A 46,796-nucleotide genomic window follows, 5' to 3' on the forward strand; every position below is an offset into this window, starting at 1 on the left:
AATCAAATGTTTTCTGGATCCAATCAGTCACATCATTAGGGCCAAAAAATGCTGCAATCGTTGGTGGTGTAATGATGAATGACACCGCAAAGATAACAGGAATAACGCCAGCAGGATTAACTTTCAATGGAAGATGAGTCGATTGCCCTCCAGCCATATTGTTATTCCCAGAACGCTTAGCGTATTGAATTGGTATCTTACGAAGTGCTTGTTGAATGAAGATAACTCCAACCACAACTGCTAATATTGCCAATAAAAGAATGACGACTGTGACTATTCTAATAAATAGTTGGTCACCCGCATCTTCAAATTGTTGTGCATAGATTTGGTTAATTGTTGAGGGAATTCCTGCAACGATCCCAGCAAAGATGATAATGGAAATTCCATTTCCTACACCTTTAGAAGTGATCTGTTCTCCTAACCACATTAAAAATGCTGTACCAGCTGTTAATACAATCGCAATTAGCAAGTATGTTCCAATGCCAGGATTCTCAATTAATAATCCTCCTGACTGTGTATTAAAACCATAGGACATACCTAACGCCTGGATGAAACCTAATATTATCGTAAAGTATCTTGTAAATTGAGCGAGTTTACGACGCCCAACGTCACCTTGTTTTGACCACTCAGTAAATTTCGGTACAACATCCATCTGCAGGAGCTGAATGATGATCGAAGCAGTGATATATGGCATAATCCCCATCGCTAGGATTGAAAAATTATACAATGCACCGCCACCGAATGTGTTTAAGATTCCGAATACATTAAGCTCATCCTGTGCTTGAAGAACATCAGCATTGACATTTGGCACAGGAATGAACGTACCAATACGAAATACCACTAACATTAAAAGGGTGAATATGATCTTACTTCTAATATCACCCACGCGCATAAAATTGGAGATTGTTTTTAACATTAGATCACCTCAACTGAACCGCCAGCAGATTCAATAGCTTCTTTTGCAGAAGCAGAGAATTTGTTAGCTTTTACAGTAAGTTTTTTCTCTAATTGACCATTACCAAGAATTTTCACACCAGACTTTACATTGCTAACAATACCTGTTTCAAGCAATAATTCTGGAGTAACCTCAGTGCCTTCTTCAAAGCGGTTAAGCGTCTCAAGGTTTACAATAGCAAAGTCCTTGCGGTTAATGTTCGTAAAACCGCGTTTAGGTAAGCGTTGGAACAAAGGAGTTTGACCACCTTCGAATCCAGGACGAACTCCACCACCAGAACGAGCGTTTTGTCCTTTATGACCTTTACCAGCTGTTTTACCGTTACCAGAACCAATACCACGACCAACACGATTACGTGTTTTACGTGAACCTTCTGCTGGTTTCAACTCATGAAGTTTCATCGGGACACCTCCTTATTTATTTTTGTTACTATTATTGTTCTTTAACTGTAACTAAGTGAGCAACTTTATTAATCATACCGCGAATCGCAGGATTATCATCTTGTACTACAGTTTGATGTACCTTTTTTAGTCCAAGTGTTCTAACAGTAATACGTTGATCTTCAGGACGACCAATTACACTGCGAGTGAGGGTAATTTCTAACTTATTCGCCATTTTAGTTCCCTCCTTATCCTAACAGTTCTTCTACCGTTTTTCCACGTAACTTAGCAACATCTTCAGCACTCTTTAATTCACTCAATCCTGAGATTGTAGCACGAATCATATTAATTGGAGTGTTTGAACCTAAAGATTTTGAAAGAATATCTGCAACACCTGCTAATTCTAATACCGCACGAACAGGTCCTCCAGCGATAACTCCAGTACCTTCAGAAGCTGGTTTTAAAAGAATATTTCCTGCTCCAAATTGACCGATAATTTGGTGAGGAATTGTAGTACCAACCATAGGTACTTCAATTAGGTTTTTCTTTGCATCTTCAATTGCTTTACGGATCGCTTCTGGTACCTCTTGTGCTTTACCAGTACCGAAACCTACATGACCGTTTTTATCCCCAACAACAACAAGTGCTGCGAAACGGAAACGACGACCACCTTTAACAACTTTGGCTACGCGGTTAACGGTAACTACGCGTTCTTCAAGCTCTAATTTGTTTGGATCAATACGACGCATTCTTTATGTCCCTCCTTTTGCGATTAAAATTCAAGTCCAGCCGTACGTGCTGCTTCAGCTAGAGCTTTAATACGACCATGATATAAGTATCCACCGCGATCAAAAACGACAGATTTAACACCTTTTTCAATAGCACGTTTTGCTACTAATTCTCCAACTTTTTGAGCAGCTTCAAGATTGCTTTTAGAATCAAGATTAAAATCTTTATCTAAAGTAGAAGCACTTACTAAAGTAACTGAATTTGTATCATCAATAACTTGTGCATAGATGTGTTGGTTGGAACGATATACGTTTAGACGAGGACGAGTAGTTGTACCAGTTAACTTAGCACGAACACGCGCATGTCTTTTTTTACGTACAGCATTTTTATCAGCCTTAGTAATCATTTAAGTCACTCCTTTCTTATCATCTAAGCGATATTACTTCGCAGTTTTACCTTCTTTACGACGTACATGTTCGCCTTCGTAGCGAATACCTTTACCTTTATAAGGCTCTGGTGGACGAACGTCACGAATGTTAGCTGCTATTGCACCTACACGTTCTTTGTCAGTACCTTTAACAAGAACCTTAGTTTGAGTTGGTACTTCGATTTCGATACCTGATTCAGGTGTGATCTCAACAGGGTGTGAGTAACCAACGTTAAGAACTAATTTATTTCCAGATTTAGAAGCACGGTAACCGACACCGATAAGTTCTAATCCTCTTTCGAATCCTTTAGAAACACCTTCTACCATGTTACCTAGTAGACTACGTGTTGTACCGTGAAGAGCACGGTGTTCTTTAATATCAGAAGGACGACTTACAGATAAGACGTTCTCTTCGATAGTGATTTTAATATCAGAGTTGAATGTGCGAGTTAACTCACCTTTTGGTCCCTTAACTGTTACTGTATTATCATCAGCGATAGTAACTGTAACACCTGCAGGAATTTCAAGTGGTTTCTTTCCAATACGAGACATTCATTACACCTCCATTCATTTTGAGCTTATTACCAAACGTATGCTAATACTTCTCCACCAGTTTGTTTTGCACGAGCTTCTTTGTCAGACAAAACGCCTTGAGAAGTTGAAACGATCGCAATACCTAATCCGTTAAGTACACGTGGTACTTCATCAGCTTTTGCATATACACGTAAACCAGGCTTACTGATTCTTTTAAGACCAGTGATTACGCGCTCATTGTTTGAACCGTATTTCAAGAAAATACGAATGATGCCTTGTTTGTTGTCTTCTACATATTCTACATCACGAACAAAACCTTCTCGCTTAAGAATTTCAGCGATTTCCTTTTTGATTTTAGAAGCAGGGAACTCAAGCTTCTCGTGACGTACCATGTTCGCATTACGAATGCGAGTAAGCATATCTGCAATAGGATCTGTCATAACCATATCAAAATAACCTCCTTCCCGATTTACGGTTTTACCAGCTAGCTTTTTTCACGCCTGGAATTTGACCTTTATAAGCAAGTTCACGGAAACAAATACGGCAAAGCTTAAATTTGCGTAGTACTGAGTGTGGACGACCGCAACGTTCGCAGCGAGTATACTCTTGTACTTTGTGCTTTTGCGTGCGTTTTTGCTTAGCAATCATTGATTTTTTAGCCACAATTTCGCCTCCCTTTACTAGCGATTATTTTTGGAACGGCATACCGAACTGTGTTAATAGTTCGCGTGCTTCTTCATCAGTATTCGCAGTCGTTACGATAACGATATCCATACCACGAACTTTATTTACTTTATCATAATCAATCTCAGGGAAGATTAATTGCTCTTTCACACCTAATGTGTAGTTACCGCGTCCGTCAAATGATTTCTTTGATACGCCACGGAAGTCACGTACACGTGGTAATGAAACAGAAACTAACTTATCTAAGAATTGGTACATACGCTCTCCGCGTAATGTTACTTTAGCACCAATTGGCATACCTTCACGTAAACGGAAGCCAGCGATTGATTTTTTTGCTTTAGTTACAACAGGTTTTTGACCAGTGATTTGTGCTAACTCTTCAACAGCAACATCTAGTGCTTTTGAATTCGATACAGCATCACCAACACCCATGTTGATAACGATTTTTTCTAATTTCGGAGCTTGCATTACTGATTTGTAAGAAAACTTACTCATTAATGCAGGTGTAATTTCTTTTTGATACTTTTCTTTAAGGCGGTTCATGACATAGACCTCCCTTCCTTATTTACTATTTATCTAAAGTTTCACCAGATTTTTTTGCTACACGTACCTTTTTATTGTCAACCACTTTATAACCAACACGAGTCGGTTCACCTGATTTAGGATCAAGTGGCATAACATTTGATACATGGATAGGTGCCTCTTGGCTTAAGATTCCACCTTGTGGGTTAACTTGTGATGGTTTAGAGTGTTTTTTCACAACATTTATACCTTCAACAAGTACGCGATCTTTTTTAGGATAAGAAGCAAGTACTACGCCTTGTTTTCCTTTATCCTTGCCAGAGATAACCATTACTTTATCACCTTTTTTAACATGCATCCTAGTTGCACCTCCTTAGTAAGGCAATCAGATTTATTATAGAACTTCTGGAGCTAAAGAAACAATTTTCATAAAGTTATTTTCACGTAATTCACGTGCAACAGGTCCGAAAATACGTGTGCCACGTGGGCTCTTGTCATCACGGATGATAACACATGCATTTTCGTCAAATTTGATGTAAGAACCGTCTGTACGACGAGCTCCACTCTTTGTACGAACAATTACTGCTTTAACAACTTCACCTTTTTTGACAACGCCACCTGGTGTTGCTTGTTTAACCGTACAAACAATTACATCTCCAATATTAGCAGTTTTACGACCAGAACCGCCTAATACTTTAATTGTTAATACTTCACGAGCACCAGAGTTGTCAGCAACTTTTAAACGAGATTCTTGTTGGATCACTTATGTTACCTCCCTTCGGAATTAACTATCCGAACAATATTAAATGATTATAGCTTCTTCTACGATTTCTACTAGACGGAAACGTTTAGTAGCTGATAATGGACGAGTTTCCATTACTTTTACGATATCACCAATTTTTGCTTGGTTGTTTTCGTCATGTGCTTTGAATTTCTTAGAGTATTTTACACGTTTGCCGTATAGCGGGTGTGTCTTGTAAGTTTCAACAAGAACAGTAATCGTCTTATCCATTTTGTCAGAAACAACACGACCAGTATACACTTTACGTTGGTTACGTTCACTCATTCGATAAACCTCCTCTCTTATTAATGATTATTAGCTGCGATCTCTCTTTCACGGATAACAGTTTTCATACGAGCGATCGATTTACGAACTTCACGGATGCGAGCAGTATTTTCTAATTGTCCTGTCGCTAGTTGAAAGCGAAGGTTAAATAACTCTTCTTTAAGTGATTTTACTTTTTGTTCTATTTCTGCAGTGGTAAGGTCACGAATTTCATTAGCTTTCATTAGATTCACCACCAATTTCTTCACGTTTTACGAATTTCGTTTTGATCGGTAATTTGTGAGATGCTAAACGTAACGCTTCACGTGCTACCTCTTCAGAAACACCAGAAATTTCGAATAATACTTTACCAGGTTTTACAACTGCTACCCAACCTTCTGGAGCACCTTTACCTGATCCCATACGTACCTCTAGAGGTTTTGCAGTATAAGGTTTAGAAGGGAAGATTTTAATCCAAACTTTACCGCCACGTTTCATGTAACGTGTCATCGCAATACGAGCTGCTTCAATTTGACGGTTCGTGATCCAAGAAGCTTCTAAAGCTTGGATACCAAATTCACCGAAATGTACTTCAGTACCACCTTTAGCGCGACCACGCATTTTTCCACGGTGCTCTCTACGATATTTTACGCGTTTTGGCAATAACATATTATTTTCCTCCTTCCTCAGTTTTCTTCTTAGTAGGAAGAACCTCTCCACGATAGATCCAAACTTTTACGCCTAATTTACCGTAAGTTGTATCAGCTTCAGCTGTTCCGTAATCGATATCAGCACGAAGTGTGTGTAGTGGAACTGTTCCTTCGCTATAATGCTCTGCACGTGCGATATCTGCTCCACCTAAACGACCAGATACTTGTGTTTTAATACCTTGTGCACCTGCGCGCATTGCACGTTGAATTGTTTGTTTTTGAGCACGACGGAAAGAAATACGATTTTCTAATTGACGTGCGATGTTATCAGCAACTAATTTAGCATCTAAATCAGCTCTTTTGATTTCTAAAATGTTGATGTGTACACGTTTACCAGTTAATTGGTTAAGTGCTTTACGTAATGCTTCAACTTCCGTACCACCTTTACCAATTACCATACCTGGTTTAGCAGTGTGGATTGTAACATTTACACGGTTTGCAGCACGCTCGATCTCAATTTTAGAAACAGATGCATCATTAAGACGTTTGCTAATATATTCACGAATTTTAATATCTTCATGTAAAAGAGTTGAGTAGTCTTTACCAGCGAACCATTTAGACTCCCAATCACGAATAACTCCAATACGAAGACCGACTGGATTTACCTTTTGACCCACGGATTATCCCTCCTTCTTTTCTGATAAGATGATTGTGATGTGACTTGTACGTTTATTAATTGCACTCGCACGACCCATAGCACGTGGACGGAAACGTTTAAGAGTTGGACCTTCGTTTGCAAAAGCTTCAGTTACAACTAAGCTATTGATGTCCATTTCATAGTTATGTTCAGCGTTAGCCACTGCTGATTTTAATACTTTTTCTATGATTGGAGAAGCAGCCTTTGGCGTATGATTCAAAATCGCTACTGCTTCGCCTACTTGCTTACCTCGAATAAGATCCAGAACTAAACGAGCTTTACGAGGAGCAATACGAACTGTTCTTGCGACAGCTTTAGATTGTTGCATTTAAATGCCTCCTCTCATTAACGTCTTGTTTTTTTGTCATCACTTGCATGACCTTTGTACGTACGTGTAGGTGCAAACTCACCAAGTTTGTGTCCTACCATGTCCTCAGTTACATAAACAGGAACATGCTTACGTCCATCATAAACAGCAATAGTGTGACCAATGAATTGTGGGAAAATTGTAGAACGACGAGACCAAGTTTTAATAACTTGCTTCTTTTCAGTTTCATTTAATTTTTCAACTTTGCTTATTAAATGATCATCAACGAATGGTCCTTTTTTTAAGCTACGGCCCATGATTGTACCTCCCTTCGCGATCGTGCTACGGTTCGACTGAACCGTAGTTCAATCACGTTATTTTTTACGACGACGCACGATAAACTTATCTGATTTATTTTTCTTCTTACGAGTTTTAGCACCAAGAGTTGGTTTACCCCAAGGAGACATTGGTGATTTACGTCCGATAGGAGCGCGTCCTTCACCACCACCGTGTGGATGGTCATTAGGGTTCATTACAGATCCACGAACAGTTGGGCGTTTGCCTAACCAACGAGAACGACCTGCTTTACCAATGTTGATAAGTTCATGTTGTTCATTACCAACTTGACCTACAGTTGCACGACAAGTAGCAAGAATCATACGAACTTCACCAGAGTTTAAACGTACAAGTACGTATTTACCTTCTTTACCCAATACTTGAGCAGAAGTTCCTGCAGAACGAACTAATTGCCCGCCTTTACCAGGTTTTAATTCGATGTTGTGTACTACAGTACCAACAGGAATATTTTGTAATGGTAATGCATTCCCTACTTTAATGTCTGCTTCAGGACCAGACATAATTTCTAAACCTACTTTAAGGTTTTTAGGTGCAAGGATATATCTTTTTTCACCATCAACATAGTTGATTAGTGCGATGTTTGCAGAACGATTTGGATCGTATTCGATTGTAGCAACGCGTCCTGGTATACCATCTTTGTCGCGTTTAAAATCGATCACACGATATTGGCGTTTGTGTCCGCCGCCTTGGTGACGAACTGTTAATTTACCTTGGTTATTACGTCCACCTTTTCTATGAAGTGGTGCAAGTAATGACTTTTCAGGCTGGTCTGTTGTGATTTCAGCAAAATCAGATACTGTCATTCCACGTCGACCGTTTGAGGTTGGTTTATATTTTTTAATCGCCATATCGATATCCCTCCTTTTCTATTAAAATTTATACTTCAAATAATTCGATTTCATTGCTGTCTGCAGCAAGCTTAATGATTGCTTTACGACGACGATTTGTTAAGCCGCTATAACGACCAACGCGTTTGAATTTACCTTTATAGTTCATGATGTTTACTTTTTCAACTTTTACACCAAAGATAGATTCGATCGCATCTTTAACTTCAGTTTTATTAGCCTTAACATCAACTTCAAACGTATATTTTTTCTCAGCCATAAGATCTGATGAACGTTCAGTGATTACGGGGCGCTTAATAATATCACGAGGATCTTTCATTATGCAAGCACCTCCTCTACTTTTTGCACCGCAGCTTTCGTCATAATAAGCTTATCATGGTTAAGTACATCAAGTACGTTTACTCCGTTAGCTGTAACTACTGTTACGTTAGGAATATTACGTGCTGATAATGCAACATTTTCATTGTTGTCAGCTGTTACGATTAACGCTTTTCTCTCAACAGAAAGACCTTTTAGAACTGCAGCCATTTCTTTTGTTTTAGGAGCGTTTAACGCTAAGTCCTCTAATACAACAATGCTGTTATCAATTACTTTTGATGATAAAGCTGATTTGATCGCTAAACGGCGAACTTTTTTAGGTAATTTATATGAATATGAACGTGGAGTTGGTCCAAATACGACACCACCACCGCGCCATTGTGGCGAACGGATAGATCCTTGACGAGCACGACCAGTACCCTTTTGACGCCAAGGTTTACGACCTCCGCCTGCTACTTCAGAACGATTTTTTACTTTGTGAGTTCCTTGACGTAAGGAAGCTCTTTGCATAATAACCGCTTCAAATAATACGTGCTGATTAGGTTCGATACCAAATACAGAATCATTAAGTTCGATTTCTCCAACGTTTGATCCAGTTTGGTTTAATAATGCTACTTTCGGCATTATCCAATTCCTCCTTTCCTAAAGAAATTATTTAGATTTCACTGCGCCTTTTACAGTAATAAGTGCTTTTTTAGGTCCTGGAACGTTACCTTTAATAAGTAATAGATTACGTTCAACATCTACTTTTACGATTTCTAAGTTTTGAACAGTAACTCGTTCTCCACCCATACGACCTGGTAAAAGTTTGTTTTTAAATACACGGTTTGGAGCTACAGGTCCCATTGAACCTGGGCGACGATGGTAACGAGAACCGTGAGACATAGGTCCACGAGATTGTCCGTGGCGTTTAATAGAGCCTTGGAAACCTTTCCCTTTAGAAATTCCTGTTACATCTACTGTTTCACCAGCAGCAAAAATATCAACCTTGACTTCTTGACCAACTTCGTATGCATCTAAGCTAGCTTCACGAAGTTCTTTAACGAAGCGCTTAGGTGCAGTATTTGCTTTAGTAACGTGTCCTTTTTCAGGTTTGTTAGCTAACTTTTCACGTTTGTCTTCAAATCCTAACTGAACAGCTGTATAACCATCAGTTTCAGCAGATTTCTTTTGAAGAACAACGTTTGGAGTAGCTTCGATTACTGTTACAGGAATTAAATCACCGTTTTCTGCAAATACTTGCGTCATACCAATTTTTCTTCCTAAGATTCCTTTGGTCATGAGTCACACCTCCTATAAAATTTCATTATTTATTTTAATTATTAAAGTTTGATTTCAATATCAACACCAGATGGTAAATCTAAACGCATTAATGCATCAACAGTTTGTGGTGTTGGGTTGATGATATCAATTAAACGCTTATGCGTACGCATTTCGAATTGCTCACGAGAGTCCTTATATTTATGAACCGCACGTAGGATTGTGTATACTGATCTTTCAGTTGGTAACGGAATTGGACCAGATACATTTGCACCAGAACGTTTTGCAGTTTCTACAATTTTCTCAGCAGATTGATCAAGAATTCTATGATCATAAGCTTTTAAACGAATACGAATCTTTTGTTTTGCCATTATTTTCCCTCCTTTTCGCCTATTTTTAAAATAGACATTTTCTCAGCAAGAATTTTCCCTACACACGCCATGGCAAAGCGGCCGTGTGTATCGGCAACCTCCTGCTTCATCGCAGTCAAAGACCAACATTGTCTATTATACATAAAAGTCGTGATAGATGCAAGAAGAAATTAATTAAAACTTATAATCTTCTTGCGCACTTTTCCTATTATACATAGATTGTATATGAATATCAAGAAATGTTGTGTTGGTTTTATTTTCTAACGCAATGTGATACAAAAACTTATTATACATAGTTATAACTATCTGTAGTTATTGTTTCCTTTCCCATATACTTTCTACTGAACCTAGGATATAGATTAAACTAATTTTAAAGTTTAATAACAATTAAAAATGAGTATACAAAAAGGCGAGCAATATATGCTCGCCTTTCTTATTCCTTCTATAGAAGAAAGATTATTCTTGGATAGTAGCAACTACGCCAGCGCCTACTGTACGTCCACCTTCACGGATTGAGAATTTAGTACCTTCTTCAATCGCGATTGGAGCAATTAGTTCAACTGACATTTCTACGTTATCACCAGGCATAACCATTTCAATGCCTTCAGGAAGTTGGCAGATACCAGTTACATCAGTTGTACGGAAGTAGAACTGAGGACGGTAGTTAGTGAAGAATGGAGTGTGACGTCCACCTTCTTCTTTTGATAAAACGTAAACTTCTGCTTTAAACTTTGTGTGTGGAGTGATTGTACCTGGTTTAGCAAGTACTTGTCCACGTTGGATATCATCACGAGAAACCCCACGAAGAAGTGCACCGATGTTATCGCCAGCTTCTGCAAAATCAAGAAGTTTACGGAACATTTCAACACCTGTTACAGTTGTTGATTTTGGCTCTTCTGTAAAACCGATGATGTCAATAACTTCACCAACTTTAACTTGTCCACGCTCAACACGTCCTGTAGCAACTGTTCCACGACCAGTGATTGAGAATACATCCTCAACCGGCATCATGAATGGTTTGTCAGTGTCACGTTCTGGAGTTGGGATATACTCATCAACTGCAGCCATTAACTCAACGATTTTTTCTTCCCAATCAGCTTCACCCTCAAGAGCTTTAAGAGCAGAACCTTTGATTACAGGAACATCGTCACCAGGGAAATCGTACTCAGAAAGTAAGTCACGTACTTCCATTTCAACTAGTTCAAGTAATTCTTCGTCATCAACCATGTCACATTTGTTTAAGAATACAACAAGGTAAGGAACACCTACTTGACGAGATAATAGGATATGCTCACGAGTTTGTGGCATTGGACCGTCAGCAGCAGATACTACTAAGATTCCGCCATCCATTTGAGCAGCACCAGTGATCATGTTTTTAACATAGTCAGCATGTCCTGGGCAGTCAACGTGTGCATAGTGACGATTTTCAGTTTCATACTCAACGTGTGCAGTTGAGATTGTGATTCCACGCTCTCTCTCTTCAGGAGCAGCATCGATCATGTCATATGCCATAGCAGCACCTTTACCACTGCGTTTTGCAAGTACAGTAGTGATTGCAGCTGTTAATGTTGTTTTACCATGGTCAACGTGTCCGATTGTACCAATATTAGCATGTGTTTTGGATCGGTCGAATTTTTCTTTAGCCATTCTAAAAATCCTCCTTAGAGTTTAATTATTTTAGGATATATGTAACAGAAAGTGATCACATCACTCTCTGTTCTCACATAAGTAGTTATACTTCATCAAAGGGGTAAAATCAATTACTCACCTTTATTTTTTTTAATTATTTCTTCTGAAACAGATTTTGGAACTTCTTCATAGTGATCAAAGTGCATTGTAAATACGCCGCGACCTTGTGTACTAGAACGTAATGCAGTAGCATATCCAAACATTTCAGAAAGTGGAATCATTGCACGTACAACCTGTGCATTACCACGAGCTTCCATACCTTCAACACGTCCACGACGAGCTGTGACTTGACCCATGATATCACCCATGTATTCTTCTGGTACTACTACCTCAACCCTCATAACAGGTTCAAGGATAACTGGGCTACATTTAGAAACAGCATTTTTAAGTGCTAAAGATGCAGCAATTTTAAACGCCATTTCACTTGAGTCAACATCATGGTATGAACCATCAACTAATGCAGCTTTTACATCAACTAATGGATAACCAGCAAGTACACCGTTTTGCATTGCATCTTCAAGACCAGCTTGAACTGCAGGTACATATTCACGAGGTACTACACCACCAACGATTTTGTTCTCAAACTCAAAACCTTTACCTTCTTCATTAGGTTCAAACTCGATCCAAACGTGTCCAAATTGTCCACGACCACCCGATTGACGTGCAAATTTACCTTCAACCTTTGCACCTGCACGGAATGTTTCACGATATGCAACCTGAGGAGCACCAACATTAGCTTCAACTTTGAATTCACGTTTCATACGATCAACAAGAATATCTAAGTGAAGTTCACCCATACCGGCAATAATTGTTTGACCAGTTTCTTGATCAGTATGAGCTCTGAATGTTGGATCTTCTTCTTGAAGCTTTTGTAAAGCAGTTGTCATTTTATCTTGATCTGCTTTAGATTTTGGTTCAACAGAAAGTTGAATTACTGGCTCTGGGAATTCCATAGACTCAAGGATAACAAGGTTTTTGTCATCGCATAAAGTATCACCAGTAGTTGTATCTTTCAAACCTACAGCAGCTGCAATATCACCAGAGTAAACCATTGAGATTTCTTCACGGCTATTTGCATGCATTTGCAGGATACGACCTACACGCTCACGTTTACCTTTTGTTGAGTTTTGAACATATGATCCAGAACTTAACGTACCAGAGTAAACACGGAAGAATGTAAGCTTACCAACATAAGGATCTGTCATTACTTTGAAAGCTAATGCAGCGAATGGTGCTTCATCGCTAGATTCACGAGTTACTTCTTCATCTGTATCAGGAACAATACCTTTTATTGCAGGTACGTCTAATGGTGATGGAAGATAATCGATAACTGCATCTAACATTTTTTGAACACCTTTATTTTTGAAAGCAGATCCACAGATTACAGGGTAGAATTCAACATTAACAGTACCTTGACGAATAGCAGCTTTTAGCTCTTCGTTAGTGATTTCCTCACCACCAAGGTATTTCTCCATTAATTCTTCATCTAGTTCTGCTACTGCTTCAACTAGGCTTTCACGGTATTCATTTGCTTGATCAAGGTATTCCTCAGGTATTTCCTTCTCTTGGATGTCAGTACCTAAGTCATTACCATAGAACGTCGCTTTCATTTCTACCAAGTCGATGATTCCTTCAAATTGATCCTCAGCACCAATCGGTAATTGGATTGGGTGAGCATTAGCTTGAAGACGCTCATGAATTGTTTTAACAGAATATAAGAAGTCTGCGCCGATTTTGTCCATTTTGTTAACAAAAACAACACGAGGTACTCCATAAGTTGTAGCTTGACGCCAAACTGTTTCTGTTTGCGGCTCAACGCCTGATTGAGCATCAAGAACGGCTACAGCACCATCAAGTACACGTAAAGAACGTTCAACTTCAACTGTGAAGTCTACGTGTCCAGGTGTATCGATGATGTTAACACGATGTCCTTTCCACTGCGCAGTTGTTGCAGCGGAAGTAATCGTGATCCCACGTTCTTGTTCTTGCTCCATCCAGTCCATTTGAGATGCACCTTCATGAGTTTCACCAATCTTATGAATACGACCAGTGTAATATAGTACACGCTCAGTTGTTGTTGTTTTTCCAGCATCAATATGAGCCATGATACCAATATTACGAGTGTTAAATAAGGAGAACTCTCTTGCCATTGGGTAATTTCTCCTTCCTCATAGGAAATTTAGTATAGTTAAACTGTATTGATTACCAGCGATAGTGAGCAAATGCTTTATTTGCTTCAGCCATTTTGTGTGTATCTTCACGTTTCTTAACTGCTGCTCCAGTGTTGTTAGCAGCGTCAAGAATTTCGTTAGCTAAACGCTCTTCCATCGTTTTTTCTCCGCGAAGACGCGCATAGTTTACTAACCAACGAAGACCTAAAGTAGTACGACGATCAGGGCGTACTTCTACAGGTACTTGATAGTTAGCACCACCAACACGACGTGCTTTAACTTCAAGAACTGGCATGATGTTTTTAAGTGCTTGTTCAAACACTTCCATTGCATCTTTTCCAGAGCGTTCTTTAATTAAATCGAAAGCATTGTAAAGTACAGATTGTGCTTTACCTCTTTTTCCGTCGATCATAATTCTGTTTACTAAACGTGTAACAAGCTTTGAATTGTAAAGTGGATCTGGTAATACATCTCTTTTTGCTACAGGACCTTTACGTGGCATGTTATGTTCCTCCCTTCATGCTAATTTCATTTTATTTAAAATTTATATTATTTTTTTGCAGCTTTAGGACGTTTCGTACCGTATTTAGAACGACCTTGCATACGTCCATCAACACCAGCAGTATCAAGCGCACCACGAACGATGTGATAACGTACCCCCGGTAAATCTTTTACACGACCACCACGGATAAGAACAACACTATGTTCTTGTAAGTTGTGACCAATACCAGGAATATATGCTGTAACTTCGATTCCGTTAGTTAAACGAACACGAGCATATTTACGAAGCGCTGAGTTTGGTTTCTTCGGCGTCATCGTACCTACACGAGTACATACACCGCGTTTTTGAGGTGATGATACATTCGTTTGCTCTTTTTTGAAGCTGTTGTAACCTTTGTTTAGCGCAGGTGATTTTGATTTCTCAACTTTACTTACGCGACCTTTACGTACTAATTGGTTAATAGTAGGCATTATGGTTTTCCTCCCCTCATCAATTTAATACCACACATCCAGGTGGTTCATATTTGGGCAAAAACAAAGTTTCTGCAAAATGAATACACATATCGCAAAAACAGCTTTTACTGGATTATAGCTACAGCTGCAGCTCCAACTTCTATTCCACAAGCTTTTCCAAGCTTTTTCATAGAAGAAACTTTTGTTAAAGGAATATGCTGTTGTTCTGCTGTTTGAATAATCTTTTGGACAATTCGATGTTCAGCATCCTCAGCAATGATCATTTCTCTAACCTCATTATTTAATAGAGCTTTAACTGATTGCTTAGTACCAACAATGATTTTCTGTGCCTGAGATACTTTTTCATAAGACATAATTATATATCCTCCAAAGCAAACAGGTTGTGATTAAGCACCTTGAATATAGTAACATTGAAAGAGATGGATGTCAACACTACCCTCGAAAAACTTTTAACATCCATCTCTTCCCTTTTATTAATCTACTGAAACAGCTTCTTCCATTTGTTCAACTTTCGAAATTGGTTCAGCTTGACGATACCTCGGCATGCCTGTTCCAGCTGGCACAAGTTTACCAATAATTACATTTTCTTTAAGTCCTAATAGTTCATCACGTTTTCCTTTAATCGCTGCATCTGTAAGAACACGAGTTGTTTCTTGGAATGATGCTGCAGATAAGAAGGAATCTGTTTCAAGAGATGCTTTTGTTATACCAAGTAATACAGGTCTACCTGTTGCAGGTCGTTTACCCTCTAATAATACTTGCTTGTTGGCATCTGTAAATTGATGAACATCAAGAAGAGTACCTGGTAAAACATCAGTATCACCAGCATCCATAACTCTAACTTTACGGAGCATTTGGCGTACCATAACCTCTACGTGCTTATCTCCAATTTCTACCCCTTGCATACGGTATACTTTTTGAACTTCACGTAATAGATATTGTTGCACTGCTTGAAGATCCTTAACTTTAAGTAATTCCTTCGGATCAATAGAACCTTCTGTTAAAACTTGGCCACTCTCGATTTTATCACCTTGAGTTACCTTTAAGCGAGCATTATACGGTGCAGTGTATGAACGAGATTCAACATCACCTTGAATAACAATTTCTTGTTGTTTATCACGCACTTCATTTATTTCAGATACAACACCACTAATTTCAGAAATAATCGCTTGACCTTTTGGATTTCTTGCCTCAAATAGCTCTTGAATACGAGGTAAACCTTGAGTGATATCGTCTCCTGCTACCCCACCTGTATGGAAAGTACGCATTGTTAACTGTGTACCAGGTTCACCGATAGATTGTGCAGCGATAATTCCAACTGCTTCTCCAACCTCGACTTCACTACCTGTTGCAAGGTTTCGCCCGTAACATTTTTTACAAACACCATGTCTTGTGTTACATGTAAACGCAGAACGAATCCATACATGATCAATACCAGCATCAATAATTTCAACAGCGATATCTTCAGTGATTAACTCGTTTTCATTAACGATGATTTCACCTGTTTCAGGATGTTTTACAACCTTACGGCAATATCGACCGATTAAACGTTCATCAAGTTTTTCAATAATTTCTGTACCTTCTCTAATTGACTCCGCACGTATTCCTCGATCTGTTCCACAGTCATCATCACGAATGATTACATCCTGTGCAACGTCAACAAGTCGACGTGTTAAGTAACCAGAGTCAGCAGTTTTCAAGGCTGTATCCGCAAGACCTTTACGAGCACCATGTGTGGATATGAAGTACTCTAAAACTGTTAAACCTTCACGGAAACTAGATTTAATCGGTAATTCGATAATACGTCCAGCCGGGTTGGCCATTAGACCACGCATACCAGCAAGTTGTGTGAAGTTTGATGCATTACCACGGGCTCCAGAGTCACTCATCATAAAGATTGGGTTACGTTTATCAAGAGATGCCATCAATTTTCCTTGGATGTTATCTTTTGCCGCACTCCAAATCGATATAACACGCTCATATCGCTCGTCTTCAGTAATTAAACCTCTTCTAAATTGCTTTAATACGTTATCAACTTTATTCTGACCTTCGCCAATAATCTCTTGCTTTTCTTTTAAAACGATAATGTCAGAAACACCAACTGTAATCCCTGCTTTAGTAGAGTATCTGAATCCAAGATTCTTAAGACGATCTAGCATTTTTGAAGTTTCAGTTATATGGAACTTCTTGAAGATTTCAGCGATAATCTTTCCAAGAATACCTTTTTTAAATGGAGCTATTTCTTCTTGTGCTGCAATATGCTCCTTAACATTCACGCTTGTTTCAACAAAATACTTATCTGGTGTTTTTTCTTCAATGTTTTGTTTAGTCGGCTCATTCATATATGGGAATGATTCCGGTAAAATTTCATTGAAAATCAACTTACCAACTGTAGTAATAAGCAACATTTTGTTTTGCTTTTCTGTAAAGGATTGTTTATTTAAAGTACCAGCATTAACAGCCACACGAGTATGTAAATGTACATAACCGTTTTGATATGCAAGTAGTGCTTCATTTATATCATTGAAAATCATACCTTCACCAATTGCACCCTCACGCTCTAATGTTAAGTAATAGTTACCTAACACCATATCCTGAGAAGGAGTAACAACTGGCTTACCATCCTTAGGGTTAAGGATATTTTGAGCAGCAAGCATTAAAATACGCGCTTCAGCTTGTGCTTCAGCTGATAAAGGAACGTGAACCGCCATTTGGTCACCATCAAAGTCCGCATTATATGCAGTACATACAAGTGGATGTAGACGAATCGCACGACCTTCAACTAATGTAGGTTCAAATGCTTGAATTCCTAATCTGTGAAGAGTAGGTGCACGGTTAAGCAATACTGGATGTTCCTTAATAACAGATTCTAAAACATCCCATACCTCTGGTTGCACTCTCTCAATTTTACGCTTCGCACTTTTTATATTATGAGCTAATCCTTTTTCAACTAACTCTTTCATTACGAATGGTTTGAATAACTCAAGAGCCATTTCTTTAGGTAATCCACATTGATACATTTTCAGGTTTGGTCCAACAACGATTACCGAACGACCTGAGTAGTCAACACGTTTACCTAATAGGTTTTGACGGAAACGTCCTTGCTTCCCTTTTAGCATATGAGAAAGAGATTTTAACGGACGGTTACCAGGGCCTGTTACAGGGCGACCACGACGTCCATTATCGATAAGAGCATCAACTGCCTCTTGTAGCATACGCTTTTCGTTTTGAACAATGATACTTGGAGCACCTAAATCTAATAAACGCTTAAGACGATTATTACGGTTAATAACACGTCTGTATAAGTCATTTAAATCAGATGTTGCAAAACGACCACCGTCAAGCTGAACCATTGGACGAAGCTCAGGTGGAATAACAGGAAGAACATCAAGAATCATCCATGATGGATGATTACCAGAATTACGGAATGCTTCAAGAACTTCTAGACGCTTAATTGCACGTGTTCTACGTTGTCCTTGAGCTGTTTTTAGTTCTTCTTTTAGAGCGTCAACTTCTTTATCTAAATCAATATCAGATAAAAGTTTTTTAATAGCTTCTGCACCCATAGATGCTTGGAAAGTATTACCGTATTTTTCGCGATATGCACGGTATTCCTTCTCAGATAGTAGCTGTTTTTTCTCTAGTGGAGTATCACCTGTGTCTGTAGTTACGTATGAAGCAAAATAGATTACTTCTTCTAAAGCACGAGGAGACATGTCTAGCACTAAGCCCATACGGCTAGGAATACCCTTAAAGTACCAGATATGTGAGACAGGAGCAGCTAATTCAATATGTCCCATTCTCTCACGTCTAACCTTTGCACGTGTAACTTCAACTCCACAGCGATCACATACTACACCTTTATAACGTACTCGTTTATATTTACCACAATGGCATTCCCAGTCTTTAGTTGGCCCGAATATGCGTTCACAAAACAAACCATCTTTTTCCGGCTTCAGTGTACGATAGTTAATCGTTTCTGGTTTCTTAACCTCACCAAAAGACCAAGAGCGAATCTTGTCTGGTGATGCTAAGCCGATGCTCATATATTCAAAATTATTTACATCTAACAAGGGGCCTACCTCCCTTTTCGTCTTCAGGTTATACCCTATTTTAAAAGATTCGAAAGAATAAGTTTTAACTAAATTTTATGTCTAGCTATAGCGCTAACCCTAAAGGGTCTAGACACTCATGAATTAAGGAAATAAAAACAAGCCTTTTCATGAGCGTCTAAATTACATATGGCTTTGGCAAAGCACTTTCAGTATTTATTATTATTCTTTCACTACTGTGTCTTTTTCTAACTCAACAGCTTCAGGCACTGTATCCACTTGTTCATTTATTGATAGACCTTCTGCTTGTTGAGATTCTTCATCATCATCAAGGTCTCTCATTTCGATCTCTTTCTCGTCACTTGAAAGCATTTTTACATCCATACCTAAACTTTGAAGCTCTTTAATTAATACTTTAAATGATTCAGGAACACCTGGTTCTGGAACATTTTCGCCTTTAACAATCGCTTCATAAGTTTTCACACGACCAACAACATCATCTGATTTAACAGTCAGAATTTCTTGAAGAGTATAAGCAGCACCATAAGCTTCAAGTGCCCAAACCTCCATCTCTCCAAAACGCTGACCACCAAATTGTGCTTTACCACCAAGTGGTTGCTGTGTAACTAATGAGTATGGACCAGTTGAACGAGCATGTAATTTATCATCAACCATGTGAGCTAGCTTAATCATATACATGATACCAACTGATACACGGTTATCAAATGGTTCACCTGTACGACCATCGTAAAGAACAGTCTTAGCATCACGCGCCATGCCTGCTTCTTCTAACGTTGACCATACATCCTCTTCCCTCGCACCATCAAATACAGGGGAAGCAACATGAATACCTAATTTACGAGCAGCCATTCCTAAATGTAGCTCTAGTACCTGACCGATATTCATACGTGAAGGAACTCCAAGAGGATTTAACATGATATCAACCGGTGTTCCATCTGGTAAGTAAGGCATATCCTCTTCTGGAAGAATACGTGAAATAACACCCTTGTTACCATGTCGTCCAGCCATTTTATCTCCTTCAGAGATTTTACGCTTTTGAACAATATAAACACGGACTAATTGATTCACACCTGGTGGTAATTCATCTCCATCTTCACGATTAAATACCTTAACGTCAAGAATGATTCCTTCTCCACCATGTGGTACGCGCAGTGAAGTATCACGGACTTCACGGGCTTTTTCGCCGAAGATTGCATGTAAAAGTCGTTCTTCTGCTGTAAGCTCCGTTACCCCTTTAGGTGTAACTTTACCAACTAGTAGATCACCGTCTTTTACTTCTGCACCAATTCGGATGATTCCACGTTCATCTAAGTTTCTTAAAGCATCTTCCCCAACATTAGGGATATCACGTGTGATTTCTTCAGGCCCTAACTTCGTATCACGAGATTCTGACTCGTATTCTTCAATATGGATAGATGTGTAAACATCGTCCTTCACAAGTCTTTCACTCATGATAATTGCATCTTCATAGTTATATCCATCCCAAGTCATGAAGGCAACCATAACGTTTCTTCCTAGCGCTAGTTCACCTTTTTCCATTGATGGACCATCAGCAAGGATTTCACCTTTTACGACTTCATCACCTTCGCTAACAATTGGACGTTGGTTGTAGCAAGTCCCTTGGTTAGAACGAATGAACTTCAACATACTATATTTATCTAAATTACCTTTAACTTTTTGACCATTAACTTCCTCATATCGACGAACCCAAACATTCTTCGCTTCCACTCGTTCAACAATACCAGGATGTTTACAGATAACTGCAGCACCTGAGTCTTTACCAGATACATATTCCATACCTGTTCCGACAATTGGAGCTTCTGGATTCATTAATGGCACTGCTTGACGTTGCATGTTTGCACCCATTAATGCACGGTTCGAGTCATCGTTTTCTAAGAAAGGAATACAAGCTGTTGCAGCAGATACTACCTGCTTAGGCGATACATCCATGTAATCGATGCGATCTCTATTAATAACTGTATTCTCGCCACGGAAACGTGCAACGATATCAGTATCAATAAATGAACCATCATCAGCTAACCTAGCATTCGCTTGGGCAACAACGTAATTGTCTTCTTCATCAGCAGTTAAGTAGTCAATACGAGATGTTACTTTCCCTGTCTCTGGATCAACTCTACGATATGGTGTTTCAATAAACCCAAATCTGTTTACTTTTGCATAAGATGACAGTGAGTTAATCAAACCGATATTTGGACCCTCAGGAGTCTCGATTGGACACATACGGCCATAGTGTGAATAATGCACGTCACGCACTTCAAATCCTGCACGTTCACGAGTTAAACCACCAGGTCCTAATGCTGATAAACGACGTTTATGAGTTAACTCAGCTAGTGGATTCGTTTGATCCATGAACTGAGATAATTGTGAGCTACCAAAGAACTCTTTAATAGACGCAATAACAGGACGAATGTTAATTAATTGTTGCGGAGTAATTGTATTCGTATCCTGAATTGACATTCTCTCACGAACTACACGTTCCATCCTTGATAAACCAATTCTAAATTGATTTTGTAATAATTCTCCGACTGAACGCAATCTACGATTTCCTAGGTGATCGATATCATCTGTATCACCAACACCATGTAATAGATTAAAGAAATAGCTAATAGAAGATAAAATATCAGCAACAGTGATGTTTTTAACAGCTTCTTCTACATACGCATTTCCTAATACATTAATAACTTTTTCACCTTCAGGATCATTCGGTGCGTAGATTTTAATAGATTGAAGAGTTATTTCGTCGTCAGTCACTCCACCAGAAGGGTGTTCTTTTTTGAATCCTACACCACTTTCTAGGTTAGGCATGATTCGATCTAATGTTCTTCTATCAATCATTGTTCCTTTTTCAACAATGATTTCACCTGTTTCCGGATCAACTAGTGTTTCTGCTAAACGTTGATTGAAAAGGCGATTCTTAATATGAAGCTTTTTATTAATCTTGTAACGACCAACATTTGCTAAATCATAGCGTTTCGGATCAAAAAATCTAGAGTCTAATAAACTCTTCGCATTATCAACTGTTGGTGGTTCACCCGGGCGAAGACGCTCATAGATTTCAAGCAAGGCTTTTTCAGTACTTTCCGTATTATCTTTATCAAGAGTATTACGCAAGTACTCGTTCTCACCCAATAAGTCGATGATTTCTTGATCAGAGCCAAACCCAAGAGCACGCAATAAAACCGACACAGGTAATTTACGTGTACGATCGATTCGTACATAAACCACATCTTTTGCATCTGTTTCGTACTCTAACCAAGCTCCACGGTTTGGAATAACAGTCGCAGTAAAGCCTCTTTTACCATTTTTATCAACTTTACCACTGAAATATACACTTGGGCTACGGACTAACTGAGACACGATAACGCGCTCTGCTCCGTTAATTACAAATGTACCTGTTTCTGTCATGAGAGGAAAATCTCCCATAAAGACATCTTGATCCTTTACTTCACCAGTTTCCTTGTTAATTAAGCGCACCTTTACACGTAATGGCGCAGAATAGGTAACATCGCGCTCCTTTGATTCCTCAACGGAGTACTTAGGATCTCCTAAGCTATAATCAATAAATTCTAGCGAGAGGTTACCAGTGAAATCCTCAATAGGAGAAATATCCTGAAACATTTCTCTCAAGCCCTCATCAAGAAACCATTGATAGGAAGAGGTTTGAATTTCAATAAGATTTGGTAATTCTAACACTTCACTAATGCGTGCATAACTTCTACGTTGGCGGTGTCGTCCATACTGAACTAGTTGACCTGTCAACTCATTCACCCCTCAAATCAAGCGTAATAGATCTTGCGTTGTACCATTATGTATACCTTAAATTTTTTAGACAGACGAATAAGAGAACTCACATAAGATCATTCTCTTTAAAATCAATATCTTAATATACAACCTATGAAATCTGAAATAAAAACAAAGGGAAATCAAGTACAAACGCAAGGAAAAAACAAAAAATAAAAAGGGTTTCATCCTAGAAAACCACAATTTGAATCGTACTATTGATTTTATAATTATCTCCATAAATCCAATTTTTATACATCTATTTACCTAAAAATTAGACAGTTATGGAAATTATATATTGGCATTTTATAATATTAACATAGTAGGAAAATTGAGTCAACATTTTTTAGCTTTAATGATATAATAGCCTTTTTTCTTTTCGACAACTTCGACTTCCCTAAACATTTCTTCTAATTTATCAATTGCTGATGGTGCTCCTTGCTTCTTTTGGATGACAATCCACAACTCGCCGTCTTCTACTAAACGCTTAAAGCTTTCTTCAAAGATTGAATGAACAACTTTTTTCCCAGCACGTATAGGAGGGTTCGTTAAGATCGCCATATATTTGCGATCTTCTTTTATTTTTTGAAATAAATCGCTTTGAAAGATTGTCACATTTTCAACTGAATTGAGAGCTGCATTATCAATCGCTAATTCAATTGCTCGCTCATTGATGTCGATTAAGTCAACATGCCTATTATAGTGTTTTGCTATCGATAGACCTACTGGCCCATATCCACAACCAACATCCAAAATATCTCCTTCGATATCAGGAAGTGCAAATGCTTCTATTAATAGACGTGATCCAAAGTCAACTTCATTTTTTGAAAACACCCCCCGATCACTTTGAAAAGTAAAGAGGTGCCCCTTTAAGGTAAATTCCCACGTTTTGCGATTACTTTGAACTGTAGGTTTTTGAGAATAATAATGGTTATTCATCTTTATTCCTCCTCTTTCAGGAGTTTAGGGTTTACATTTTTATATCCTTTTATACATTTGACCATTATTTTATTTCACTATACATAAAAAGCTCGCCATCACTAGCGAGCTTTTTAACAAGTTGCGTTATAATTACTTAACTTCTACAGAAGCGCCAACTTCTTCAAGTTTAGCTTTTAATTCTTCAGCTTCTTCTTTAGTAACGCCTTCTTTAAGAGCTTTAGGAGCGTTATCTACTAATTCTTTAGCTTCTTTTAAGCCAAGACCAGTAGCTTCACGTACTACTTTGATAACTTTGATTTTTTGTCCGCCAGCACTTGCAAGTACTACGTCAAATTCAGTTTGCTCAGCAGCAGCTTCGCCACCAGCAGCAGCAACAGCTACAGGAGCTGCAGCAGTAACACCAAACTCTTCTTCGATTGCTTTAACTAAGTCGTTTAATTCTAAAACAGTCATACTTTTAACTGCTTCAATGATTTGTTCTTGAGTCATTATAATTTCCTCCTTGTTTTTCCTTTTAATGTTTTATTACTAAATAAATAATAGGCTAATTGAATTATGCGCCTTGTTCTTCTTTTTGCTCTGCAACAGCTTTAGTAGCAAGTGCAAGGTTACGGATTGGAGCTTGAAGAACGCTAAGCAACATAGAAAGTAAACCTTCGCGTGATGGAAGTTCAGCAAGAGCTTTAACTTCTTCAACTGTAGCGATATTACCTTCAATTACACCAGCTTTAATTTCAAGTGCTTCATGCTTTTTAGCGAAGTCATTTAAAATTTTTGCTGGAGCAACAACATCCTCAGAACTGAATGCAATCGCATTCGGACCAGTTAAGGCGTCGTTAAGACCAGTAAGTTCAGCTTGTTCTACAGCACGGCGAGTCATCGTGTTTTTGTATACTTTGAAGTCAATACCTGCATCACGTAATTGCTTACGTAGTTCAGTAACTTCACCTACAGTTAATCCACGGTAGTCTACAACGATAGTAGATTTGCTTTCACGAAATTTAGTAGTAATCTCGTCAACGATCTGTTTCTTTTGTTCGATAATTGCGCTCATTGTTACACCTCCTGTAGTTTCATGTGTGACACTATTACCGTTCGGTGATGGCTGCATGGAAAAACCTCCACGATAGACATGGAGGTTTGTATATACAACAACAAGCAAACAAATGCTTTATTCGTAAATACACCTCGGTAGGGATTTAAGCTTTATACAAGCACCTACTGTCTACGGTATAGCGATATTTATTTAAAACAACATTGCTAATTATATATAAACTATTTTACGAAGTCAATAGTTATTATTTTACAGAAAAACTTGAAGTATCAACTTTCACGCCAGGTCCCATTGTAGAAGTAGCATTAACACTCTTCATATAAGTTCCTTTTGCTGCAGCTGGTTTCGCTTTTAATAATGTTTCGAAAACTGTTGTGAAGTTTTCAACTAGTTTACTATCGTCAAATGATACTTTTCCGATAGGAACATGGATGATACCAGCTTTATCAAGACGGTATTCAACCTTACCAGCTTTAATTTCATTAACAGCTTTTGTAACATCAAATGTTACAGTTCCAGTTTTAGGGTTTGGCATTAAACCTTTTGGTCCTAATACACGACCTAATTTACCAACTTCACCCATCATGTCTGGTGTCGCAACGATTACATCAAAATCAAACCAACCTTGTTGAATTTTAGTGATATAATCAGCATCACCAACGAAATCTGCACCAGCAGCTTCAGCTTCTTTCGCTTTTTCGCCTTTAGCAAATACTAATACACGTTGAGTTTTACCAGTACCATTAGGAAGTACTACTGCACCACGAATTTGTTGGTCAGCTTTCTTAGGGTCAACTCCTAAACGGAAAGCAACTTCTACAGTTGCGTCAAACTTAACAACACTAGTTTTTTTAACTAGTTCAACTGCTTCTTGAACCGCATAAAACTTAGTACGATCTACAAGCTTAGCAGCTTCTACTAACTTTTTACCTCTTTTAGCCATTTTTATTTCCTCCTTAGTGGTTTTAGCGGAATAACCTCCCACGAATAAAGGTTGCGAACTTGTTTTTAAGCAAACTCGCAACCCCAAAAAACATTCGAATCTAATAAAAAATTAGTCTTCGATAACAATACCCATACTACGTGCAGTACCTTCAACCATACGCATTGCTGATTCAACGCTTGCTGCGTTTAAATCAGGCATTTTTGTTTCAGCTATTTCACGTACTTTGTCACGCTTAACTGTCGCTACTTTATTACGGTTTGGTTCACCAGAACCCGACTCAATTCCAGCCGCTTTTTTAAGAAGAACAGCAGCAGGCGGAGTTTTCGTAATAAATGTAAATGAACGGTCTTCGAATACCGTGATTTCAACTGGAATGATTAAGCCAGCTTGATCAGCTGTACGAGCGTTAAATTCTTTACAGAATCCCATGATATTAACACCAGCTTGACCTAATGCAGGACCAACTGGTGGAGCTGGATTAGCTTTAGCTGCAGGAATTTGCAATTTTACAATTTTAATTACTTTTTTAGCCACGAGACACACCTCCTTAAGTCCGTGATGTGGTAATTGGGTTATACCCTCCCACTCATCTAAGCCATTCGTAATATGAATGGTTAAAATTTGGGTAACAAGTCAAATCAAGTTTATTGACGAGCTTACCTACCCATATCGATTCAGAAATAACTGTATTTCTGATCAGTGTAAAAACATAATTCTGCCTCATATTCCTGAGACATACTGACCTATGAAAGTTTACCACTTTTCATAATTGATTTCAAGTTTTTTTAGATTATAATTTACTTACTTGTGCAAAATCCAACTCTACAGGTGTTTCACGTCCAAACATATTAACAAGAACCTTAAGCTTATTTTTATCTTGATCAATTTCTTCAATAGAACCAGTAAAGTTAGCAAACGGTCCTTCTGTAACCTTCACTGTTTCTTTCAATTCGTAATCAAATTCAACTCTACGCTCATCCATACCCATGCGTTTTAAGATGAAAGTCACTTCATCAGGTAATAGAGGTGTTGGTTTTGACCCATGACCAGCTGAACCAACAAACCCAGTTACTCCAGGAGTATTACGAACAACATACCAAGAATCGTCAGTCATTACAATCTCAACTAGTACATATCCAGGAAAGACTTTTTTCTTTACAACTTTCTTTTTGCCGTCCTTATAATCTGTTTCTTCCTCTTCAGGTACAACCACACGGAAAATCTTATCTTCCATGCCCATAGATTCTACACGTTTCTCTAAATTTGCTTTTACCTTATTTTCATAACCTGAATATGTGTGTACAACATACCAATTCTTTTCCATAGTGTCAGGACAACTTGTCCTTCCCTCCCCACAGTTGATTTTATACAAAACGCACTAGACGTTTTCACGTCATCATTAAAATGAAGGAAAAACTGAGTATATTTCAAGCTTAACTACAAGATGGTAGCACGAACGGGAAAGCTCTCTTATTAATTCAAAAAGCTAAACTTGTCTCAATTTAAAATGGGATGGATATTCTAATTATTAGCGTAGATCCGTCCACATTTCCTTCATACGAAAATCTATATTATTCTGCATGAATACTAAATCTTTTTTAAACAATGAAAAAACCCGTTTAACGGGTTTTGCAGAGAAAGATTAATATTTTCTATTATAGCACGATTTTCCATCTGTTATTCAAAAATCAAACGAATTAAAGAAGAAATACCTAAGTCAATGACCGCAAAGAAAACACCAACAAATACTACAGTGGATACAACCGTAATTGTATACTTTGTCAATTCTCTACCTTTCGGCCAACTAACCTTCTTCATTTCACGAGATACATCTCGGAAAAAATTAACTAAACGTTGCATGAATGCTACCTCCAGGAATAATAGGGAAACTTCGTATAAAATAATTTATGAAGACTACTTTGTTTCACGGTGGTTCGTATGCGAATTACAGACTTTACAAAATTTATTTACTTCTAACCGTTCATTTGTGCTCGTTATATTTTTCATCGTAGTATAGTTTCTACTTCCACAAGAAGTACAAGCCAACGTTACTTTTTTTCGCATTTCCTCACCTACCGTTTCACTTTTATTCCATAAAACTGTATCATAGTGAGGTTTTTTCGTCAATAAACGATCAAAATCAGCCTGATTTTTGATTTTTACAAACTAATTTCTCTTAATTCTAAGTATCGTTCTAGTTTTCTCTTCACACGTTGCAATGCATTATCGATGGACTTCACATGTCTATTTAATTCTTCTGAGATTTCGTGATATGAACGGCCGTCTAAATATAAGACTAGCACCTTTCGTTCTAAATCACTAAGTAATTCCCCCATCTTAACCTCAATGTCATCAAATTCCTCTTGATTAATGATGAGCTCTTCAGGGTCCATAACTTTCGCACCGGAAATAACATCCATTAATGTCCGATCCGATTCTTCATCATAAATCGGCTTGTCCAATGATACATAAGAATTTAACGGAATATGTTTTTGACGAGTAGCAGTTTTTATAGCGGTAATGATTTGCCTGGTAATACATAATTCAGCAAATGCCTTAAATGAAGTGAGCTTGTCCTCTTTAAAGTCACGAATGGCTTTATATAAACCAATCATTCCCTCTTGAATGATATCCTCTCGATCCGCACCAATTAAAAAATAAGATCTTGCCTTTGCTCGAACAAAATTGCGATATTTAGTAATTAAGTAGTCGAGTGCTTCACTATCTCCATTATGCACGAGTTCAACCACTTGTTCATCTTCCAATAGTCCAAATTCTTCCTTGTTGACCTTACCCTTGTTGAATGGTGAATTCAAGCCGATCCCCCCGACCGCACACAAGATAACAATATTATACAGCATGCATTTTGTAAGCGTCAACCAACTATAAATTCCCCCTGCGCCACTTTTCTAACTTTTCCATGACATCATCAGGAAATAATATTTTTGAAGATGGACGCTTTTCCTCAATCTTTTTCACTCTGTGTTTAATTCTACCTTCTATGGAATCCATCTCATTCAACAACTCTCTGGCTGATTTACGAAGTGCACCTTGCCCAAATATCGCCCATTGTTCAGTAAAATCCGATGTAGCAACATAAACTTGAGTTTTAATATTGTTTAATGATATTGCTAGCTTTTCAATACGCTCATCTGCAGTCTCATTCTCTCGTGTAAAAATAACTTCTACTCGATAGTTTTTTTGTTTTTTTTCAATACCTTTTACAAGGTGTGCATCAAAAACGATAATAACACGGTAACCGGTATAGGCCTGATATTCAGCCATCTTTTCAATTAATTGATTTCTCGCCTCAGAAAGATTGTCCTTCTTAAGCCTTTGTAAAAAGGGCCATGCCCCGATAATGTTATATCCATCAACTAATAGGATATCCATTTCATTCTACTCCCCTAAAGGGTGTCGCTTTCGGTATACCTCATACATCAAAAGACTTGCTGCAACAGATGCATTTAATGATGTAACATGTCCCACCATTGGCATTTTGATTAAGAAGTCGCATTTTTCTTTAATAAGACGACCAATTCCCTTGCCTTCACTTCCTATAATGAGAGCTAGTGGCATTTCCCCGTCTAAATTACGGTAATCATCTGCACCTTTGGCATCTGTTCCTACAATCCAGATCCCACGTTCTTTTAATTCTTCTATTGTTCTCGCCATGTTTGTTACACGGGCAACAGGGATATATTCAATTGCACCAGTAGAAGATTTAGCGACTGTAGCCGTTAATCCTACTGCTCTTCTTTTGGGAATCACTATCCCATGTGCACCTACAGCATCTGCGGTTCTCATAATTGATCCTAAATTATGTGGATCTTCAATTTCATCCAATAGCAGTAGGAAAGGTAGTTCTCCTCTTTTTTCTGCACTAAGTAAAATATCATCAACATGAACATATTCATAAGCAGCTACTTGTGCCACCACACCTTGGTGATTACCTTCCACCATTTGATCAATTTTCTTCTTTGGCACAAAGTTGATCGTTACACCTTTTTCTTTTGCAAGCTTTGTTATTTGCTGTGCTTGTCCCTTTAATGAATTTTCAGCAACCCATATTTTATTAATATCTCGCGATGACTTTAACACCTCTATTACAGGATTACGTCCAATAATATAATCTTGATCCATTAGCCTTTCCTCCTTTCTTTAATCATTAATAAACTCGAATGAAGCATGTATCAGTTCTTCCATACGGTTATGCTTTTTTTCTAAATAAAGATGTCCGATCAACGCTTCAAACGCTGTACTATAACGGTATGTTTGTACATCTGTATTTTTGGGAATCGTCCCTGACTTTGCATTTCTACCGCGTCTAATAACAGCTAATTCTTCTTCATTAAAACTCTCTAATGAGAATAAATGATGCAAAATACTAGCTTGAGCCTTTGCAGAAACATACCTTTTCGCTTGATTATGAAGTTGGTTCGGTCGTATGTTCCCTTTGGCTATAAGGTGATGCCTTACATAAATTTCATATACAGCATCACCAATATAAGCCAATGCTAAGCTATTCAAAAGCTTTGAATCTTTAATCGTTTCAAAATCTAAAAACATGATGTTCCTCTTTTCTATACAAATGCCATATGGCGTTCAGCAGCAATGCTAAAAAATGAAGGGTAGACGAAATATTGCTATAACCCCCGCTCCATTCGTCTTCATTCAAGTTAAAACTCTTACTATCTTTATTCCCTCATCTTCCAAAACGTAATCAATTAACTACGTTTCCACCTTGTTCCTTGAGGCGTATCCTCTAAAATAATATTTAAATCTTTTAACTTATCCCGAATTTCATCCGCTAATGCAAAATTACGGTCTTTTCTAGCTTGAATACGTTGCTCGATCATTAAGTCAATTTCATCATCCAAAAGATCTGCCTGCGCAAATTTTACACCTAACACTGCTCCTAATTGTTCGAACTCAATAAGAAAAGCTTGAATGACTTCCTCTGACGTATTTTGTTCCTGTAAATAGTAGTTCGCTTGTTTTGACAAGTCAAACAGAACAGATATTGCATTAGCTGTATTAAAATCATCATCCATCTCTTTTTTAAACTGAAGACGATATTCTTTGATTTTACTTAACCACTCTTCATTGTTATCAGTCAAATTTGTGCTACTATTCTTACGGTGTTGAAGATTAGCATAAGATGTAGTTAATCGTTCAAATGCATTTTTTGTACTTTCCAATAAATCTTGTGAAAAGTTGATTGGATGTCGATAATGGACAGACAGCATAAAGAAACGAACAACTTGTGGGTCAATTTCTTTAATAATATCGTGTACTAATACGAAATTCCCTAATGATTTAGACATCTTTTCATTATTTATATTAATATAACCATTATGCATCCAGTACTTTGCAAATGGTTTTTGATTTAAAGCCTCTGATTGAGCAATTTCATTCTCATGATGTGGGAAGGTTAAATCTTGACCACCTGCATGAATGTCTATTGTATCTCCAAGATATTTTTTTGCCATAGCAGAGCATTCTATATGCCAACCAGGTCGCCCATATCCCCAAGGACTTTCCCAGGAAATTTCTCCTTCCTTCGCTGCTTTCCATAAAACAAAATCCAGCGCATCGAGTTTCTTCTCTCCTACACCAATCCTGTTACCTAAACGTAGCTCATCAATTGATTGGTGTGAAAGCTTTCCATACTCTTTAAACTCTCTTGTTTTGTAATAAACGTCTCCACCAGCTTCATAAGCATATCCTTTATCGATCAATGCTTGAATAAAGTCAATGATAATATCAATGCTTTCGGTAACACGTGGGTGAATTGTTGCTTGCTTGCATCCAAGTGCCGAGACATCTTCAAAATAAGCATCAATAAAGCGCTCTGCAATCGTTGGTACATCCTCGCCAAGTTCATTTGCTGCTTTAATTAATTTATCATCAACATCTGTAAAGTTAGATACAAAGTTTACTTCATACCCACTATATTCTAAGTATCTTCGTACTGTATCGTAAACGATTGCTGGTCTCGCATTTCCTATATGAATATAATTATAGACTGTCGGACCACATACATACATTTTCACTTTCCCTGCTTCAAGTGGTTCAAACGTTTCCTTTTGCCTTGTTAGCGTATTGTACAACTTTATTGTCATGTTCACTCGTTCCTTTCCTTAACTGTTGTACTTCATATCTTAAGCTTGAAAGCTCTTCCTCTAATTCTTTAAAACGATCTGCAACTGGATCTGGTAAGTCACAGTGATTTAGATCTCGATCAACCCGTCTACCGTTTTGTATGACTACTCTACCTGGAATTCCCACAACAGTTGAATGATCTGGAACATCCTTTAGTACAACAGAACCTGCTCCTATTTTAGAGTATGCACCAACAGTGATAGATCCTAACACTTTTGCTCCTGTGGCAATTAATGCATGATCTTTAATTGTAGGATGCCTTTTTCCTTTTTCCTTACCAGTTCCTCCTAGAGTAACTCCTTGGAAAACAGTAACATCATCACCAATTTCACATGTTTCCCCGATAACGACTCCCATACCGTGATCAATAAAAAACCTGCGCCCAATTCTTGCAGCCGGATGGATTTCAACTCCTGTGAAAAATCGGCTAATTTGAGAAACTGTTCTCGCTAAGAAAAAAAGTTTCTTTTTGTAAAATGCATGAGCAATACGATGACCCCAAATCGCATGTAACCCAGAATACGTTAAAATGACCTCAAAGTAGTTTCTAGCAGCTGGATCTTGTTCGAACACGACCTCTACATCTTCTTTCATCATGCTAAACACGGCTATCCCTCCAATCATCACTTTTGTTAAATTTTATCATTTTAATCCTAAAAGCAAGAACGATACAGCTTCCCAATCCCATTTGTGTCGTAGGAGGAGGTAATTGTAGGTACAAAAAAAGCGTCTCTGTAAAAAATACAGAGACGCTTTTATGCGCGGTTCCACTCTGTTTAGGTATGAGAAGCTTAATTACGCACTGGACGCCCCATGACCTCAACTTTGGCTCTTTAACGTAGAGCGATACGCTTTTACTTACTAATCACGTGTGGACGTTTAGCAAAAGACTCAAAGGTGCATTTCAAGAATTACTTCACATAAACCTCTTTCAGCCAATGGAGGTTTTCTCTAAAAAGGAAGTAAATCTTTACTCTCCTTATCAACGTTTTAACTATTGGTTTAACCCTACTATATTACATTTTTGATAAAAAGTTAACTAATAATATTTTCTAATCTTGAAATCACTGTGTTTTTGCCTAAAACCGCTATTGATTTCGGTAAATCAGGACCGTGCATTTGACCAGTAATGGCAACACGAATTGGCATAAACAAGTTCTTGCCCTTTTGACCAGTAGCCTTTTGGACAGCTTTAATTGAGGCCTTTACATTGTCTGCTGAAAAGTCTTCAACAATTTTTAGCTCATTTATAAATGCTGATAACACTTCTGGAACCTGTTCACCTTCTAGAACGGCTTTTGCTTCCTCATTGTATGTGATGTCCTCTTTGAAGAATAATTCAGTTAAGCTTACAATTTCTGCACCATAGCTCATTTGTTCTTGATAAAGAGCAATTAGCCCTTGAGTTCTTTCGGCTTCTTCTTCGCTCATTTTATCCGATACTTTACCCGCTTTTATTAGGTGTGGTAAAGATAGAGAAACAAGTACATCTAAATCTAATTGCTTAATATATTGGTTATTCATCCACGCAAGCTTTTGTGTATCAAAAACGGCAGGAGATTTAGATAGACGTGCAGGATCAAAGATTTCAATTAACTGCTCTTTATTATATACCTCTTCTTCTCCACCTGGAGACCAACCAAGAAGAGCAATAAAGTTAAATAGAGCATCTGAAAGATAACCGAGATCCTCATATTGTTCAATAAATTGAATAATTGATTCGTCTCGTTTACTTAGCTTTTTACGATTTTCATTGACAATTAACGTCATATGTCCAAATACAGGAACATCCCAACCAAAGGCTTCATAAATCATGATTTGCTTTGGTGTATTTGAAATATGATCTTCGCCACGTAATACATGAGAGATTTTCATTAAGTGATCATCAACTGCTACCGCAAAATTATAGGTAGGTGTACCATCCTTTTTGACAATAACGAAATCACCCATACCTTCTGATTCAAATGAAATGTCACCTTTCACCATATCTTTGAAGCGGAATTCTCTATTTGCTGGCACTCTAAATCGAATGCTCGGCTGTAACCCTTGATCTTCAAGGCTCTTTTGCTCTTCAACTGTTATGTTCGCATGCTTTCCAGAATACTGTGGTGTCTCACCACGAGCAATTTGTTCCTCACGTTCTTTTTCTAGTTCCTCTTCTGTACAATAGCATTTATAAGCCAAACCTTTTTCTAGTAGTTGCTCATAATATTTCTTATAGATTTCATTTCTTTCAGACTGACGGTATGGACCATACTCTCCGCCAACATCTACACTCTCATCCCAGTCGATTCCAAGCCACTTTAAATACTTTAATTGACTTTCTTCTCCACCTTCAATGTTTCGCTTTTTATCGGTATCTTCAATACGGACAATGAATTTCCCGCCTTGATTTTTTGCAAATAGATAGTTAAATAATGCAGTTCTCGCATTTCCAATATGTAAATGCCCTGTAGGACTTGGGGCATAACGTACCCTTACTTCATTTGCCATATCGTAAACCTCCACAATTTTCTATGAATTTATTACCAAAATTATTTTTTGAAAGGAATCCCTTTGTATGTAAAACCTTGAATATCCTTCGGCCTTTATATGATTATTAAATGGGGCCAGAACTAATTTTATCACCAAAAATAATAAGATACAAAAAAATAAATCAACTTACTTACGTTTCTGAATCAAAACCGTTGCCTGTGATGCAATACCTTCTTGTCTGCCGGTAAAGCCTAGCTTTTCTGTTGTAGTTGCTTTCACATTCACCTGGGAAATATCTGCTTCGAGTAATTCAGCGATACGTTCTCTCATGTTACCGATATGTGGAGCCATTTTCGGTTTTTGCGCGATGATTGTACAATCTATGTTTCCTAACTCATATCCTCTTTCTTTAACAAGCTTCCAAACATGGATCAGCAACTTAGCCGAATCTGCATCCTTGAAGGTAGGATCGGTATCAGGAAAATGTTTTCCGATGTCCCCTTCTGCAATTGCTCCTAAACAAGCATCTGCAACTGTATGTAATAAAACATCTGCATCTGAATGACCTAACAATCCTTTTTCATACGGAATTTCAACCCCACCAATTATTAAAGGGCGACCTTCAACTAGTTGATGAACATCATAGCCTTGTCCAATTCTTATCATCATTTTTCCTCTTTTCGCTTTCTATTGGTATTTTATTGATCTCTGTTAAATTTTACAGGATTTCGCTTTCCGAGGGCGGTCAGTCAGCCTCCCACAGAAGTCTCACGTATCCGTTCCAATCAAAAAAGTGCCAAAATCAACAGTGAGCTTTAACAGAGCCTATAGATTAAAGTTTTCACTTACCCATAATTGCCTTTGCTATTAGCAAGTCCTCTGGTGTCGTTAATTTTATATTTGTATAATCGCCAAGGACGATTGAAACTGGCTTTCCTGTTCGTTCAATAAGACTCGCATCATCTGTTCCAAGATAATTATCTTTGTTAGCTTGGTGATGGGCATCTATAACAAGAGATGGAATAAAAGCCTGTGGAGTTTGCACTGACCACAAGGTTGATCGCTCTACAGTTTCAACAACTACACCATTTTCAACCCGCTTGATTGTATCCTTTACAGGAACTGCTAATGTTGCTGCTCCTGATTCCTGTGCTTTATGTACTAGATCCTCAATTTTTTTATGTGATATAAAAGGGCGGGCCCCATCGTGAACAAGAACAATCCCACAATCATCGACAGCCTGTAAACCGTTATACACACTAAACTGTCTTTCACTCCCACCTGCTACGATATATTTTATTTTTCTAATATGATAATCATCCAAAAGTTTTTGAAAATCGTTTCTTTCTTGCTCATTAATAACTAGAATAATACCAGAACAAATTGAATGTTCTTCAAACACTTTTAATGTATGTATGATAATAGGGGCTTGTTCGAGCTCAATAAACTGCTTGTTTTTTCCAGCATTCATTCGTTTGCCTTGTCCAGCAGCAGGAATGACGACTTGATAGTTCATTATGTCTACTCCTTCAAAAATTCTGTATACCATCATCATAAAAGATTAGTCTGTATATGTAAAACAGCCCGTGAAACATTAGTCACCTAATGTACCACGGGCCTGATTAAAAAAAGCGCAAGACGCCCGTATATCGGCAAGAAGCATAAGACAAGTCGGCTGAAAGGTTGTTTGTTAACCTTCTGGACGAATTGGCTTATAACCTAAGAAAAAAGGGTTAGTTTTCCCCTTTAGCCGATGGCGCCTGGAGCAAGATACGAAAGCTAAATACAAATAACTTATCTTCATATCCTTTTAAAAATTTATATTTTTTATGCCTATAATGCTTTTTCTAACAGTTTAGGCTTTGCAAAAATCATTCTACCTGCAGACGTTTGAAGAACACTTGTAACAAGGACATCAATGTGTTTTCCGATATAATTACGTCCATCTTCAACAACAATCATTGTACCGTCATCCAAATAGGCGATACCCTGATTATGCTCTTTCCCATCCTTAATTACTTGAACATTCATTTCTTCTCCAGGTAACACGACAGGTTTAACAGCATTTGCTAAATCATTGATATTAAGAACATGAACCTTTTGTAATTCACAAACTTTATTTAAGTTAAAATCATTTGTAACGACAACTCCGGAAGTTATCTTCGCTAATTTTACTAATTTACTATCAACTTCTTGAATTTCCTCAAAATCACCTTCATAAATTTCTACATTAATTGCAAGTTCTTTTTGAATTCGATTGAGAATATCAAGACCTCTACGACCTCTGTTGCGTTTTAATACATCAGATGAATCAGCAATATGCTGAAGCTCCTCTAAAACGAATTGAGGAATAACAATAGTTCCTTCTAAAAAGCCAGTTTGACAAATGTCAGCGATTCTACCATCGATGATAACACTTGTATCTAATATTTTCAGCTTTTTATCCTCATTTTCAACCTCTTCATCCGCAGATCCCTTTTTCTTACCGATTCGATTTGGCACGGAAAATAAGTTAATTAATTCATCTTTTTTCTTAAAACCAATTTGGAAACCTAGATAACCGAGTAGTAATGTCAAAAAGATTGGAATGATTGTATTAAATATCTGATATTGAATATCTTTTAAAGGAATAACAATAAGAAAAGCAATAATAAGACCAAATATTAATCCTAAACTACCAAATAACACATCTGTAACAGGAGCTTTAACAACAGCCTCTTCTAAAACACGAATCCAATTCACAACGTAATCAACTAACCAAAATGTTGCAACAAAAAAGACAACTGCACCTAATACAGCTAAAGTATAAGGTGTATTAATAAAAGGTATGTCCTGCATATTTAATAACTCGAGTAGCTCTGGCATGAAAAAGATCCCTAACATACCACCCACACTCAAAAATAACAATTGTATAATGCGTTTAATTAACATACCTTCACCTCCTTTTACGATATAACTACTTTATCCTACTTCTAAGATATGTTAAATAAAAAATTAAAAATGTAAATAGATTGAAACATTGTTGTAATTTTACAAACAATTTGACTGTGACACTTGCTCTTTCTTTATATATCATTAGACATTGTAATACTTTCACACCACTCTTATATGTATGGGTGAAGGAAATTTATGAAGCTAGATTCAATTAGTTTTTAAATGAGTTTGCAATAAATATGATAGCTTGACCTCGCCCCCACTTCCTTTATACACACATAAAAATCAATTTTAATATACCCTAAATTAACGAAATTAAAACCATAAAAATGAAAGTTTCATTAAATATTCTTATATATGACGATCAATTAAAAGTTGATCCTGTAACCTTTTCAATCCTTCGATAATCTTTTTCGCCCTCACCTCGCCTATACCATCCACCTCATCTAACTGTTCTACGGATGCGCGCAAAATAAGTTTCAAATTTTTATAGGTTGTCACTAAATTTTCAATAATGATCGTTGGGAGCCTAGGAATTTTACTTAACATACGATACCCTCTTGGCATAACAGGGCTATCTATATTTGTAAATGACGAGAAACCTAGTAATTTAAAAAGAACGGAATCCTCCAAAAGTTCAAAGCTTGAAAGGTCCTGGAGCTGTTTAAGGAATCGATAAGGATCAACAGCTTTATCATTTGCGTAATCTTTTATTAATAATGCAGCCTCTTCTTCTAGTCCAGAAAGTAACTCAGCTAATTGTAATCTAATAAGATGACCTTCTGCTCCTAGTTCATTCACATAGTCATTTATTTCATCCTTTATACGTAAGACCATTTCAATCCGATGCAACACTTGTAAGACTTCCTTAAAAGTAACAAGTTCCTCTAGCTCTAATGCACCTAATGTCGAGATTGATTGATCAAGAACAAGCTTATATTTTTCTAACGTTTGAATCGCTTGATTAGCCTTCGTTAATATGACACCAATGTCTCTAAGTGCATACCTTAATTCACCATGATAGAGAGTAATAACATTTCTTCTTTGGGAAATGGCAATCACTAAGTTTCCTGTTTGCTTAGCCACTCGTTCTGCTGTTCGATGCCTCATTCCAGTTTCCGATGAATAAATTGATGAGTCTGGAACCAACTGGGCATTTGCATACAATATTTTATTTCCCGAATCGCTTAAGATAATAGCTCCATCCATTTTAGCTAACTCATATAAATGTGCCGAGGAAAATGAACATTGTATAGAAAAACCACCATCAATAACTTCTTTTACTTTTTCGTTGTGACCAACAACAATTAATCCACCAGTTTTAGCACGTAGGACATTCTCAATTCCTTCCCTTATTGGTGTTCCAGGTGCGACGAACTGTAAAATTTCATTTAACGTCCGTTCACCTGATATACTCTCTACCTTTGTCATGTACTATCCTCCTAACGTTTTATGGAGAGCCTCAGCTACATTCTTCACCCCAATAATCTCGATATCATCGGGAGGGTTCCAGCCACCTATATTTGCCTCTGGAATAATCGCCCTCTTAAAGCCAAGCTTTGCTGCCTCCATTACTCTTTGTTCAATCCTAGAAACTCTACGAACTTCACCAGTTAACCCTACTTCACCAATAATGACATCTGTTGGTTTAGGAGGTGCATCCTTAAAACTTGATGCTATGCTTACAGCAACTGCTAAATCGATAGCAGGTTCATCAAGCTTCACTCCACCAACAACTTTTAAATACGCGTCTTGATTTTGAAGAAGCAAGCCAACACGTTTTTCTAAAACAGCCATTAATAAGGGTACACGGTTGTGATCAATTCCTGTTGCCATTCTTCTAGGGTTACCGAAGCTAGTTGGTGAAATTAAGGCTTGAATCTCGACAAGAACAGGTCTCGTACCCTCCATTGAAGCTACAACAGTTGAACCAGCTGCGCCTTTTGATCTTTCTTCTAGAAATATTTCTGAAGGATTTTGAACTTCTTCTAGACCAGATTCCTTCATCTCAAATATCCCCATTTCATTTGTTGAACCAAACCGATTCTTTACAGCACGTAATATCCGATACGTATGATGTCTTTCCCCTTCAAAATATAGAACGGTATCTACCATATGTTCTAATAATCTCGGACCAGCAATTGACCCTTCCTTCGTTACATGGCCAACAATGAAGATGGCAATACCTTTTGTTTTCGCAATTCTCATAAGCTCGGCAGTAGATTCTCTTACCTGTGACACGCTTCCAGGAGCAGAGCTTATTTCGCTATGGAATACCGTTTGGATTGAATCGACAACTACAAAGGCAGGGTTTGTTTCTTCAATCGCCCTTGAAATAAAACTTAAATCTGTTTCAGACAAAACAAATAGCTTATTTGCTTTAACCCCTAAGCGGTCAGCCCTTAGCTTTGTTTGTTTTACTGATTCTTCTCCTGAAATATATAAAACATCATTTCCATTATCAGCTAATTGTGAGGATACTTGCAGTAAAAGTGTAGACTTGCCAATCCCAGGGTCTCCACCAATCAATACAAGGGAGCCCTTAACAATACCGCTTCCTAATACACGGTTAAACTCTTTTAGATTCGTATAAATCCTTGGTTCTTGGCTTGTTTCTATATTTGTAATCGGAGAAGGCTTTTGTACCGTTTGGGTGGAATGAGCAAAAACTGCCTTTCGAGGTGAAGCAGGCTTTAAAACTTCCTCTGTCATTGTATTCCATTCACCACAACCCGGACATTTCCCCATCCATTTAGGTGATTCATATCCACATGTTTGACAAATAAACTTTACCTTCGTTTTAGCCATAAACGTGTTCCTCTCTTATAGATTACCAAGTAGTCAAGCTAATTATGATTCCTATCCTTAATTATAAGGAAATAAGGGAGATTTTGAGGAGCATTATTAGAAAGTGCAAGTGCCTAGGTAAGTCCCTATGCGCATAGGAAGTCCATAGGAGTGCAATCCCCGAGGGACTCGGCACTGAAGCTATAAATGATAACTATGTATAAAAATTTCAATTTTTTATTTATATAAAGAAAGTGAGGCACACGTTACGCAGTATGCCTCAACTTACAGTCTTATTATTTAGTTTTAACTTCTTCTTTTTCGGTCGTTCTGACTACAAATTCACCATTATCTACATCTAAAATAATCTTATGACCTTTATTAATCGTACCTCTTAATAATTCTTCAGAAAGTCGATCTTCAACATTTTTCTGAATAGAACGACGAAGAGGTCTAGCACCATATTCAAGATCAATTCCTTCATCAGCAATTTTTTCTTTAGCAGAGTCTGTTAACTCTAATGATAGGTCCTGTTCTTTTAATCGTTTTGTTAATTGGTCAGACATTAGCGACACGATTTCTTTTAAATGTTTCTTTTCTAATGAGTGGAATACAATAATCTCATCAATACGGTTAATGAATTCTGGTCGGAATGCGCGTTTTAACTCATTCATTACTTTGCCTTTCATATCCTTGTAATTTTGAGTTTCATCTTGAATGTTAAATCCAACATATTTATTGCGCTTCAACTCACTTGCTCCAACATTAGACGTCATAATTAAAATCGTATTTCTAAAGTCTACTGTACGCCCCTTAGAGTCTGTAAGTCTTCCATCCTCTAATACCTGCAGAAGGATATTAAAAACATCTGGGTGAGCTTTTTCAATTTCATCTAAAAGAACGACAGAGTATGGCTTTCTTCTAACCTTTTCAGTTAGTTGACCACCTTCTTCATAACCTACATAACCAGGTGGTGAACCAACTAAACGAGAAGTTGAGTGCTTCTCCATATACTCTGACATATCAATGCGAATCATTGAATCCTCATCACCAAAAATTGATTCTGCCAATGCTCTAGCAAGCTCAGTTTTACCTACACCTGTTGGCCCTAAGAAAATAAATGATCCAATTGGACGTTTCGGATCCTTTAACCCAGCTCGTGCACGACGAACTGCTTTTGCTACAGCAACTACTGCTTCTTCTTGACCAATAACTCTTGAATGTAAAAGACTTTCCATATTTAACAGCTTATCTGTTTCTGTTTGTGCTAATCTTGAAACTGGAACACCGGTCCAACTGGAGACTACCATCGCAATGTCTTCGACTGTTACTTCAGTATTCTCTTGACCTTGTTTTTCTTTCCATGTTTTCTTCGTTTCTTCAAGCTGTTCACGTAATCTTTGCTCTGTATCACGTAGTGATGCCGCTTTTTCGAACTCCTGACTTTGTACGGAAGCATCCTTTTCTTTGCGGATTTCATCTAGCTTATGCTCGAGCTCTTTTAAGTTTGGTGGTGTTGTGAAAGAGCGTAATCTTACTTTTGAGCCGGCTTCATCAATTAAATCAATCGCTTTATCTGGTAGGAATCGATCAGAAATATAACGATCAGATAATTTAACGGCAGCATCAATTGCTTCATCTGTAATAGAAACTCTATGATGTGCCTCATAACGGTCACGCAAGCCTTTTAAGATTTGAATGCTTTCTTCAGCTGTCGGCTCATCAACCTGAATTGGCTGGAATCTACGTTCTAATGCAGCATCTTTCTCAATGTATTTTCGGTACTCATCAAGAGTTGTTGCACCAATACACTGTAATTCACCCCTAGCTAATGAAGGTTTCAAAATGTTAGAAGCATCGATTGCTCCCTCTGCCCCACCAGCTCCGATCAATGTGTGTAATTCATCGATAAATAGAATAATATTACCAGCTTGGCGAATTTCATCCATTACTTTTTTAAGTCTATCTTCAAATTCACCACGGTATTTTGTACCAGCAACTACCGTACCCATATCAAGTGTCATTACGCGCTTATCACGTAAGATTTCCGGAACCTCATTTTGGACGATTTGTTGAGCTAGCCCCTCTGCTATTGCCGTTTTACCAACACCTGGCTCACCAATTAAGACTGGGTTATTTTTTGTACGTCGACTTAATACTTCAATAACACGTTGAATTTCTTTACTTCTCCCGATAACTGGATCTAAACTTCCTTCTCTCGCAATCGCAGTTAAGTCTCTTGCAAGACTATCAAGTGTAGGTGTATTGGCATTGGTCATACCACCACCTTGATGATTTGAAGATGTTTCATTACTGCCCAATAATTGAAGAACCTGTTGTCTTGCTTTATTCAAGCTTACACCTAGATTGTTAAGGACTCTTGCCGCGACACCCTCACCTTCACGAATAAGTCCTAACAAAATATGTTCTGTTCCTACATAAGAATGACCTAACTTTCTTGCTTCATCCATTGAAAGTTCGATTACTTTTTTAGCTCTTGGTGTGTAGTGGATCGTTTGAGAAGCATCTTGACCTCTGCCAATTAATCCTTCTACCTCTTTTTGAATCTTTTCTGGGCCTAGTCCTAATGCGAGTAAAGCCTTAGCTGCAATCCCTTCACCTTCACTAACTAGCCCTAGTAAAATATGTTCTGTACCTATATTGTTATGACCTAAACGAACTGCTTCCTCCTGTGCTAAAGCAAGTACCTTTTGTGCGCGTTCTGTAAATCTTCCAAACATCATGATTCATCATCCTCCATCCATTTATTACGTTCAATTTCTAAGTTAAGCCGCTCTCTTATTAATGCAGCTCGGCGAACATCTCTCTCATTTGGACGTAATGGTCCACCAAAATATTGTTGTAAAAATCCAGGTTGAGTTAAAATCATAAGTTCATTGAGAATATTACGAGATATGTCTTTAATAATTCCTAAATCAATTCCCAATCTAACATCAGACAAGCATTTTGCTGTCTCATTCGATTCAATTATTCGGCTATAAGTCAAAGTTCCAAATGATCTATACACTCTGTCTTCAAGCTGGTTTTGGGAGGAGTTGTAAAGAGCTTCACGAGTCGCTCTTTCTTGAGTAATTAATTGTTGAACCACACTAATAAGATCTTCAACAATGTCTTTCTCAGACTTACCTAATGTTATTTGATTTGAAATTTGAAAAATGTTTCCAATAGCCTCACTACCCTCACCATATATGCCTCTTACTACTAATCCAAGCTGATTAATTGCTGGGATAATTCTATTAACTTTTTGGGTAAGTACTAATGCAGGTAAATGCATCATGACCGATGCTCTTAATCCAGTCCCCACATTCGTAGGACAGCTGGTTAAGTATCCCCTTTTTTCATCAAAAGCGTAGTCTACCTCTTCTTCGATCCAATCATCTAACTTGTTGGCCATATCCAACGCTTCCTCAAGCTGAAATCCTGGGAATAAACATTGAATCCGAATATGGTCTTCTTCATTTAACATTATGCTAACTTCCTCATTTTCAGAAAGTAAACATCCACCATAAATAGAGTTATCAGCTAGATTAGGACTTATTAGATGCTTTTCTACTAAAACCCTTTTTTGAATGGGCTGCAAATCGTTCATCTTAAGCAGCTCTAGCTGACCAATTTTCTGGAATGTTTTATTTGCATATGTGGTTTCAAAAAAGTTAAGAACTTCTTGTGATTCTTCATTTGTAGAAACTGTAGGAAATTTAAACTGTTCCATATTACGTGCTAATCGAATCCGACTACTTAAGACAATATCTGAATCCGGTCCTTCTTGACTCATCCAAGCACTCATTGCCTTATTCATAAAATTTTGGAGTGACATGATTATGATCCCTCCTCGTGAAAGCTACTTATTTTTTTTTCAAGAGATCTTATTTGGTCCCTTACTTTAGCAGCTTGCTCAAACTCTTCCTGTACAATAAATTCATGAATTTTAGTTTTTAGCTCATCTATTTTCTTGCGGATATGAATATCTCCCCCAATGCGTTCAGGGATTTTTCCTGAGTGAACAGTGTTCCCACCATGAACTCGTTTAAGTATAGGGGTTATATAACTTTTAAAAGTAGGATAACAATTTGAACAGCCAAATCTTCCAACCTTTTTAAACTGATGTAATGTCAGTTTACATCGATCACATTGTGGAACATCACTAGCTTTAAAAACATTTTGTTCCTCTGTTTTAGCAATACCAGATTCCATGTTAAGCAATCCAGTTAGTAAATTATTTAAAGAAAATCCTGTGTTAACATTAAACATAAAGAGCTCACTATTTTCATGTGCGCAATGTTCACATATATGGACTTCCGTTTTTTCTCCATTAATCACTTTTGTAAAGTGAAACGTTGCCGGTCTTTCATTACACTCCTGGCAGATCATCCGTCTCCCCTACTTTCACTTATATTTCAATGAAGTTAACATGGCCTTAAACATCCTTGCCCTTAATTCGTCCCTATGAGGGAGCTCAATATAAAGGACTGAACGATCAATTACACTTAACATTAATTTAGCTTCGCGGGAAGAAATAACTTCCTCACTTACAAGCCGACCTATAATGTCCTCTGCAGCAGCCTGGGAAAGGCGGTGATGAATCAAGTGTAAGATTTGATCTAAGAGGTGTGCCTGATTATTTGCTCGAACCTTAATAATCCGAATATAGCCGCCTCCGCCACGCTTACTTTCAACAACATAGCCTCTTTCAATCGTAAATCTTGTATTAATAACGTAATTAATCTGTGAAGGCACACACTGAAATTTATCTGCAATTTCACTTCGTTTAATCTCAACTATTTCCTTGCCACTACCATCTAGTACCTTTTTCAAATACTGTTCTATAATGTCTGAAATATTTCTCACTCAACCTCCCCCTCACTGACTTTGACTATATTTGACTTTAATCTTACTATAAAACGAACAGAAAAATTTTTCAACTTTTCTGTTTCATTTTAAATATTGCCAAAATAAGAGGAAGTAAAACGTATTTAAAATATTTTTTCCACTTCATGATTCTCTACCAGTATCTTTTCTAAATCAGCATGTAAAACAGAAGATATATCAATATCTAATTGATAATGAAACACAACATTGCTGTCTTTATCTTTCCTACAAGATGTCATTACTATCTTATGGGTTGTAACATCATATGATGTTAATTTTTGAATCACTTTATCAATCGTAGTCTTGCGGGAATCTACGGATATTTTCATTTTCCGCCTTGCTCTTTTAACATTCATATAATTTTCAAGTCGATTTAAGAATATTAAACACATTAAAACGATTGCTGTAGTAAAAAATGCTACTACATACATTCCTGCACCAATAACTAAGCCTAAACCAGCCACGATCCATATTGACGCAGCTGTTGTTAGCCCTCTTACAGTTGCACCCTTTACTAGAATCGTACCACCACCTAAAAACCCTATACCACTAATAACATATGAAGGAATTCTAGCTGGGTCAAACCGTATATTAGGATCATTATCAATATAACTTTTGAAACCATATAGAGATAAAATCATCATTAAACAAGATCCTATTCCTACTAGTAAATGGGTTCGAAAACCTGCTGGATGATTTTTAAATTCACGTTCCAATCCAATTACTCCACATAAAAGGGTAGCTATAAATATACGAGCAAACATGGTGTATGTATCTTGATTTAATAATTCAAGCATATTCATTCATTTCGCCTCTTTAGATATAAATATGTGATCTAATATATATATACTCAAATGTCTGTCTTCAAAACACAATTATCGAAAAGTTTTCAATGAATATTTTAAATATATGACCGCTTGTTATTTTTCAGGAAATTAACTTATCTTTAAAAGATTATTAATCAAATACTATTGAGTTAAATAGAAAGTTATCAGTTTTAAATTGATTGAGTAAATTGGAAGCTAAAAGATGAATAATAATTTGCTATTCATTTTTTGTTGAGATTTTTTCAGAATTGAATTAAACTTCTTGAACAACTTAGGGTAATAAAATGTTCATAGGCAGAGGAAGTTATTTATATATACAAAAAAGACCAGTATCTCTACTGATCTTCTTCTCTCTTACCCGGCAACGTCCTACTCTCACAGGGGGAAACCCCCAACTACCATCGGCGCAGAGAGCTTAACTTCCATGTTCGGATATCGGCTTGCGATAAGCGGCGAATCTCTTCGTCAGCTTGTTCATTCAGATCCTCATGTGCCAAGAACGCACATTCCGGTCTTCACTCTCTGCGCTTCCTTACTTGCACAGGATGTGCTGACTTCTACGTTGCCACAGGACGTGGCGTTCTTAGTAGAAGTTCCTTTATATGCTTCTCCCAAGCCTCAGGCTAGTAGTTTAAATTTGTCTTCATATCTAGATTATTGAACCTTACGGTTTATAAAGAATATACAAAAAAGACCAGTATCTCTACTGATCTTTTTCGCTTACCCGGCAACGTCCTACTCTCACAGGGGGAAACCCCCAACTACCATCGGCGCTGAAGAGCTTAACTTCCGTGTTCGGCATGGGAACGGGTGTGGCCTCTTCGCCATCATTACCAGATAATTTATTAAGTTGAAGGGATATTCCTTCAAAACTAGATAACGATTCACAATTCAATTCACTTCATTTAACGCCTTTATTAGGTTAAGTCCTCGATCGATTAGTATCTGTCAGCTCCACACGTCACCGCGCTTCCACCTCAGACCTA

Annotated in this window: 54 protein-coding genes, 1 rRNA gene and 2 other annotated features; all 55 genes read right to left on the minus strand. The window is 37.6% G+C overall.

Going from position 1 to position 46,796, the window contains the following annotated elements:
* The coding region (secY, locus tag I7822_RS27400; protein WP_207982219.1) for a preprotein translocase subunit SecY at positions 1-916 on the minus strand (916 nt) is incomplete at its 3' end.
* Positions 916-1,356 carry a 50S ribosomal protein L15 gene (gene rplO / locus I7822_RS27405; RefSeq protein WP_207982220.1) on the minus strand — a complete coding sequence of 147 codons (441 nt, stop codon included), beginning with the start codon at positions 1,354-1,356 and terminating at the stop codon, positions 916-918. The genes secY and rplO, both read right to left, overlap by 1 nt.
* A 31-nt stretch (positions 1,357-1,387) precedes the next feature.
* Entirely contained in the window at positions 1,388-1,570 is a 183-nt protein-coding gene (gene rpmD / locus I7822_RS27410; protein WP_207982221.1) for a 50S ribosomal protein L30, read from the minus strand.
* Between the two features lie 13 nt (positions 1,571-1,583).
* Complete coding sequence (gene rpsE / locus I7822_RS27415) at positions 1,584-2,084, minus strand: 30S ribosomal protein S5 (RefSeq protein WP_066330410.1); 501 nt, start codon at positions 2,082-2,084, stop codon at positions 1,584-1,586.
* Between the two features lie 23 nt (positions 2,085-2,107).
* Complete coding sequence (gene rplR, locus I7822_RS27420; protein ID WP_207982222.1) at positions 2,108-2,470, minus strand: 50S ribosomal protein L18; 363 nt, start codon at positions 2,468-2,470, stop codon at positions 2,108-2,110.
* A gap of 33 nt (positions 2,471-2,503) precedes the next feature.
* The gene (gene rplF, locus I7822_RS27425) at positions 2,504-3,043 is read right to left on the minus strand and encodes a 50S ribosomal protein L6 (RefSeq protein ID WP_207982223.1); all 540 of its coding nucleotides are present in this window, start codon (positions 3,041-3,043) and stop codon (positions 2,504-2,506) included.
* A 29-nt stretch (positions 3,044-3,072) separates the two neighbouring features.
* Entirely contained in the window at positions 3,073-3,471 is a 399-nt protein-coding gene (gene rpsH, locus I7822_RS27430; protein WP_207982224.1) for a 30S ribosomal protein S8, read from the minus strand.
* Positions 3,472-3,502: 31 nt separating this feature from the next.
* Positions 3,503-3,688 (minus strand): type Z 30S ribosomal protein S14, encoded by a 186-nt coding sequence (locus I7822_RS27435; protein WP_066330414.1) that lies wholly within the window; start codon positions 3,686-3,688, stop codon positions 3,503-3,505.
* Positions 3,689-3,712: 24 nt separating this feature from the next.
* Positions 3,713-4,252: a 50S ribosomal protein L5 gene (gene rplE, locus I7822_RS27440; RefSeq protein WP_066330415.1), complete on the minus strand. Its 540-nt coding sequence runs from the start codon at positions 4,250-4,252 to the stop codon at positions 3,713-3,715.
* A gap of 25 nt (positions 4,253-4,277) precedes the next feature.
* On the minus strand, positions 4,278-4,589 hold the full coding sequence (gene rplX / locus I7822_RS27445) for a 50S ribosomal protein L24 (protein ID WP_066330416.1): 312 nt from the start codon (positions 4,587-4,589) through the stop codon (positions 4,278-4,280).
* Positions 4,590-4,625: 36 nt separating this feature from the next.
* Complete coding sequence (rplN, locus tag I7822_RS27450; protein ID WP_066330417.1) at positions 4,626-4,994, minus strand: 50S ribosomal protein L14; 369 nt, start codon at positions 4,992-4,994, stop codon at positions 4,626-4,628.
* Between the two features lie 39 nt (positions 4,995-5,033).
* Positions 5,034-5,297 carry a 30S ribosomal protein S17 gene (rpsQ, locus tag I7822_RS27455; protein ID WP_207982225.1) on the minus strand — a complete coding sequence of 88 codons (264 nt, stop codon included), beginning with the start codon at positions 5,295-5,297 and terminating at the stop codon, positions 5,034-5,036.
* Positions 5,298-5,317: 20 nt separating this feature from the next.
* Positions 5,318-5,521 carry a 50S ribosomal protein L29 gene (gene rpmC / locus I7822_RS27460; protein ID WP_066330419.1) on the minus strand — a complete coding sequence of 68 codons (204 nt, stop codon included), beginning with the start codon at positions 5,519-5,521 and terminating at the stop codon, positions 5,318-5,320.
* Entirely contained in the window at positions 5,511-5,945 is a 435-nt protein-coding gene (gene rplP / locus I7822_RS27465; RefSeq protein ID WP_003225801.1) for a 50S ribosomal protein L16, read from the minus strand. The genes rpmC and rplP overlap by 11 nt, the downstream gene beginning before the upstream one ends.
* A gap of 1 nt (position 5,946) precedes the next feature.
* On the minus strand, positions 5,947-6,603 hold the full coding sequence (gene rpsC, locus I7822_RS27470) for a 30S ribosomal protein S3 (protein ID WP_207982226.1): 657 nt from the start codon (positions 6,601-6,603) through the stop codon (positions 5,947-5,949).
* A 3-nt stretch (positions 6,604-6,606) separates the two neighbouring features.
* A complete protein-coding gene (rplV, locus tag I7822_RS27475; RefSeq protein WP_066330421.1) occupies positions 6,607-6,951 on the minus strand; it encodes a 50S ribosomal protein L22 in 345 nt (114 codons plus the stop codon).
* 17 nt (positions 6,952-6,968) lie between these two features.
* Entirely contained in the window at positions 6,969-7,247 is a 279-nt protein-coding gene (gene rpsS, locus I7822_RS27480) for a 30S ribosomal protein S19 (RefSeq protein ID WP_207982227.1), read from the minus strand.
* Positions 7,248-7,304: 57 nt separating this feature from the next.
* The gene (rplB, locus tag I7822_RS27485) at positions 7,305-8,135 is read right to left on the minus strand and encodes a 50S ribosomal protein L2 (RefSeq protein ID WP_066330423.1); all 831 of its coding nucleotides are present in this window, start codon (positions 8,133-8,135) and stop codon (positions 7,305-7,307) included.
* A 28-nt stretch (positions 8,136-8,163) separates the two neighbouring features.
* Entirely contained in the window at positions 8,164-8,451 is a 288-nt protein-coding gene (gene rplW, locus I7822_RS27490) for a 50S ribosomal protein L23 (RefSeq protein ID WP_066330424.1), read from the minus strand.
* On the minus strand, positions 8,451-9,074 hold the full coding sequence (rplD, locus tag I7822_RS27495) for a 50S ribosomal protein L4 (RefSeq protein WP_207982228.1): 624 nt from the start codon (positions 9,072-9,074) through the stop codon (positions 8,451-8,453). Before rplD ends, rplW begins: the two co-directional genes overlap by 1 nt.
* 27 nt (positions 9,075-9,101) lie before the next feature.
* Positions 9,102-9,731: a 50S ribosomal protein L3 gene (gene rplC, locus I7822_RS27500; RefSeq protein WP_207982229.1), complete on the minus strand. Its 630-nt coding sequence runs from the start codon at positions 9,729-9,731 to the stop codon at positions 9,102-9,104.
* 41 nt (positions 9,732-9,772) lie between these two features.
* The gene (rpsJ, locus tag I7822_RS27505) at positions 9,773-10,081 is read right to left on the minus strand and encodes a 30S ribosomal protein S10 (RefSeq protein WP_066330427.1); all 309 of its coding nucleotides are present in this window, start codon (positions 10,079-10,081) and stop codon (positions 9,773-9,775) included.
* A gap of 456 nt (positions 10,082-10,537) precedes the next feature.
* Positions 10,538-11,728: an elongation factor Tu gene (gene tuf / locus I7822_RS27510; RefSeq protein WP_207982230.1), complete on the minus strand. Its 1,191-nt coding sequence runs from the start codon at positions 11,726-11,728 to the stop codon at positions 10,538-10,540.
* A 113-nt stretch (positions 11,729-11,841) separates the two neighbouring features.
* Positions 11,842-13,920 (minus strand): elongation factor G, encoded by a 2,079-nt coding sequence (gene fusA, locus I7822_RS27515; RefSeq protein ID WP_207982231.1) that lies wholly within the window; start codon positions 13,918-13,920, stop codon positions 11,842-11,844.
* A 52-nt stretch (positions 13,921-13,972) separates the two neighbouring features.
* On the minus strand, positions 13,973-14,443 hold the full coding sequence (gene rpsG / locus I7822_RS27520; protein ID WP_066330431.1) for a 30S ribosomal protein S7: 471 nt from the start codon (positions 14,441-14,443) through the stop codon (positions 13,973-13,975).
* Between the two features lie 47 nt (positions 14,444-14,490).
* Positions 14,491-14,913, minus strand: coding sequence for a 30S ribosomal protein S12 (gene rpsL, locus I7822_RS27525; RefSeq protein WP_066330432.1), 423 nt, complete (start codon positions 14,911-14,913; stop codon positions 14,491-14,493).
* Positions 14,914-15,020: 107 nt separating this feature from the next.
* Positions 15,021-15,269, minus strand: a complete 249-nt coding sequence (locus I7822_RS27530) for a 50S ribosomal protein L7ae-like protein (RefSeq protein ID WP_207982232.1) — start codon at positions 15,267-15,269, stop codon at positions 15,021-15,023.
* A 120-nt stretch (positions 15,270-15,389) separates the two neighbouring features.
* On the minus strand, positions 15,390-18,989 hold the full coding sequence (rpoC, locus tag I7822_RS27535) for a DNA-directed RNA polymerase subunit beta' (RefSeq protein WP_207982233.1): 3,600 nt from the start codon (positions 18,987-18,989) through the stop codon (positions 15,390-15,392).
* 201 nt (positions 18,990-19,190) lie between these two features.
* Positions 19,191-22,769, minus strand: coding sequence for a DNA-directed RNA polymerase subunit beta (gene rpoB, locus I7822_RS27540; protein WP_207982234.1), 3,579 nt, complete (start codon positions 22,767-22,769; stop codon positions 19,191-19,193).
* Between the two features lie 357 nt (positions 22,770-23,126).
* Entirely contained in the window at positions 23,127-23,729 is a 603-nt protein-coding gene (locus I7822_RS27545) for a class I SAM-dependent methyltransferase (protein WP_207982235.1), read from the minus strand.
* A gap of 132 nt (positions 23,730-23,861) precedes the next feature.
* The gene (rplL, locus tag I7822_RS27550; RefSeq protein ID WP_207982236.1) at positions 23,862-24,221 is read right to left on the minus strand and encodes a 50S ribosomal protein L7/L12; all 360 of its coding nucleotides are present in this window, start codon (positions 24,219-24,221) and stop codon (positions 23,862-23,864) included.
* 64 nt (positions 24,222-24,285) lie between these two features.
* A complete protein-coding gene (gene rplJ / locus I7822_RS27555) occupies positions 24,286-24,786 on the minus strand; it encodes a 50S ribosomal protein L10 (protein WP_207982255.1) in 501 nt (166 codons plus the stop codon).
* Positions 24,787-24,835: 49 nt separating this feature from the next.
* Positions 24,836-24,981, minus strand: a sequence feature (ribosomal protein L10 leader region).
* Positions 24,982-25,030: 49 nt separating this feature from the next.
* Complete coding sequence (rplA, locus tag I7822_RS27560; protein WP_207982237.1) at positions 25,031-25,729, minus strand: 50S ribosomal protein L1; 699 nt, start codon at positions 25,727-25,729, stop codon at positions 25,031-25,033.
* Positions 25,730-25,840: 111 nt separating this feature from the next.
* Positions 25,841-26,266 (minus strand): 50S ribosomal protein L11, encoded by a 426-nt coding sequence (gene rplK / locus I7822_RS27565; RefSeq protein WP_026561207.1) that lies wholly within the window; start codon positions 26,264-26,266, stop codon positions 25,841-25,843.
* Positions 26,267-26,522: 256 nt separating this feature from the next.
* Positions 26,523-27,056 carry a transcription termination/antitermination protein NusG gene (gene nusG / locus I7822_RS27570; protein WP_207982238.1) on the minus strand — a complete coding sequence of 178 codons (534 nt, stop codon included), beginning with the start codon at positions 27,054-27,056 and terminating at the stop codon, positions 26,523-26,525.
* 353 nt (positions 27,057-27,409) lie between these two features.
* Entirely contained in the window at positions 27,410-27,592 is a 183-nt protein-coding gene (gene secE / locus I7822_RS27575) for a preprotein translocase subunit SecE (RefSeq protein WP_207982239.1), read from the minus strand.
* Between the two features lie 54 nt (positions 27,593-27,646).
* Positions 27,647-27,796, minus strand: a complete 150-nt coding sequence (rpmG, locus tag I7822_RS27580) for a 50S ribosomal protein L33 (protein ID WP_083964568.1) — start codon at positions 27,794-27,796, stop codon at positions 27,647-27,649.
* A gap of 95 nt (positions 27,797-27,891) precedes the next feature.
* On the minus strand, positions 27,892-28,548 hold the full coding sequence (gene sigH, locus I7822_RS27585) for an RNA polymerase sporulation sigma factor SigH (RefSeq protein ID WP_207982240.1): 657 nt from the start codon (positions 28,546-28,548) through the stop codon (positions 27,892-27,894).
* Positions 28,549-28,615: 67 nt separating this feature from the next.
* Positions 28,616-29,125: an NYN domain-containing protein gene (locus tag I7822_RS27590; protein ID WP_207982241.1), complete on the minus strand. Its 510-nt coding sequence runs from the start codon at positions 29,123-29,125 to the stop codon at positions 28,616-28,618.
* Between the two features lie 6 nt (positions 29,126-29,131).
* Complete coding sequence (gene rlmB, locus I7822_RS27595; protein ID WP_207982242.1) at positions 29,132-29,875, minus strand: 23S rRNA (guanosine(2251)-2'-O)-methyltransferase RlmB; 744 nt, start codon at positions 29,873-29,875, stop codon at positions 29,132-29,134.
* An 18-nt stretch (positions 29,876-29,893) separates the two neighbouring features.
* The gene (locus I7822_RS27600; protein ID WP_207982243.1) at positions 29,894-30,301 is read right to left on the minus strand and encodes a Mini-ribonuclease 3; all 408 of its coding nucleotides are present in this window, start codon (positions 30,299-30,301) and stop codon (positions 29,894-29,896) included.
* Positions 30,302-30,459: 158 nt separating this feature from the next.
* A complete protein-coding gene (cysS, locus tag I7822_RS27605; RefSeq protein WP_207982244.1) occupies positions 30,460-31,857 on the minus strand; it encodes a cysteine--tRNA ligase in 1,398 nt (465 codons plus the stop codon).
* Positions 31,808-32,494, minus strand: a complete 687-nt coding sequence (cysE, locus tag I7822_RS27610) for a serine O-acetyltransferase (RefSeq protein WP_243459724.1) — start codon at positions 32,492-32,494, stop codon at positions 31,808-31,810. Before cysE ends, cysS begins: the two co-directional genes overlap by 50 nt.
* 145 nt (positions 32,495-32,639) lie before the next feature.
* Positions 32,640-32,892, minus strand: a binding site (T-box leader).
* A gap of 40 nt (positions 32,893-32,932) precedes the next feature.
* Positions 32,933-34,390: a glutamate--tRNA ligase gene (gltX, locus tag I7822_RS27615; protein ID WP_207982246.1), complete on the minus strand. Its 1,458-nt coding sequence runs from the start codon at positions 34,388-34,390 to the stop codon at positions 32,933-32,935.
* 168 nt (positions 34,391-34,558) lie between these two features.
* Entirely contained in the window at positions 34,559-35,038 is a 480-nt protein-coding gene (ispF, locus tag I7822_RS27620) for a 2-C-methyl-D-erythritol 2,4-cyclodiphosphate synthase (protein ID WP_207982256.1), read from the minus strand.
* A gap of 175 nt (positions 35,039-35,213) precedes the next feature.
* Positions 35,214-35,888 carry a 2-C-methyl-D-erythritol 4-phosphate cytidylyltransferase gene (gene ispD, locus I7822_RS27625; RefSeq protein WP_207982247.1) on the minus strand — a complete coding sequence of 225 codons (675 nt, stop codon included), beginning with the start codon at positions 35,886-35,888 and terminating at the stop codon, positions 35,214-35,216.
* Between the two features lie 317 nt (positions 35,889-36,205).
* Positions 36,206-37,303 (minus strand): PIN/TRAM domain-containing protein, encoded by a 1,098-nt coding sequence (locus tag I7822_RS27630; RefSeq protein WP_207982248.1) that lies wholly within the window; start codon positions 37,301-37,303, stop codon positions 36,206-36,208.
* Between the two features lie 354 nt (positions 37,304-37,657).
* Positions 37,658-38,737 (minus strand): DNA integrity scanning diadenylate cyclase DisA, encoded by a 1,080-nt coding sequence (gene disA, locus I7822_RS27635; protein ID WP_207982249.1) that lies wholly within the window; start codon positions 38,735-38,737, stop codon positions 37,658-37,660.
* 3 nt (positions 38,738-38,740) lie between these two features.
* On the minus strand, positions 38,741-40,114 hold the full coding sequence (gene radA, locus I7822_RS27640) for a DNA repair protein RadA (RefSeq protein ID WP_207982250.1): 1,374 nt from the start codon (positions 40,112-40,114) through the stop codon (positions 38,741-38,743).
* Between the two features lie 275 nt (positions 40,115-40,389).
* Entirely contained in the window at positions 40,390-42,837 is a 2,448-nt protein-coding gene (gene clpC / locus I7822_RS27645) for an ATP-dependent protease ATP-binding subunit ClpC (protein WP_207982251.1), read from the minus strand.
* Entirely contained in the window at positions 42,834-43,931 is a 1,098-nt protein-coding gene (gene mcsB / locus I7822_RS27650) for a protein-arginine kinase McsB (RefSeq protein ID WP_207982252.1), read from the minus strand. The genes clpC and mcsB overlap by 4 nt, the downstream gene beginning before the upstream one ends.
* Before the next feature lie 2 nt (positions 43,932-43,933).
* Positions 43,934-44,485 (minus strand): protein-arginine kinase activator protein McsA, encoded by a 552-nt coding sequence (gene mcsA, locus I7822_RS27655; RefSeq protein WP_207982253.1) that lies wholly within the window; start codon positions 44,483-44,485, stop codon positions 43,934-43,936.
* Between the two features lie 15 nt (positions 44,486-44,500).
* Positions 44,501-44,962, minus strand: coding sequence for a CtsR family transcriptional regulator (locus I7822_RS27660; protein ID WP_207982254.1), 462 nt, complete (start codon positions 44,960-44,962; stop codon positions 44,501-44,503).
* A gap of 125 nt (positions 44,963-45,087) precedes the next feature.
* Positions 45,088-45,780: an MgtC/SapB family protein gene (locus I7822_RS27665; RefSeq protein ID WP_207982257.1), complete on the minus strand. Its 693-nt coding sequence runs from the start codon at positions 45,778-45,780 to the stop codon at positions 45,088-45,090.
* Between the two features lie 752 nt (positions 45,781-46,532).
* Positions 46,533-46,648: ribosomal RNA gene (gene rrf / locus I7822_RS27670) — 5S ribosomal RNA — on the minus strand.
* Positions 46,649-46,796: the final 148 nt, after the last annotated feature.

The sequence above is a fragment of the Metabacillus bambusae genome (assembly GCF_017497975.1).
In the GTDB taxonomy this organism is placed as follows: domain Bacteria; phylum Bacillota; class Bacilli; order Bacillales; family Bacillaceae; genus Metabacillus; species Metabacillus bambusae.

Coding starts and splice junctions, on each gene's coding strand:
- rlmB (WP_207982242.1), bottom strand. CDS start 29,875: ATGGATCAAGATTATATTATTGGACGTAATCCTGTAATAGAGGTGTTA.
- cysE (WP_243459724.1), bottom strand. CDS start 32,494: ATGATGAAAGAAGATGTAGAGGTCGTGTTCGAACAAGATCCAGCTGCT.
- rplL (WP_207982236.1), bottom strand. CDS start 24,221: ATGACTCAAGAACAAATCATTGAAGCAGTTAAAAGTATGACTGTTTTA.
- rplA (WP_207982237.1), bottom strand. CDS start 25,729: ATGGCTAAAAGAGGTAAAAAGTTAGTAGAAGCTGCTAAGCTTGTAGAT.
- I7822_RS27665 (WP_207982257.1), bottom strand. CDS start 45,780: ATGCTTGAATTATTAAATCAAGATACATACACCATGTTTGCTCGTATA.
- ispF (WP_207982256.1), bottom strand. CDS start 35,038: ATGATAAGAATTGGACAAGGCTATGATGTTCATCAACTAGTTGAAGGT.
- rplB (WP_066330423.1), bottom strand. CDS start 8,135: ATGGCGATTAAAAAATATAAACCAACCTCAAACGGTCGACGTGGAATG.
- rpsS (WP_207982227.1), bottom strand. CDS start 7,247: ATGGGCCGTAGCTTAAAAAAAGGACCATTCGTTGATGATCATTTAATA.
- radA (WP_207982250.1), bottom strand. CDS start 40,114: ATGGCTAAAACGAAGGTAAAGTTTATTTGTCAAACATGTGGATATGAA.
- I7822_RS27630 (WP_207982248.1), bottom strand. CDS start 37,303: ATGTTAATTAAACGCATTATACAATTGTTATTTTTGAGTGTGGGTGGT.
- rplP (WP_003225801.1), bottom strand. CDS start 5,945: ATGTTATTGCCAAAACGCGTAAAATATCGTAGAGAGCACCGTGGAAAA.
- tuf (WP_207982230.1), bottom strand. CDS start 11,728: ATGGCTAAAGAAAAATTCGACCGATCCAAAACACATGCTAATATTGGT.
- rplJ (WP_207982255.1), bottom strand. CDS start 24,786: ATGAGCGCAATTATCGAACAAAAGAAACAGATCGTTGACGAGATTACT.
- rpmC (WP_066330419.1), bottom strand. CDS start 5,521: ATGAAAGCTAATGAAATTCGTGACCTTACCACTGCAGAAATAGAACAA.
- I7822_RS27545 (WP_207982235.1), bottom strand. CDS start 23,729: ATGAATAACCATTATTATTCTCAAAAACCTACAGTTCAAAGTAATCGC.
- mcsB (WP_207982252.1), bottom strand. CDS start 43,931: ATGTCACTCCAAAATTTTATGAATAAGGCAATGAGTGCTTGGATGAGT.
- rpmG (WP_083964568.1), bottom strand. CDS start 27,796: ATGCGAAAAAAAGTAACGTTGGCTTGTACTTCTTGTGGAAGTAGAAAC.
- rpsJ (WP_066330427.1), bottom strand. CDS start 10,081: ATGGCAAAACAAAAGATTCGTATTCGTTTAAAAGCTTATGATCATAGA.
- rplF (WP_207982223.1), bottom strand. CDS start 3,043: ATGTCTCGTATTGGAAAGAAACCACTTGAAATTCCTGCAGGTGTTACA.
- rplE (WP_066330415.1), bottom strand. CDS start 4,252: ATGAACCGCCTTAAAGAAAAGTATCAAAAAGAAATTACACCTGCATTA.
- rpsL (WP_066330432.1), bottom strand. CDS start 14,913: ATGCCTACTATTAACCAATTAGTACGTAAAGGTCGCGTAAGTAAAGTT.
- ispD (WP_207982247.1), bottom strand. CDS start 35,888: ATGAACTATCAAGTCGTCATTCCTGCTGCTGGACAAGGCAAACGAATG.
- secE (WP_207982239.1), bottom strand. CDS start 27,592: ATGCAACGTTTAGTTAATTTTTTCCGAGATGTATCTCGTGAAATGAAG.
- rplX (WP_066330416.1), bottom strand. CDS start 4,589: ATGCATGTTAAAAAAGGTGATAAAGTAATGGTTATCTCTGGCAAGGAT.
- rpsQ (WP_207982225.1), bottom strand. CDS start 5,297: ATGAGTGAACGTAACCAACGTAAAGTGTATACTGGTCGTGTTGTTTCT.
- mcsA (WP_207982253.1), bottom strand. CDS start 44,485: ATGATCTGCCAGGAGTGTAATGAAAGACCGGCAACGTTTCACTTTACA.
- cysS (WP_207982244.1), bottom strand. CDS start 31,857: ATGACAATAAAGTTGTACAATACGCTAACAAGGCAAAAGGAAACGTTT.
- disA (WP_207982249.1), bottom strand. CDS start 38,737: ATGACAAAGGTAGAGAGTATATCAGGTGAACGGACGTTAAATGAAATT.
- rpmD (WP_207982221.1), bottom strand. CDS start 1,570: ATGGCGAATAAGTTAGAAATTACCCTCACTCGCAGTGTAATTGGTCGT.
- rplW (WP_066330424.1), bottom strand. CDS start 8,451: ATGAAAGATCCTCGTGATATTATTAAGCGCCCCGTAATCACTGAACGT.
- rplO (WP_207982220.1), bottom strand. CDS start 1,356: ATGAAACTTCATGAGTTGAAACCAGCAGAAGGTTCACGTAAAACACGT.
- rpsH (WP_207982224.1), bottom strand. CDS start 3,471: ATGGTTATGACAGATCCTATTGCAGATATGCTTACTCGCATTCGTAAT.
- I7822_RS27530 (WP_207982232.1), bottom strand. CDS start 15,269: ATGTCTTATGAAAAAGTATCTCAGGCACAGAAAATCATTGTTGGTACT.
- rplV (WP_066330421.1), bottom strand. CDS start 6,951: ATGCAACAATCTAAAGCTGTCGCAAGAACAGTTCGTATTGCTCCTCGT.
- rpsE (WP_066330410.1), bottom strand. CDS start 2,084: ATGCGTCGTATTGATCCAAACAAATTAGAGCTTGAAGAACGCGTAGTT.
- nusG (WP_207982238.1), bottom strand. CDS start 27,056: ATGGAAAAGAATTGGTATGTTGTACACACATATTCAGGTTATGAAAAT.
- fusA (WP_207982231.1), bottom strand. CDS start 13,920: ATGGCAAGAGAGTTCTCCTTATTTAACACTCGTAATATTGGTATCATG.
- rpsG (WP_066330431.1), bottom strand. CDS start 14,443: ATGCCACGTAAAGGTCCTGTAGCAAAAAGAGATGTATTACCAGATCCA.
- I7822_RS27590 (WP_207982241.1), bottom strand. CDS start 29,125: ATGGATATCCTATTAGTTGATGGATATAACATTATCGGGGCATGGCCC.
- rplR (WP_207982222.1), bottom strand. CDS start 2,470: ATGATTACTAAGGCTGATAAAAATGCTGTACGTAAAAAAAGACATGCG.
- rplD (WP_207982228.1), bottom strand. CDS start 9,074: ATGCCGAAAGTAGCATTATTAAACCAAACTGGATCAAACGTTGGAGAA.
- I7822_RS27600 (WP_207982243.1), bottom strand. CDS start 30,301: ATGTTTTTAGATTTTGAAACGATTAAAGATTCAAAGCTTTTGAATAGC.
- clpC (WP_207982251.1), bottom strand. CDS start 42,837: ATGATGTTTGGAAGATTTACAGAACGCGCACAAAAGGTACTTGCTTTA.
- rplC (WP_207982229.1), bottom strand. CDS start 9,731: ATGACCAAAGGAATCTTAGGAAGAAAAATTGGTATGACGCAAGTATTT.
- gltX (WP_207982246.1), bottom strand. CDS start 34,390: ATGGCAAATGAAGTAAGGGTACGTTATGCCCCAAGTCCTACAGGGCAT.